At 71.8% G+C, this 55919-nt stretch carries 48 protein-coding genes, 1 tRNA gene and 18 pseudogenes (2 of these 67 cut by a window edge); 44 read left to right on the top strand and 23 right to left on the bottom strand.

Annotated features, from left to right (window positions below; translation table 11 throughout):
- Both RBJ77_RS56520 and RBJ77_RS56515 read right to left on the bottom strand, forming a co-directional pair.
- A protein-coding gene (locus RBJ77_RS56520; protein WP_372352105.1) for an NUDIX hydrolase crosses the window boundary here: on the bottom strand, window positions 1-263 show its 5' portion. The gene continues 253 nt to the left of window position 1, outside the view; 263 of the gene's 516 nt are visible here — the first part of the coding sequence; its start codon is at window positions 261-263; its stop codon lies beyond the left edge, outside the window.
- Between the two features lie 477 nt (window positions 264-740).
- Complete coding sequence (locus RBJ77_RS56515; protein ID WP_372352104.1) at window positions 741-1631, bottom strand: DMT family transporter; 891 nt, start codon at window positions 1629-1631, stop codon at window positions 741-743.
- A gap of 353 nt (window positions 1632-1984) precedes the next feature.
- Between RBJ77_RS56515 and RBJ77_RS56510 the strand changes: the two genes are divergently transcribed.
- The 4 genes from RBJ77_RS56510 (at window position 1985) to RBJ77_RS56495 (ending at window position 6224) form a co-directional block, all read left to right on the top strand.
- The gene (locus RBJ77_RS56510; RefSeq protein WP_372352103.1) at window positions 1985-2962 is read left to right on the top strand and encodes a hypothetical protein; all 978 of its coding nucleotides are present in this window, start codon (window positions 1985-1987) and stop codon (window positions 2960-2962) included.
- Between the two features lie 24 nt (window positions 2963-2986).
- Window positions 2987-4516: an APC family permease gene (locus RBJ77_RS56505; protein ID WP_372352102.1), complete on the top strand. Its 1530-nt coding sequence runs from the start codon at window positions 2987-2989 to the stop codon at window positions 4514-4516.
- A gap of 393 nt (window positions 4517-4909) precedes the next feature.
- Window positions 4910-5635: a molybdopterin-dependent oxidoreductase gene (locus RBJ77_RS56500; RefSeq protein ID WP_372352101.1), complete on the top strand. Its 726-nt coding sequence runs from the start codon at window positions 4910-4912 to the stop codon at window positions 5633-5635.
- Entirely contained in the window at window positions 5619-6224 is a 606-nt protein-coding gene (locus tag RBJ77_RS56495; protein WP_372352100.1) for a cytochrome b/b6 domain-containing protein, read from the top strand. The genes RBJ77_RS56500 and RBJ77_RS56495 overlap by 17 nt, the downstream gene beginning before the upstream one ends.
- Before the next feature lie 39 nt (window positions 6225-6263).
- On the opposite strand, the gene RBJ77_RS56490 is transcribed toward RBJ77_RS56495, so the two are convergent.
- From RBJ77_RS56490 to RBJ77_RS56470, 5 genes and pseudogenes are all read right to left on the bottom strand, one after another.
- Window positions 6264-7268 carry an aldo/keto reductase gene (locus tag RBJ77_RS56490; protein WP_372352099.1) on the bottom strand — a complete coding sequence of 335 codons (1005 nt, stop codon included), beginning with the start codon at window positions 7266-7268 and terminating at the stop codon, window positions 6264-6266.
- A 63-nt stretch (window positions 7269-7331) separates the two neighbouring features.
- Window positions 7332-8366 carry an L-idonate 5-dehydrogenase gene (locus tag RBJ77_RS56485; RefSeq protein ID WP_372352098.1) on the bottom strand — a complete coding sequence of 345 codons (1035 nt, stop codon included), beginning with the start codon at window positions 8364-8366 and terminating at the stop codon, window positions 7332-7334.
- Between the two features lie 97 nt (window positions 8367-8463).
- Window positions 8464-9224: pseudogene (locus tag RBJ77_RS56480) on the bottom strand (SDR family oxidoreductase).
- A 51-nt stretch (window positions 9225-9275) separates the two neighbouring features.
- Window positions 9276-10195: pseudogene (locus tag RBJ77_RS56475) on the bottom strand (hypothetical protein).
- 103 nt (window positions 10196-10298) lie between these two features.
- Window positions 10299-10688 (bottom strand): hypothetical protein, encoded by a 390-nt coding sequence (locus RBJ77_RS56470; protein ID WP_372352097.1) that lies wholly within the window; start codon window positions 10686-10688, stop codon window positions 10299-10301.
- 59 nt (window positions 10689-10747) lie between these two features.
- Here RBJ77_RS56470 and RBJ77_RS56465 point away from each other — a divergent pair, with 59 nt between their 5' ends.
- The gene (locus RBJ77_RS56465) at window positions 10748-10915 is read left to right on the top strand and encodes a hypothetical protein (protein ID WP_372352096.1); all 168 of its coding nucleotides are present in this window, start codon (window positions 10748-10750) and stop codon (window positions 10913-10915) included.
- Here RBJ77_RS56465 and RBJ77_RS56460 read toward each other — a convergent pair.
- Window positions 10849-11250 (bottom strand): annotated as a pseudogene (locus RBJ77_RS56460) (gluconokinase); the annotation flags it as partial. The gene RBJ77_RS56465 and the pseudogene RBJ77_RS56460 overlap by 67 nt on opposite strands.
- A 349-nt stretch (window positions 11251-11599) precedes the next feature.
- On the opposite strand from RBJ77_RS56460, the gene RBJ77_RS56455 reads away from it, so the two are divergent.
- On the top strand, window positions 11600-12190 hold the full coding sequence (locus RBJ77_RS56455; protein WP_372352095.1) for a FadR/GntR family transcriptional regulator: 591 nt from the start codon (window positions 11600-11602) through the stop codon (window positions 12188-12190).
- Here RBJ77_RS56455 and RBJ77_RS56450 read toward each other — a convergent pair.
- Window positions 12180-12578, bottom strand: a complete 399-nt coding sequence (locus tag RBJ77_RS56450) for a YchJ family protein (protein WP_372352094.1) — start codon at window positions 12576-12578, stop codon at window positions 12180-12182. The genes RBJ77_RS56455 and RBJ77_RS56450 overlap by 11 nt on opposite strands.
- 174 nt (window positions 12579-12752) lie before the next feature.
- Window positions 12753-13698: pseudogene (locus RBJ77_RS56445) on the bottom strand (helix-turn-helix domain-containing protein).
- Window positions 13699-13956: 258 nt separating this feature from the next.
- Here RBJ77_RS56445 and RBJ77_RS56440 point away from each other — a divergent pair.
- From RBJ77_RS56440 to RBJ77_RS56320, 25 genes and pseudogenes are all read left to right on the top strand, one after another.
- Window positions 13957-14755: pseudogene (locus RBJ77_RS56440) on the top strand (transketolase); the annotation flags it as partial.
- 327 nt (window positions 14756-15082) lie between these two features.
- On the top strand, window positions 15083-15565 hold the full coding sequence (locus RBJ77_RS56435) for a hypothetical protein (RefSeq protein ID WP_372352164.1): 483 nt from the start codon (window positions 15083-15085) through the stop codon (window positions 15563-15565).
- Window positions 15566-15683: 118 nt separating this feature from the next.
- Window positions 15684-15890: pseudogene (locus tag RBJ77_RS56430) on the top strand (transketolase); the annotation flags it as partial.
- Between the two features lie 163 nt (window positions 15891-16053).
- Window positions 16054-17186, top strand: a pseudogene (gene tal / locus RBJ77_RS56425) (transaldolase).
- A 303-nt stretch (window positions 17187-17489) separates the two neighbouring features.
- A pseudogene (locus tag RBJ77_RS56420) lies at window positions 17490-18110 on the top strand (glucose-6-phosphate dehydrogenase); the annotation flags it as partial.
- A 112-nt stretch (window positions 18111-18222) separates the two neighbouring features.
- Window positions 18223-18288: pseudogene (locus tag RBJ77_RS56415) on the top strand (hypothetical protein); the annotation flags it as partial.
- A 127-nt stretch (window positions 18289-18415) separates the two neighbouring features.
- Window positions 18416-19147, top strand: a pseudogene (locus RBJ77_RS56410) (glucose-6-phosphate dehydrogenase assembly protein OpcA); the annotation flags it as partial.
- Window position 19148: 1 nt separating this feature from the next.
- The gene (locus RBJ77_RS56405; RefSeq protein ID WP_372352163.1) at window positions 19149-19568 is read left to right on the top strand and encodes an OpcA/G6PD domain-containing protein; all 420 of its coding nucleotides are present in this window, start codon (window positions 19149-19151) and stop codon (window positions 19566-19568) included.
- Window positions 19569-19704: 136 nt separating this feature from the next.
- Window positions 19705-21375: pseudogene (gene pgi, locus RBJ77_RS56400) on the top strand (glucose-6-phosphate isomerase).
- A 47-nt stretch (window positions 21376-21422) separates the two neighbouring features.
- Window positions 21423-21551, top strand: a pseudogene (locus RBJ77_RS56395) (NAD(P)-binding domain-containing protein); the annotation flags it as partial.
- Between the two features lie 104 nt (window positions 21552-21655).
- Window positions 21656-21790, top strand: a complete 135-nt coding sequence (locus RBJ77_RS56390) for an NAD(P)-binding domain-containing protein (RefSeq protein ID WP_372352162.1) — start codon at window positions 21656-21658, stop codon at window positions 21788-21790.
- A 121-nt stretch (window positions 21791-21911) separates the two neighbouring features.
- Window positions 21912-22043 (top strand): annotated as a pseudogene (locus tag RBJ77_RS56385) (6-phosphogluconate dehydrogenase); the annotation flags it as partial.
- A gap of 101 nt (window positions 22044-22144) precedes the next feature.
- A complete protein-coding gene (locus RBJ77_RS56380) occupies window positions 22145-22297 on the top strand; it encodes a hypothetical protein (protein WP_372352168.1) in 153 nt (50 codons plus the stop codon).
- A gap of 211 nt (window positions 22298-22508) precedes the next feature.
- A pseudogene (locus RBJ77_RS56375) lies at window positions 22509-24187 on the top strand (fibronectin type III domain-containing protein).
- A gap of 783 nt (window positions 24188-24970) precedes the next feature.
- Window positions 24971-25171: a hypothetical protein gene (locus tag RBJ77_RS56370; RefSeq protein ID WP_372352093.1), complete on the top strand. Its 201-nt coding sequence runs from the start codon at window positions 24971-24973 to the stop codon at window positions 25169-25171.
- A pseudogene (locus RBJ77_RS56365) lies at window positions 25168-25818 on the top strand (ABC transporter substrate-binding protein); the annotation flags it as partial. The gene RBJ77_RS56370 and the pseudogene RBJ77_RS56365, both read left to right, overlap by 4 nt.
- The gene (locus tag RBJ77_RS56360; RefSeq protein ID WP_372352161.1) at window positions 25724-26449 is read left to right on the top strand and encodes an ABC transporter substrate-binding protein; all 726 of its coding nucleotides are present in this window, start codon (window positions 25724-25726) and stop codon (window positions 26447-26449) included. The pseudogene RBJ77_RS56365 and the gene RBJ77_RS56360, both read left to right, overlap by 95 nt.
- Window positions 26446-26865 carry a hypothetical protein gene (locus tag RBJ77_RS56355; RefSeq protein WP_372352167.1) on the top strand — a complete coding sequence of 140 codons (420 nt, stop codon included), beginning with the start codon at window positions 26446-26448 and terminating at the stop codon, window positions 26863-26865. Before RBJ77_RS56360 ends, RBJ77_RS56355 begins: the two co-directional genes overlap by 4 nt.
- Window positions 26866-27032: 167 nt before the next feature.
- A pseudogene (locus tag RBJ77_RS56350) lies at window positions 27033-27793 on the top strand (ABC transporter permease); the annotation flags it as partial.
- The gene (locus tag RBJ77_RS56345; protein WP_372352160.1) at window positions 27776-28798 is read left to right on the top strand and encodes an ABC transporter permease subunit; all 1023 of its coding nucleotides are present in this window, start codon (window positions 27776-27778) and stop codon (window positions 28796-28798) included. The pseudogene RBJ77_RS56350 and the gene RBJ77_RS56345, both read left to right, overlap by 18 nt.
- Window positions 28791-29075, top strand: a pseudogene (locus RBJ77_RS56340) (ATP-binding cassette domain-containing protein); the annotation flags it as partial. The gene RBJ77_RS56345 and the pseudogene RBJ77_RS56340, both read left to right, overlap by 8 nt.
- A gap of 142 nt (window positions 29076-29217) precedes the next feature.
- Window positions 29218-29271: pseudogene (locus tag RBJ77_RS56335) on the top strand (hypothetical protein); the annotation flags it as partial.
- Between the two features lie 489 nt (window positions 29272-29760).
- Window positions 29761-30294, top strand: a complete 534-nt coding sequence (locus RBJ77_RS56330; protein WP_372352092.1) for an ATP-binding cassette domain-containing protein — start codon at window positions 29761-29763, stop codon at window positions 30292-30294.
- Between the two features lie 22 nt (window positions 30295-30316).
- The gene (locus RBJ77_RS56325; protein WP_372352091.1) at window positions 30317-30742 is read left to right on the top strand and encodes a hypothetical protein; all 426 of its coding nucleotides are present in this window, start codon (window positions 30317-30319) and stop codon (window positions 30740-30742) included.
- 818 nt (window positions 30743-31560) lie between these two features.
- On the top strand, window positions 31561-31770 hold the full coding sequence (locus RBJ77_RS56320; protein WP_372352090.1) for a hypothetical protein: 210 nt from the start codon (window positions 31561-31563) through the stop codon (window positions 31768-31770).
- Between the two features lie 230 nt (window positions 31771-32000).
- Here the strand turns inward: RBJ77_RS56320 and RBJ77_RS56315 are convergent.
- A tRNA-Leu gene (locus tag RBJ77_RS56315) sits at window positions 32001-32085 on the bottom strand.
- Window positions 32086-32248: 163 nt separating this feature from the next.
- Here RBJ77_RS56315 and RBJ77_RS56310 point away from each other — a divergent pair.
- From RBJ77_RS56310 to RBJ77_RS56300, 3 genes are all read left to right on the top strand, one after another.
- Window positions 32249-33607 (top strand): M20/M25/M40 family metallo-hydrolase, encoded by a 1359-nt coding sequence (locus tag RBJ77_RS56310; protein WP_305128952.1) that lies wholly within the window; start codon window positions 32249-32251, stop codon window positions 33605-33607.
- A gap of 163 nt (window positions 33608-33770) precedes the next feature.
- Window positions 33771-34004 carry a chaplin ChpH gene (gene chpH, locus RBJ77_RS56305; RefSeq protein ID WP_255982295.1) on the top strand — a complete coding sequence of 78 codons (234 nt, stop codon included), beginning with the start codon at window positions 33771-33773 and terminating at the stop codon, window positions 34002-34004.
- Between the two features lie 155 nt (window positions 34005-34159).
- Window positions 34160-34903 (top strand): chaplin family protein, encoded by a 744-nt coding sequence (locus RBJ77_RS56300; RefSeq protein ID WP_372352089.1) that lies wholly within the window; start codon window positions 34160-34162, stop codon window positions 34901-34903.
- A gap of 90 nt (window positions 34904-34993) precedes the next feature.
- Here the strand turns inward: RBJ77_RS56300 and RBJ77_RS56295 are convergent, their stop codons facing one another.
- Complete coding sequence (locus RBJ77_RS56295; RefSeq protein WP_255982297.1) at window positions 34994-35182, bottom strand: DUF5703 family protein; 189 nt, start codon at window positions 35180-35182, stop codon at window positions 34994-34996.
- A 47-nt stretch (window positions 35183-35229) separates the two neighbouring features.
- Between RBJ77_RS56295 and RBJ77_RS56290 the strand changes: the two genes are divergently transcribed.
- Entirely contained in the window at window positions 35230-35916 is a 687-nt protein-coding gene (locus tag RBJ77_RS56290) for a hypothetical protein (protein ID WP_372352088.1), read from the top strand.
- Window positions 35917-35979: 63 nt separating this feature from the next.
- On the opposite strand, the gene RBJ77_RS56285 is transcribed toward RBJ77_RS56290, so the two are convergent.
- Both RBJ77_RS56285 and RBJ77_RS56280 read right to left on the bottom strand, forming a co-directional pair.
- The gene (locus tag RBJ77_RS56285) at window positions 35980-38448 is read right to left on the bottom strand and encodes a helix-hairpin-helix domain-containing protein (protein WP_372352087.1); all 2469 of its coding nucleotides are present in this window, start codon (window positions 38446-38448) and stop codon (window positions 35980-35982) included.
- Window positions 38445-39428, bottom strand: a complete 984-nt coding sequence (locus tag RBJ77_RS56280) for an aldo/keto reductase (protein ID WP_372352086.1) — start codon at window positions 39426-39428, stop codon at window positions 38445-38447. The genes RBJ77_RS56285 and RBJ77_RS56280 overlap by 4 nt, the downstream gene beginning before the upstream one ends.
- 143 nt (window positions 39429-39571) lie before the next feature.
- On the opposite strand from RBJ77_RS56280, the gene RBJ77_RS56275 reads away from it, so the two are divergent.
- Both RBJ77_RS56275 and RBJ77_RS56270 read left to right on the top strand, forming a co-directional pair.
- Window positions 39572-40627: an LLM class F420-dependent oxidoreductase gene (locus tag RBJ77_RS56275; protein ID WP_372352085.1), complete on the top strand. Its 1056-nt coding sequence runs from the start codon at window positions 39572-39574 to the stop codon at window positions 40625-40627.
- Between the two features lie 250 nt (window positions 40628-40877).
- Window positions 40878-41666 carry a ferritin-like domain-containing protein gene (locus RBJ77_RS56270; protein WP_372352084.1) on the top strand — a complete coding sequence of 263 codons (789 nt, stop codon included), beginning with the start codon at window positions 40878-40880 and terminating at the stop codon, window positions 41664-41666.
- 12 nt (window positions 41667-41678) lie between these two features.
- Here RBJ77_RS56270 and corA read toward each other — a convergent pair whose 3' ends face one another.
- Complete coding sequence (gene corA, locus RBJ77_RS56265; protein WP_372352083.1) at window positions 41679-42680, bottom strand: magnesium/cobalt transporter CorA; 1002 nt, start codon at window positions 42678-42680, stop codon at window positions 41679-41681.
- A 62-nt stretch (window positions 42681-42742) separates the two neighbouring features.
- Here corA and RBJ77_RS56260 point away from each other — a divergent pair, with 62 nt between their 5' ends.
- From RBJ77_RS56260 to mshC, 5 genes are all read left to right on the top strand, one after another.
- Entirely contained in the window at window positions 42743-43429 is a 687-nt protein-coding gene (locus RBJ77_RS56260; RefSeq protein WP_372352082.1) for a histidine phosphatase family protein, read from the top strand.
- A 102-nt stretch (window positions 43430-43531) separates the two neighbouring features.
- Window positions 43532-44122: a DUF3090 domain-containing protein gene (locus tag RBJ77_RS56255; protein WP_372352081.1), complete on the top strand. Its 591-nt coding sequence runs from the start codon at window positions 43532-43534 to the stop codon at window positions 44120-44122.
- On the top strand, window positions 44086-44922 hold the full coding sequence (locus RBJ77_RS56250) for an SCO1664 family protein (RefSeq protein ID WP_372352080.1): 837 nt from the start codon (window positions 44086-44088) through the stop codon (window positions 44920-44922). The genes RBJ77_RS56255 and RBJ77_RS56250 overlap by 37 nt, the downstream gene beginning before the upstream one ends.
- Before the next feature lie 57 nt (window positions 44923-44979).
- Window positions 44980-45429, top strand: coding sequence for an SRPBCC domain-containing protein (locus RBJ77_RS56245; RefSeq protein ID WP_372352079.1), 450 nt, complete (start codon window positions 44980-44982; stop codon window positions 45427-45429).
- Window positions 45430-45541: 112 nt separating this feature from the next.
- Window positions 45542-46771 carry a cysteine--1-D-myo-inosityl 2-amino-2-deoxy-alpha-D-glucopyranoside ligase gene (gene mshC / locus RBJ77_RS56240; protein WP_372352078.1) on the top strand — a complete coding sequence of 410 codons (1230 nt, stop codon included), beginning with the start codon at window positions 45542-45544 and terminating at the stop codon, window positions 46769-46771.
- Window positions 46772-46877: 106 nt separating this feature from the next.
- Here mshC and RBJ77_RS56235 read toward each other — a convergent pair whose 3' ends face one another.
- On the bottom strand, window positions 46878-47531 hold the full coding sequence (locus RBJ77_RS56235; protein WP_372352077.1) for a hypothetical protein: 654 nt from the start codon (window positions 47529-47531) through the stop codon (window positions 46878-46880).
- Between the two features lie 38 nt (window positions 47532-47569).
- Complete coding sequence (locus RBJ77_RS56230; RefSeq protein WP_372352076.1) at window positions 47570-49315, bottom strand: S8 family peptidase; 1746 nt, start codon at window positions 49313-49315, stop codon at window positions 47570-47572.
- A gap of 286 nt (window positions 49316-49601) precedes the next feature.
- Between RBJ77_RS56230 and RBJ77_RS56225 the strand changes: the two genes are divergently transcribed.
- Window positions 49602-50564: an SMP-30/gluconolactonase/LRE family protein gene (locus RBJ77_RS56225; protein WP_372352075.1), complete on the top strand. Its 963-nt coding sequence runs from the start codon at window positions 49602-49604 to the stop codon at window positions 50562-50564.
- Between the two features lie 40 nt (window positions 50565-50604).
- Here the strand turns inward: RBJ77_RS56225 and RBJ77_RS56220 are convergent, their stop codons facing one another.
- Together RBJ77_RS56220 and RBJ77_RS56215 are read right to left on the bottom strand one after the other, a co-directional pair.
- Window positions 50605-51570 (bottom strand): PAC2 family protein, encoded by a 966-nt coding sequence (locus RBJ77_RS56220; protein ID WP_372352074.1) that lies wholly within the window; start codon window positions 51568-51570, stop codon window positions 50605-50607.
- 160 nt (window positions 51571-51730) lie between these two features.
- Window positions 51731-52402, bottom strand: a complete 672-nt coding sequence (locus RBJ77_RS56215; protein WP_372352073.1) for a FadR/GntR family transcriptional regulator — start codon at window positions 52400-52402, stop codon at window positions 51731-51733.
- 155 nt (window positions 52403-52557) lie between these two features.
- Here RBJ77_RS56215 and RBJ77_RS56210 point away from each other — a divergent pair, with 155 nt between their 5' ends.
- Window positions 52558-53094, top strand: a complete 537-nt coding sequence (locus tag RBJ77_RS56210; protein ID WP_372352072.1) for a MarR family winged helix-turn-helix transcriptional regulator — start codon at window positions 52558-52560, stop codon at window positions 53092-53094.
- Here RBJ77_RS56210 and RBJ77_RS56205 read toward each other — a convergent pair.
- The 4 genes in view from RBJ77_RS56205 to RBJ77_RS56190 are tightly spaced (at most 28 nt apart) and all read right to left on the bottom strand, a layout consistent with a single transcriptional unit that may run on beyond the window.
- Window positions 53022-54302, bottom strand: a complete 1281-nt coding sequence (locus RBJ77_RS56205) for an MFS transporter (RefSeq protein WP_372352071.1) — start codon at window positions 54300-54302, stop codon at window positions 53022-53024. The genes RBJ77_RS56210 and RBJ77_RS56205 overlap by 73 nt on opposite strands.
- The gene (locus RBJ77_RS56200) at window positions 54299-55318 is read right to left on the bottom strand and encodes a Rieske 2Fe-2S domain-containing protein (RefSeq protein ID WP_372352070.1); all 1020 of its coding nucleotides are present in this window, start codon (window positions 55316-55318) and stop codon (window positions 54299-54301) included. The genes RBJ77_RS56205 and RBJ77_RS56200 overlap by 4 nt, the downstream gene beginning before the upstream one ends.
- A 1-nt stretch (window position 55319) precedes the next feature.
- Window positions 55320-55550, bottom strand: a complete 231-nt coding sequence (locus RBJ77_RS56195) for a recombinase-like helix-turn-helix domain-containing protein (protein WP_372352069.1) — start codon at window positions 55548-55550, stop codon at window positions 55320-55322.
- 28 nt (window positions 55551-55578) lie between these two features.
- Window positions 55579-55919 carry the final stretch of a 2Fe-2S iron-sulfur cluster-binding protein gene (locus tag RBJ77_RS56190; protein ID WP_372352068.1) on the bottom strand. Its footprint extends 619 nt past the window's final position, so 341 of the gene's 960 nt are visible here — the last part of the coding sequence; its start codon lies beyond the right edge, outside the window — the gene reads right to left on this strand; its stop codon occupies window positions 55579-55581.

Genomic DNA, 55919 nt, shown 5'->3' with positions numbered 1-55919 from the left:
GCCTCGCGCAGTGCGGCCTCGTCGTACGACTCGCCCGCGCCGACGACTCCGCCGACGAACATGTCGTACAGGCCGGGGAAGACGAGCTTGGTGCGGGTGCGCCGGTGCACGAAGACGCTGCCGCTGGGGGTGCGGGCCAGGATGAACGCGCACCGGTGGCGCAGGCCCTTCGCGTAGGCCTCGGCGCGCGGGGCCCGGCCGATCACGTGATCGTGCTCGTCGACGATGTCGAGGATCTCTTCGGCGGGATCGCTGAGGTTCATGGGGGGAGGCTACGCGCCGCGGGTGGGGCGGTTCGGGGGGCGGGTGCGACTCTCGTCGTGGCTGCTCGCGCAGTTCCCCGCGCCCCTGAAGGCCGACTGCGTCTGCCCTCTTCGGGTGCGTCGCGGAGTGCGCGTCGTGGTGGGTTGCTCGCGCCGTTCCCCGCGCCCCTGGAGGTGCGCACTGCGTGCGCGACCCCCACCAGGGGAAAGCGCGGCGGAGCCGCAGCTTTCAGGGGCGCGGGGAACTGCGCGGGAAGCCCCACGGGCCCGCACTCCGCGACGCACCGGAAGAGGGCAGACGCAGTCGCTCTTTCCAGGGGCGCGGGGAACTGCGCGGGAAGCCCCACGGGCCCGCGGTCCGCGACGCACCGGAAGAGGGCAGACGCAGTCGGCCTTCAGGGGCGCGGGGCCGTGTCATCAGCGGCTCCGCCGCGGGGCGCGACAAGCCCCCACCGGACCCGCAGAGGTCGACGAACCTCAGACGGTCGCCCCGGCCCGGTCCCGCCCCCGCGCGGCCGCGCCCGGCATCGCGGGATGCAGGCCCAGCAGGATGACACCGGCCACGATCCCGGCCAGCCCCGCCGCCTCCCACGCCAACGCCCCCACGTCCGTACGCAACCGGTCCCCGAGGAACCCCACACCGCACGCGATCCCGGCGAGGGGCTGCGCGGCGGTGAGCGCGGGCAGCGACATCCGCAGCGGCGCCGTCTCGAACGCGCTCTGCACCAGGACCAGACCGGTCACCCCGAGCACGACCACCGCGTACGGCTGCCACCCGGTGACCAGCGTCGTCCAGCCCCCGGCCGACAGCCGCTGCCCGCTCACCCGGGTCAGCGCGTCCTGCACCCCGTACAGCAGCCCCGCCGCCACCGCGAGCAGCACCGGGCCCGCGATCAGCCGCGAGCGCTTCGCGAAACCGGCGAGCAGCAGGGCGGTGCCGACCATCACGCCGATGATCAGCCAGTGCCGCAGCGGATCGGCGACCGCGCTGCCGCCGCGCGGCTGACCGGCCACGATGAACGCCGTCACGCCGCCCGCGAGCAGCAGCAGCCCGCCCCAGCCCTGACGGCCCAGCGGCTGTCTCGTCTGGTGGCGGGACAGGGCGAGGGCGAAGAGCAGGTTCGTGGCGAGGAGCGGTTCGACGAGGGTCACCTCGCCCCCGCCGAGCGCGATCGCGCCGAGCACCATGCCGCACACCATCAGCCCTATGCCGGCGAGCCAGCGCGGCACCCGCACCAGATCGAGCAGCAGTCGCGGGGAGAGGAAGTCGCCGAGCGGGGCACGGGCCGCCGCGTTCTGCTGGAGGACGAATCCGACGCCCAGGCAGAACGCCGCGCTCACGGCGAGGACGAGAACGAGAACCGACACGCTGCGCACCTCGGACGGCTGCTGGACTTGCAGAGGGTGGGTACCGCCGACGATAGCGCCCCGCGGCGCACCCCGCTCCACGGGCGACCGGACCCGTGCGGCCGGGACGGGATCGCAATGTACTCGTGTCACAGGGTCAACGCCGCTGGTGGCGGCGGTGGGTGAGATGACATCCGGATGAACTCGAAGGATCCGGAGCCGAGTTGGTGAAGTCTGTCACCTGATCACCCTTGACGCGGAGCACCCCGTACCGCTTTGCTGTGCGTGATCATTCGCGCCCCGGCCGCAGTGTCGCGCCGTCGCCGTCCCCACTCGCACCTTCGTATCTGAAAAGTCGTAGAGGAACCGCCGCGGTGTCCCCACCCCCGCCTCCGCTCGGGCGCCCCCGCAAGAAGGCCGCACTCTCCTCGAACTTCGGCGACCCCGCACTCGACGACACCGACCTCGTCGCCGCCAGGTCCGCCCTCGCGCAGGGCCGCTGGACCGAGGCCAGGGAACTGCTCGCCGCCACCGGGGACGACTGGGACCGACGCGGCCACCGCGTCATGGGCCTCGCCCAGGAACCCACCGCGAGTGCCTGGGTCCGTGACTGGCGCCTCGTCGAACCCGAGTCCACCGACGCCGCCGTGCTGCTCGCCTGCGCCTCCGTGCACCGCGCCGTGGCCGGCAAGATGCGCCCCGACAAGGCCCGCGACGCCTGCCTCGACGCCACCGCCCTGGTGCCGGACGACCCGACCCCCTGGCTCGGACTGCTGCTCCTGGAGCGGGAGTTGGGGCGCGAGGAGGACGTCGTCCGGCTCTTCGACGAGGTACGGCACCGGCATCCGGGACACCACCACGCCCACCACCTGATGGTGGCCAGGCTCGCCGAGCGGCGCCCCGACGCGGGGCAGGACCCGCTGCACGAGGTGTACGACTTCGCGGCCTGGGCCGCCGAACAGGCGCCGCCCGGCTCGCCGTTGGCGGTCCTCCCGGTCGTCGCGCACGCCGAGCGCTACCGCGTCCTCGCCAGGGCGGGCAGCGAACCGGACGACCCCAAGGCGTCCGGGCACTGGACCGGGCGGCGCGCCCGCCTCGTCATGAAGGCCGCGTTCGACTGGTGGCTGGAGTGGGGCGACCCGCACGACCGGGCCGGGGTCACCCACCCGCGCGGCCGCATCGACCTCAACTTCCTCGCCCACGCCAAGTACTGCGAGGGCCGCCCCGCCGAGGCGGCCGCCCTGTTCCACCGCATCGGCACCTACGTCACGGCGGCGCCCTGGTCGTACCCCGACCGGGACCCGTACGAAGCCTTCCGCGCCGCGCGCAGTGCCGCGCTCGGCTCTGCCTAGACCACATCGAGGGGATCAAGCTCCATGACCACGAGCGAGAGCAGACCGGCCACGGCGGAGCCGGGCATCAACACCTATGTGGGGGAGGAGAGCGCGCTGCGCGCCGGGCGCCTGGGCACGACGGGGCTGCTCCTGTCCGTGCTCGCCGCGACCGGGCCCCTGATGGTCGTGGCCGGGGTGATGCCGACGACGTTCGCGGTGATGGGCGTGGTCGGCCAGCCGCTGCTCTTCCTCATCCTCGGCGTCGTGCTCACCCTGTTCAGCGTCGGCTACGCGGAGATGAGCCGGCACGTCCACAACGCCGGCGCGTTCTACGCGTACATATCCCGCGGCCTCGGCCCGACCACCGGCGCCGCGGCGGCCCTCGTCGCGCTCGTCGCCTACAGCGCCCTCCAGGTCGGCATCTACGGCATGTTCGGCTTCGAGGTCGCCGGCCTCGCCCAGCAGTACCTGGACATCGAACTCGCCTGGTGGATACCGGCGTTGCTCGCCGTCGTCGCCGTCGGCGTGCTCGCCCTGCTGAAGATCGACGTGAACGCCAAGGTCCTCGGCGTGCTGCTGCTCATCGAGGTCGCCGTCGTGGTCGTCTTCGACATCGCGGCGATCGGCGACCCGGGCAGCCAGGGCCTGTCCCTGCACGCCTTCAACCCCGAGACGCTCTCCGGGGTCGGCCTCGGCACGGCCCTGTGCTTCTGCATCGCCGCCTTCACCGGGTTCGAGCAGGCGCCGGTCTACGCGGAGGAGACCAGCCGCCCGCACATCCTCGTCCCGCGCGTCATGTTCCTCGCGGTCGGCGGCGTCGCCGTCTTCTTCGCGATCAGCTCGTGGGCGCTGACCGTGGCCACCGGGCCCGCCGGGATCGTCGGCGCCGCCCAGAAGCAGTCCGCCGGTCTGCTGTTCGGCCTCACCGAGGACCGGCTCGGCGGCACCTTCACCGACGTCGTCCACGTGCTCTTCGTGACCGGCATGTTCGCGGCGCTGCTCAGCTTCCACAACGTCGTCGCGCGGTACGCGTTCGCCATGGGCCGCGAGGGGCTGCTGCCCGCCACGTTCGGCCGCACCCACAGCGGGAGCGGGGCGCCGGGCACCGGTTCGGTGCTCCAGTCGGTGATCTCGCTGCTCGTCGTCATCGGGTTCGCCGTCGCGGACGACGGCCCGGCCGGGGACCCGACGGCGCCGGTCCTCCACCTGTTCACGTGGGGCGGCAACGTGGGCGCGCTCGGCGTCATCCTGCTGATGGCCACGGCGTCCCTCGCGGTCATCGTCTTCTTCGCCAAGCGCGGGGCGGCGGGCGCGCAGGCGTGGCGGCTCGTCGCCTCCGGCGTGGCCGGACTCGCCCTGCTGGTCATCGCGGGCTACACGGTCAAGGACTTCGACGTCCTCGTCGGCTCCGGCCCCGACTCCGCCCTGAACTGGCTGCTCCCCGGCATCATCGTCCTGGCCGCACTCGTGGGCGTCGCCTACAGCCTGGTCCTCCGCAGCCGCAACCCCCAGGCCCACGCCCGCATCGGCCTGGGCAACGAGGCGTTCCAACTTGAGAAGAAGGCGAACTAGCCTCCGGCGAACGGGTCCCGGGCAATGGGTGGGCGTCCTGGGGGCGCGGGGAACTGCGCGCCCAGCCCCCACCGGCGCTCACCCGGTCAACGGCCTCGGGGCTCTGCCCCGGCCCCCGCTCCTCAATCGCCGGAGGGGCTTGAATTGGGTGACCCAGGGGCGCGGGGAACTGCGCGCCCAGCTCCCACCGGCGCTCACCCGGTCAACGGCCTCGGGGCTCTGCCCCGGCCCCCGCTCCTCAATCGCCGGAGGGGCTTGATTTGGGTGCCCCAGGGGCGCGGGGAACTGCGCGCCCAGCCCCCACCGGCGCTCAGTCGCGGAAAAGGTGACGGAAAGCTGACGGTCGGGGCGTAGGACTGGTTCGTGGCCACCCCGTGGTGCTCGAATCGAGGGGTGACACCGAACCCCGGGCCCCGGCCCGACACAGAGGGCGGCGCCCCCGTGGGGCGCCGCCTGATCCTGGGCATGGTCGGCGCAGGCGCCCTCGGCGTCGCGGCCGCCCCCGCCCTCCAGCACGTCCTGGAGTCGTTCGCCGCGAAGGACCCCACCGGCGTCAGCGACCTCCTGCCCAACGGAGGCGGCTTCCGCTACTACTCCGTCGCCGCTTCCGTGCCCCACAAGAGCGCCACCGACTACCGCCTCACCGTCGACGGCCTCGTCGACCGGCCCGCCGGCTACACGCTCCCCGAACTGCGGGCCCTGCCGCAGACCCGCCTCGTCCGCGACGTCCAGTGCGTCACCGGCTGGCGCGTCCCGGCCACCCCGTTCCAGGGCGTACGGCTTTCCCGGCTCCTGGACGCCGCCGGCGTCCGCCCCTCCGCCCGGGCGGTCCGGCTGACCTGCTTCGACGGCACGTACAGCGAGAGCCTCACCCTCGACCAGGCCCGCCGCCCCGACGTACTGGTGGCGCTGAAGATGCGGGACAAGGACCTCGCGCACGCGCACGGCGGACCGGTGCGCCTCTACGTGGCTCCCATGTACTTCTACAAGTCGGCCAAGTGGCTCTCCGGAATCACCGTCACCGACCGCGTGCAGCCGGGCTACTGGGAGCACCGGGGCTACGACGTCGACGCCTGGGTCGGCCGGTCGAACGGGCGCGGCGATGCACCCACCGACTGAACTCGCCGACCGGGTAAGGCGGTTCACGCCCGCCGAGCGCTGGGTGCACCGGAGCACCGCCGTCCTCATGGGCGTCTGCGTGGCGACCGCGGCCTGCCTGTACCTGCCCCAGCTCGCCGAACTCGTCGGGCGCCGCGCCCTCGTCGTCACGCTGCACGAGTGGTCGGGGCTGCTGCTGCCCGCCCCGTTCCTGGCCGGTCTCGTCTCCCGGGCCTTCCGGGCCGACCTGGGCCGTCTCAACCGGTTCGGCCCGCACGACCGGGCGTGGCTGCGCGCCGTGGTCCGGCGCCGCCCTGCCCGGCCCGCGGGCAAGTTCAACGCCGGGCAGAAGCTCTGGGCGGCCTGGCTCGCGGGCGCCGTCCTCGTCATGCTCGGCACGGGCCTGCTGATGTGGTTCACGCACCTCGCCCCGCTGGCCTGGCGCACGGGCAGCACCTTCGTGCACGACTGGCTGGCGCTCGCCCTCGGCGTCGTGATCGCCGGGCACGTCGGCATGGCGGCCGGTGACCCGGAGGCCCGCCGGGGCATGCGCACCGGCCTCGTACGACGGGACTGGGCGCGGCGGGAGCACGGCGAGTGGCTGCCGTGACGACGGCCGTACGCCATGCTCCCGCGGGTGACCCGGAGGTCACCAGGCGAAGGCCTCCGGTGCCGGCCCCGGGCCGGGGAAGATCTCGTCGAGCGCCGTCAACAGGCTCTCCGGCAGGTCGAGTTCGACCGCCCGCAGCGCCGAGTCCAGCTGCTCCCCGGTACGCGGGCCCACGATCGGCCCGGTCACCCCGGGGCGGCCGAGCAGCCAGGCCAGAGCCACCTCGCCGGGTTCGAGGCCGTGCTCGTCGACGACGTTCTCGTACGCCTCGATCTGCGCCCGCACCTTCGCGTCGGCGATGCCGTCGGCGGACCGGCCCATCAGGGTGCGGGAGCCGACGCCCTCGCGCTGCTTGCGCAGGGCGCCGCCGAGCAGGCCCTGGTGGAGCGGCGACCAGGGGATGACCCCGAGGCCGTACTCCTGGGCCGCCGGAATGACCTCCATCTCGGCCCGCCGCTCGAAGAGGTTGTAGAGGCACTGCTCGCTGACGAGCCCGACCCGGCCGTTCCGGGCAGCCGTCTCGTTGGCCTGGGCGATCTTGTAGCCGGGGAAGTTCGACGAGCCCGCGTAGAGGATCTTGCCCTGCTGGACCAGGACGTCCATCGCCTGCCAGATCTCGTCGAACGGGGTGTCCCGGTCGACGTGGTGGAACTGGTAGACGTCGATGTGGTCCGTGCCCAGGCGCTTGAGCGAGGCGTCCACGGCGCGGCGGATGCTGACCGCGCTGAGCTTGTAGTGGTTCGGCCACGGCTCCTCGTTGATGGGGCCGCCCGCCATGTTGCCGTACACCTTGGTGGCGAGGACCACCTTGTCGCGCCGGTCCCCGCCCTGCGCGAACCAGGAGCCGAGGATGCGCTCGGTGGCTCCCCGGTCGTCGTCCGTGCCGTAGATGTTCGCGGTGTCGAAGAAGTTGAGACCCGCGTCGAGCGCGGCGTCCATGAGGGCGTGGCTGCCCTTCTCGTCGGTCTGGCCGCCGAAGTTCATCGTGCCGAGCACGAGTCTGCTGACCTTGAGTCCGGTGCGTCCGAGCTGGGTGTATCGCATGGCCGGTAGTAAACGTGCTGGAGCGCTCTCGAAGTCAAGGCACTTTCGGCGGGGGCGGAGCGCTCAACTCCCGAAGTCCAGCAGCACTTTGCACGCCGCGGACCGGTCCGCGGCGAGCGCGAACGCCCGCGCCGCGCCGGCCACCGGCACCACCGCGCTGACGAGTCCGGCGAGCGCCGGCTCCCGCGCGAGCAGCGCGATCGCGTCGTCGAACTCGGTGTCGAAGCGGAACGCGCCACGCAGTTCGAGCTCCCGGCTCACCACCAGGTTCCCGGCGAACGGGCTCTGCCCCGGCGGCAGCATCCCCAGCTGCACCACCACGGCGCCCCGCCGCACCCGGTGCAGACAGGTGTCGAGCCCGGCCGCGACCCCGGACGCCTCGATCGCGACGTCCGGCGCGTCCGCCTCGTCCGGCCACCCGGGGTCGGCCGGGTCGTCGGCCCGTACCAGCGTGTCGGCGCCCGCGACCGCGGCGTACGAGAGGGCCTTGGGCAGCAGGTCCGTCACGGTCACCCGGGCCGCCCCGGCCGCCTTCGCCGCGGCGACGACCAGACAGCCGATCGGTCCCGCCCCGGTCACCAGGACGTGCCGCCCAGCGACGTCCCCGGCCCGGCGCACCGCGTGCAGCGCCACCGACAGGGGTTCGGCGAGGGCGGCGCGGTCCAGCGGGAGGCCCTCCGGCAGCGCCCTCAACTGGGCTGCGGGGACGACGAGTTCGGCCGCGAAGCCGCCCTGGACGTGCGGGGTGCGGGCGGCGCTGCCCAGATAGCGGGTGTCGCGGCAGACCGAGCGTCGTCCGGCCCGGCACTCCGGGCAGGTGTCGCAGGGGGTCGCCGGGTGCACGGCGACCGGGGTGCCGGGGGCCGGTCCTTCGGTGCCCGGTCCGTAGCCGGTGACCGTGCCGACGACCTCGTGGCCCAGCACCATCGGTTCCGTCAGCCGGAAGTCGCCGACACCGCCGTGCCGCCAGTAGTGCAGATCGGAGCCGCACACCCCGCCGTACCGGACCGCGACCAGGGCCTCGCCGGGGCCGGGCTCGGGAGAGGGCAGGTCGTCGACGCGCAGGTCACCGGCGCCGTGGATCACACAACCGAGCACGGGAACTCCTCCACCGAGTGCAGACGGACGCCTACGGACAGACGCCTACGGACAGACGACTGTGGACTGACCACCGCGGACTGACGAGTGCGGACGATCACAGAACGCTGGTCATGCCGCCGTCGACGTACAGCACCTGCCCGCTCACGAAGTCCGCCGCGGGCGACGCCAGGAACAGCACCCCGCCCACCAGGTCCTCGGTACGGCCCCAGCGCCCGGCCGGGGTGCGGCGGCGCACCCAGGCGCTGAACTCCTCGTCCTCGACGAGGGGCCGGGTGAGCTCGGTCTCGATGTAGCCGGGGCCGAGCCCGTTGACCTGGACGCCCGACGGGCCCCAGTCGGCGCACATGCCCTTGGTGAGCATCTTCAGGGCGCCCTTGGTGGCCGCGTACGGGGCGATGCCCGGGCGGACCACCTCGCTCTGCAACGAGCAGATGTTGACGATCTTGCCGTGGCCGCGCGCGACCATGCCGCGCGCGGCCTCCCGGGCCACCAGGAACGCGCTCGTCAGATTGGTGTTCAGGATCCGGTGCCAGTCGGCGTCGGTGAACTCCAGGAGCGGGGCGCGCAGTTGCACGCCCGCGTTGTTGACGAGGATGTCGAGCGGGCCGACCCGTTCCTCGACGTCCGCGATCCCGGCCGCCACGGAGGCCCGTCGGTGACGTCGAACGCGCCGCGGTAGTGCACGGTGCCGGGGCGCCGCCCGGCTCCCGGCGGCACTCCTCCAGGCGGCCGGTGTCCCGGCCGTTGTTGAGCGCGACCGTGCAGCCGGCCTCCAGGAGGCCGCGGGCCAGGAGCGAACCCGATCCCGCGGCTCGATCCGGTCACGAGGGCGGTGCGGCCGCCGATGTCGAACAGTGGCTCATCGGCGTGCTCCTCCTCGTGGTCCGCCGGATGGGGACAGCGGTTCTAGATGATCACGGACAACAGCAGGACGACGGCTCCGCGACCCGCGGAGATGAGCGTCTCCATGACCGACCAGGTCTTCACCGTCTGCCCGACGCTGAGTCCGAAGTACTCCTTGACCAGCCAGAAGCCGGCGTCGTTCACATGGCTGAAGAACAGCGAGCCCGCACCGATCGCGAGGACCAGGAGCGCCGTGTGCGTGTCGGTCATGCCGGCCGCGAGGGCGCTGACCAGACCGGCGGCCGAGACGGTGGCGACCGTCGCCGAACCGTGGCCAGCCGGATCACGACCGCGATCAGCCAGGCGAGCAGCAGCGTCGGGATCGACCAGTCCTTGGAGATGTCCAGGACCATCTGGCCGACGCCGGAGTCGATGAGGGTCTGCTTGAAGCCGCCGCCCGCGCCGACGATGAGGAGCACGCCCGCGATCGGGGCGAGCGACCGCTCGGTGGTGGCCTGCAGCTTGCCCTTGGTGAAGCCGGCCGCGCGCCGCCGAGGGTGAACATGCCCACGATGACGGCGGCGAGCAGCGCGATCAGCGGCGAGCCGATCACGTCGAAGACGCGCTGGACGGTGTGCTCGGGTTGTCACGATGATGTCGACGAGGGCCTTGGACAGCATCATCACGACCGGGAGCATGATGGTCGCGACGGAGGCGCCGAAGCTCGGGCGCTTCTCAGCTCGTCGGAGGCGCGCGCCGGGATCATCTTCTCGGGGGCCGGGACGTCCACCCACTTGGCGGCGTACTTCGAGAACACCGGACCGGCGATGATCACCGTCGGGATGGCGACCAGGACGCGCCGAGCGCGAGCGTGATGCCGAGGTTGGCCGCGGCCGCGTCGATCGCGACGAGCGGGCCGGGTGCGGCGGGATCGGCCGTGCGCTGACGGACGAGCCGGCGAGCGCCGGGATGCCGATGCGCATCGGCGAGTGGTTGCCGCGCTTGGCGACCATCAGGACGACCGGGATCAGCGGCACGATGCCACGGCCACCTCGAAGAACAGCGGCAGTCCGATGATCGAGGCGATCAGGACCATCGCCCAGGGCGTCGTCCCTGCCGCCGGACTTCCCGCCCTGGCGAGGTCGTGTCGACGATCTGGTCGGCGCCGCCGGAGTCGGCGAGCAGCTTGCCGAGGATCGCGCCCAGCGCGATCAGGACGCCCACACCGGCGACCGTGGAGCCGAGGCCCGCGGAGAAGCTGGTGATCACCTTGTCGAGCGGCGCCCCGGCGGCACGCGCGGAGCGCGAGACGAGCCGATGGTGGCGCCAGGAAGGCGATGGAGCTTGAACTTCGTGATGAGCTAGGACGATGACGGCGATGCCCGCGAGTACGGCGATCCCGAGCTGGGCGTGGCCCGCGGAGGTGATCGGCTCGACGGTGTCCGCTGCCAGCATCTCGACGCTGAGACTGGTCACGGTCTTTCCCTTGTACGTGGAGGGGGAGGGGAGGGGGACGAGGGGTGGTGCGACTACGGGTGGGCGGAACCGGCGGAGTCGAGAGCGCGGTCAGGGCCGTGACGGCCCGGTCCGTGATCTCCTCCGGCGAACCCGCCACGTCGACGTCGACGCCCGCACTCGTCCGCACCGCGAGCGGCTGGAGCGTGGCGAACTGGGAGTCGAGCAGCGCGGTGGGCATGAAGTAATGGCCCTGCCGATGGGACATGCGGTCCTCGATGAGCGCGCGGTCACCCGTCAGGTGCACGAAGACGACACCGGGGGCGGCGGCGCGAGCCGGTCGCGGTAGCTGCGCTTGAGGGCGGAGCTGCTGACCACACCGCCGAGTCCGGCACGTGCCGTGGGCCCAGCGGCCGATGGCGTCCAGCCAGGGCCAGCGGTCCTCGTCCGTGAGCGGGGTGCCGGCCGACATCTTCTCGATGTTGGCCTCGGGGTGGAAGTCGTCGCCCTCGGCGTAGGGAACGCCCAGCCGGTCGGCGAGCAGGGGACCGATCGTCGTCTTGCCGGTGCCTGCAACGCCCATGACCACGACGACGTGGGGGGTGCTCATCGCGTACTGCCTCGCTGTCTTCATCGACATCGCTGTGTCACGTCACTGAAACCCAAAAGGTCTGACTAATTCAAGACCCTGTGACATACAAGTCAGACTTTTTATTCCTGCTGGTCCTCGCCCGGTGCGCTCCCCGCCTCCCCGTAGGGTGAGCTCATGACCACACAGGACCGGGGACTGCACGCCCGCGTATTGGACAGCCTCGGTCCCGCCATCACCGCGGGTGAGTACCCGCGGGCAGTGTCCTGCGCACGGACGAGCTCGCTCAGCACTACGAGGTGTCGCGCTCGGTGATGCGCGAGGCGGTGCGCGTCCAGAGTCCATGAACCTGGTGGTGTCGCGGCGCCGCGTCGGCGTGACCGTACGGCCCGCCGAGGAGTGGAACGTCTACGACCCGCGGGTCATCCGGTGGCGTCTCGCCGGGTCCGACCGGCCGCGCCAGCTGCGCTCGCTCACGGTCCTGCGGTCGGCGGTCGAGCCGGTCGCCGCGGGCCTCGCCGCGCGCGACGCGACGCGGCCGGGCAGTGCGCGGAACTCACCGAGTGCGCGCTCGGCATGGTCGCCACGTCGCGCGGCCACTCAGCTAGAGGCGTACCTCGTCCACGACATCGAGTTCCACCGCGTCGTGCTGAACGCGTCGGGCAACGAGATGTTCGCCCACCTCTCGGCGACCTGGTGGCCGAGGTGCTGTCGGCCGCACCCACCACCAGGTGATGTTCGAGGACCCGGACCCGGCGGCGGTCACCCTGCACGTCCAGGTCGCGGAGGCGGTGCGGGAGGGGAACGCGGAGCGCGCGGAGGCGCTCACGCGCGAGATCGCGGTGGGCGCGCTCAGAGCTGGACATCCTCGCGCCCTGGCCGAACCCCCTTGCGGCGCCCGGGTGTCGGCCGTGGAGTGGGGCCTACTCGATGAAGTCGCCGTCGACGTACACCCAGGCACCCGCCACCCGCACGAACCGGCTCCGCTCGTGCAGCGCGCCCGCCCGGCCGCCGTCCCGGTAGCGGGCGCGGAACGTGACCGTGCCCTTCTGGTGGAAGGCCGAGCCCTCGGTCGTCTCCTGGATCTCCAGACCGGTCCAGCTCAGCGCCGGATCGAAGTCGATGCCGGGCGGCCGGGTGTCCGGGTGCCAGGTGCGCAGCAGGTACCCGGCGTCGCGCCGGGTGAAGGCGCAGTACCGGGAGCGCATCAGGGCCTCGGCGGTGGGGGCGGCGGCGCCACCGGAGTGGTAGCGGCCGCAGCAGCCCTCGTAGGCCCGCGGCAGACCGCAGGCGCAGGTGGCGGGGGTGGTCGGGTGGGGCATGGCGCCGACCCTACCCAGTGGCCGCGCCCGCGGTGGCGCCCGGGCCGACGGCCGCGAACCGGGAGCACGGCGGGAGACGGGGGCAGGGTCGACCGTCGTGCTCCTGCAGCGTGACCGATCGCCGGGCCGGGCGCCCGCGCAACTCCCTTACGTTTACCGTCCTTTCGGAACTCTTTACGTAAGGCGCAGGGGTGCGCTCAGACCTGCTCGGCGGAACGCCGCCGGTGTCACGCCCGTGTGCTGGAGGAAGTACTTGGAGAAGTTCGCCGAGTCGCCGAAGCCGACCGCGACCCCGATCCGGCCCACCGGCAGCTCCGTGTGCGCGAGCAGCCGCTTGGCCTCAGGACCACCCGCCGGTCGATGAACGCCTTCGGGGTCTGGCCGGTCGCCGCGCGCACGGCGCGGACCAGCGTGCGGCGGAGTAGCCGAGCTCGTCGGCGTACGCGCTCACGCTGTGGTTCGTCGTGAAGCCCTGCTCGACCGCCGTGCGGAACCGGCTGAACGTCGTGTCGGGCTGCGGCCTGCACTCGTCGGCCGCCGCCTGCGCCGACACGTGCGCCACCCGCAGCATGAACGCCGTCAGGGAGTGCCGCAGGACGGACGTGTGCAGGCTCAGCGGCAGCGTCGAGGTGTCAGGTACTCGCGCTGCAGCTGCTCCAACGAGCTCTCCAGCGCGGCGAGTTGGTCCCGGGCCGGGTGGAGCAGTGGCGGCCGGTCGTAGCGGTACAGGCCGGTCGCGCCTCGACGATGGCGCGCGGCAGGAAGCCGGGCTTCGCATGGTCAGCGCCGTGCCCACGTACTGCTCCGCCGTCGAGAAGCCGTGCACCTGGCGGGCCGGATCCACAGCACGTCCCCGGCCCCGACCTCGTACTCCGCGAAGTCGATCATGTGGTGGACCGGGCCCTCGCGGAAGAAGAGCAGGACGTGGAAGTCGATGCGGTGCACCCGGCGCGAGAGGCCCACGCCGCCCGCCCACGGACCGTCGGTCCCCATCGGTCCGACCTGCATCCCACCCGGAGACGCTCGCGCTCGGGTCGAAGGGATCACGTGCGGATGTGCGCTCGATCCGCGGGGTCGCTCCCAGATGTGCGCTCGTCTGCGCGGGGTCCTGCTCCGTCATCGACTTTCCTTGGCTTCAACTCCTGTAGGTGTCTCATTTTCACCGAACGCTGGCACGGGCGCACCTACCTCTCCAAAGAAGTATGACCTTTAAGTTCGTAGAGTAGTTCGACCAGGGCTTTGGTCCCTGCGGGAGGCGATGCCTTTGGGCACATCGGCAGGACAACGGATGCGAAGGAAGTCAGACAGATGAGCACGCAGACACCGAACGGCCTCGACCCCTTCGAGGGTCCCTTCGAGTGGACCGACCTCGACCAGCGTGCCGTCGACACCGCCCGCGCTGCTGGCCGCCGACGCCGTGCAGAAGGTCGGCAGCGGCCACCCGGCACCGCGAGTGAGCCTGGCCCCGGCCGCGTACACCCTCTTCCAGAAGGTCATGCGCACGACCCGGCCGACGCCGAGTGGACCGGCCGCGACCGCTTCGTCCTGTCGCCCGGCCACACCAGTCCCTCACCCTCTACACGCAGCTCTTCCTGGCTCGGCTACGAGCTGGAGCTGGACGACCTGAAGGCGTTCCGCACGCAGGGCTCGAAGACCCCGGCCACGGAGTACGGCCACACCGCCGGCGTCGGACCACCACGGCCCGCTCGGCAGGGCGTCGCCAACGCCGTGGGCATGGCGATGGCCGCCCGCTACGAGCGCGGCCTGTTCGACCCGGAGGCCCCGAGAGACGCCTCCCCGTTCGACCACACCATCGTGACGCGATCGTCTCCGACGGCGACCTGGAGGAGGGCGTCTCCGCGGAGGCCAGCTCCTCGATCGCCGGGCACCAGAAGCTCGGCAACCTCGTCCTCGCTCTGCGACGACAGCCACATCTCCATCGAGGGCGACACCGCGACCGCGCTTCTCCGAGGACGTCCTCGGAGCGCTACGAGGCGTACGGCTGGCACGTGCAGCGCGCATCGAGCCGCAGGCCGACGGCAACGTCGACGCACGAGGCCCTGTACGAGCGCCATCGCCGCCGCCAAGAAGCCGAGACCGGGCGCCCGTCCATCATCGCGATGCGCACGATCATCGCCTGGCCCGCGCCGACCGCCCAGAACACCGAGGCGTCGCACGGCTCGGCGCTCGGCGCCGACGAGATCGCCGCCACCAAGCGCGTCGCTCGGCTTCGACCCCGAGCAGTCCTTCGATCGTCGGGACGACGTCATCAGCGCACACCCGCAAGGCCCTCGACCGCGGCGCCGAGGCGCACGCGGCCGGGTGGGACAAGCACGCTCGGCGCCTGGCGCACCGACAACGAGCGCGCTGCCGAGCTGCTCGACCGGATCGTACGCCGGCCGCCTCCCGAGCCGGCTGGGAGCGAGCGCTGCCCGCCTTCGAGACCGGCGCCAAGCGTCGCCACCCGCGCCGCGTCCGGCAAGGTCCTCCAGGCCCTCGGCGCCGTGATCCTGCCGAGCTGTGGGGCGGCTCCGCCGACCTCGCCGGCTCGAACAGCACCACCATCGACAAGAACTCCTCGTTCCTGCCGAAGGGCAGCCCGCTGCCCGAGGCCGACCTACGGCCGCGCCGTCCACTTCGGCATCCGCGAGTTCTCGATGGCCGCCGAGATGAACGGCATCGCGCTGCACGGCAACACCCGCATCTACGGCGGCACGTTCCTCGTGTTCTCCGACTACATGCGCAACGCCGTCCGCATGTCGGCCCTCATGCAGCTCCCGGTGACGTACGTCTGGACCCACGACTCCGTCGGTCTGGGCGAGGACGGCCCGACCCACCAGCCCGTCGAGCACCTCGCCTCGCTGCGCGCCATCCCCGGCCTGAACGTCGTCCGTCCCGGCCGACGCCAACGAGACGGCCGTCGCCTGGCGCGAGATCCTGCGCCGCAGGACTACGGTCAAGCCGCGCCCCGCACGGCCTGGCGCTGACCCGCCAGGGCGTGCCGACGTACGAGGCCAACGAGCTCGCCGCCAAGGGCGGTTACGTCCTCGTCGAGGCGTCGAAGCAGACGCCCGGACGCTCGTCCTGATCGCCACCGGCTCCGAGGTGCAGCTCGCCGTCGCCGCCCGCGCGACCCTGGAGGCCGAGGGCATCGCGACCCGCGTCGTGTCGATGCCGTCCGTCGAGTGGTTCGAGGAGCAGGACCAGGGCTACAGGCCTCCGTCCTGCCGCCGGCCGTCAAGGCCCGCGTCGCCGTCGAGGCCGGCATCGGCCTCACCTGGTACACGCTACGTCGGCGACGCCGGCCGCATCGTCTCCCTGGAGCACTTCGGCGCCTCCGCCGACGCGAACGTCCTCTTCGAGCGAGTTCGGCTTCACCGCCGAGAACGTCGCCGCCAAGGCCCGGGAGTCCGTGGCCGCCGCCCGCTGCAGATCCCTCCGCAGTCAGCACGCGTCACGTACGACACGAAAGAAGATGAAGAGCACCATGAGCAACGCCAGCACCTCGTCGCCCCTCAAGGCCCTCTCCGACGAAGGCGTCTCCATCTGGCTGGACGACCTGTCCCGCACGCGCATCGGTCCGGCAACCTCGCCGAGATCGTCGAGAAGAGCCACGTCGTGGGTGTCACCACGAACCCTCGATCTTCCAGGCCGCCATCGGCTCCGGCGAGGGCTACGAGGAGCAGCTCGCCGACCTGGCCGTCCGCAAGGTCACCGTCGACGAGGCCGTCCGCATGATGACGACGCAGGACGTGCGCGCCGCCGCCGACGTCCTGCGCCCCGTGTACGACGCGACGCAGGGCCGCGACGGCCGCGTCTCCATCGAGGTCGACCCGCGCCTCGCCCACGAGACCGCAGGCCACGATCGCCGAGGCCAAGCAGCTGGCCTGGCTCGTCGACCGGCCCAACGCTCATGATCAAGATCCCGGCGACCCTCGCGGGCCTCCCGGCCATCACCGAGGTCATCGGCCTCGGCATCTCGCGTCAACGTCACGCTGATCTTCTCGCTCGACGCGCTACAAGCGCCGTCATGGACGCCTACCTGCGCGGGCCTGGAGAAGGCGCACGAGCGCGGCATCGACCTCGCCACGATCCACTCCGTCGCGTCCTTCTTCGTGTCGCGCGTCGACGCCGAGATCGACAAGCGCCTCGGCGAGATCGGCACGGACGAGGCGCTCGCCCGCGAGCGGCAAGGCCGCGCTCGCCAACGCCCGGCTCGCCTACGAGGCCTACGAGAGCAGGTCTTCGCCACCGAGCGGGCCGCGACCCTGGAGGCCGCCGCGCCAACAAGCAGCGCCCGCTGTGGGCCTCCACCGGCGTCAGGACCCCGCGTACAAGGACACCCTGTACGTCGACGAGCTCGTCGCCCCGGCACCGTGAACACCATGCCGGAAGGCACCCTGCGGCCACCGCCGACCACGGCGACATCCACGGCGACTCGGTCAGCGGCACCTACGACGCCTCGCGCGCCGAGATCGCCGCCGTCGAGAGCTCGGCATCTCCTACGACGAGGTCGTCCAGCAGCTCGAGGACGAGGCCGTCGCCAAGTTCGAGATCGCCTGGACCGACCTGCTCGGCACCGTCGCGAACCGCCTCCAGGGAGGCTGAGTCCAAGTGAGCGTCACCGCTTGGCAGAACCCGCTGAGGGACCCCGCGCGACCGCCGCCTGCCGCGCGTCGCGGGCCCCTCCGGGCTCGTCATCTTCGGCGTCACGGGCGACTCTGTCCCGCAGAAGCTGATGCCGGCCGTCTGACGACCTCGCCAACCGGCTGCTGCCGCCGGGCTTCTCGCTCTCGGGTTCGCCCGCCGCGAGTGGGCGGACCAGGACTTCGCCCAGGTCGTCCACGACTCGGTCAAGGAGCACGCCCGCACGCCCTTCCGCGAGGAGGTCTGGGCGCAGCTCGCCGAGGCATGCGCTTCATCCCCAGGGCGACTTCGACGACGACACCGCGTTCCGAGCAGCTGCGCGCGGCCGTCGACGAGCTGGACGAGAAGCGCGCGCACGCAGCGGCACACTACGCCTTCTACCTCTCGGTCCCGCCGAAGTTCTTCCCGAAGGTCGTGCGGCAGCTCAAGAAGCACGGCCTCGCGGACGCGCCGCAGGGCTCGTGGCGCGCGCCGTCATCGAGGAGCCGTTCGGCACGACATCGAGTCGGCCGCAGTGAGCTCAACGCGATCGTGCACGACGTCTTCGCGCCCTGGGAGCAGGTCTTCCGCATCGACCACTACCTCGGCAAGGAGACCGTCCAGAACATCCTGGCGCTCCGCTTCGCCAACCAGATGTACGAGCCGATCTGGAACCGGTCGTACGTCGACCACGTGCAGATCACGATGGCCGAGGACATCGGCATCGGCGGCCGCGCCGGCTACTACGACGGCATCGGCGCCGCCCGCGACGTCATCCAGAACCACCTCCTCCAGCTGATGGCGCTGACCGCCATGGAGGAACCGGCCTCGTTCGACGCCGAGTCGCTGGTGACGGAGAAGCTCAAGGTCGCTCAAGTCCGTCCGGATCCCCGCCGACCTGGAGAAGTCCACGGTCCGCGCGCGCAGTACGCGGCGGGCTGGCAGGGCGGCGAGAAGGTCAGGGCTACCTCCAGGAAGACGGCATCGACCCGAGTCGAAGACCGACACCTACGCCGCCGTGAAGCTGGAGGTGGACAACCGCCGCTGGGCGGGCGTCCCGTTCTACCTGCGCACCGGCAAGCGCCTGGGCCGTCGCGTCACCGAGATCGCGGTCGTCTTCCAGCGCGCGCGCCGCACTCCCGTTCGACTCCACCGCCACCGAGGAACTCGGCCAGAACGCGATCGTCATCCGCGTCCAGCCGGACGAGGGCATGACCGTACGCTTCGGTCCGAAGGTCCCGGGCACGTCGATGGAGATCCGGACGTGTCCGATGGACTTCGCGTACGGCGAGTCGTTCACGGAGTCCAGCCCCGAGGCGTACGAACGGCTCATCCTGGACGTCGCTTCTCGGCGACGCGAACCTCTTCCCGCGCACGGAGGAGGTCGAGGAGTCCTGGCGGATCCTCGACCCCATCGAGGCGCACTGGGACGCGCACGGCAAGCCCGCGGTACGCGTCAGGCGCAGCTGGGGCCGCCGAGGAAGCGGACGAGATGCTCGCACGAGACGGACGGAGCTGGCGCAGGCCATGAAGATCGACCTCACCGACACCACGGCAAGCAGATCAACAAGGCGCTCGTGCAAGGGCGCCGGCCATCGGGCACGCCGCGGTCGGGCATGGTGCTGACGATGGTCATCGTCACCGACGAGGAGAACGCGTACGACGCGACTCAAGGCCGCCGAGCGAGGCGTCCCGCGAGCACGTCGCGCACGCCTCGTCGTGATCAAGCGCGCGCCCGCACGCCGCGCGACCGGCAGGGCAGCGGCTCGACGCCGAGGTGCGGGTCGGCGTCCGACGCGGGCACCGGCGAGACCGTGATCCTGCGTCTGTACGGCGAGGTGCGCCGGCACGCCGACTCGGTCGTGCTGCCGCTGCTGCTGCCGGACGCCCCGGTCGTGGTGTGGTGGCCGGTCGACGCCCCGGACGAGCCCTGCCAAGGACCCGCTGGGCGCGCTCGCCGCCAGCGCCGGATCACCGACACTGTACGCGCCGACGAGGACGCCCTGGACGCCGCTCGACCGGCGCGCGCCGCGTCCTACGCGCCCGGGCGACACCGACCTGGCCTGGACCCGGCTCACCCCGTGGCGCTACCATGCTGGCCGCCTGCCCTCGACCAGGCCCGCACCAGACATCGTCTCCGCGGCCGTCGAGTCCGAGGCCGAGACGGCGCCGAACTGCTCGCGCGAACTGCTCGCGCGCTGGCTCGGCGCCGCCTCGGCGTCGGTCGAGCGCGTCACCACCGACGGGCGTCGTGCACGCGGATCCGCCTGGGCACGCCGAACGGCGAGATCCGCATCGGCCGCCCCGACGGCCCGCTCGCCGCCCTGTCGCTGCCCACGGCCGGCCCGAGCGCACCCTCGCTGAAGGTCGCTCGACCGCCGAGCTGATCGCCGAAGAGCTCCGCCGCCTCGACGCCGACGAGATCGTGCGCCGTCGCGCTGCAGGCCGGGCCCGTCGACTCCAAGGAGTCTGTTCAACACTGCGCTGAGACGCACCTCTGATGACGCGCCGCCCGCAGTGGACCGCCCTGGAGGACCACCGCGCGAAGTTCAGCGGCGCGCACCTGCGCGAGCTGTTCGCGAGCGACCCGGCGCGCGCGCTCCGAGCGCTACGCGCGTGCAGGTCGGCGACCTGCACCTCGACTACGCGAAGCACCTGGTCACCGACGAGACGCTCGCGCTGCTGCAGCGAGCTGGCCGCCGCGACCGACGTGTTCGGCAGCGCGACGCCATGTTCCGCGGCGAGAAGATCAACACGACCGAGGGCCGCGCCGTGCTGCACACGGCGCTGCGCGCCCCGCGCGACGCGGTCGATCGAGGTCGACGGCGAGAACGTGGTGCCGAGTGTGCACGCCGTGCTCGACCGGATGGCGGCTTCAGCGGACAGGGTGCGCTCGGGCGAGTGGACCGGCCACACCGGCAAGCGCATCAGAACGTCGTGAACGTCGGCATCGGCGGCTCCGACCTCGGTCCCCGGCGATGGCGTACGAGTGCTGCGCTCGTACACCGCACGCGAGTCTGACGGTCCGCTTCGTGTCGAACGTGGACGGGCCGACCTGCACGAGGCCGTCCGGACCTGGACCCGGCCGAGACGCTGTTCGTCATCGCCTCGAAGACGTTCACCACCATCGAGACGATCACGAACGCGACGGCGCGCGCGTACTGGCTGCTCGCCGGGCTCGAGCGGCGACGAGTCAAAGCGGTCGCCAAGCACTTCGTGGCCCTGTCGACGAACGCCGAGAAGGTGTCGGACTTCGGCATCGACACGGCCAACATGTTCGAGTTCTGGGACTGGGTCGGCGGCCGCTACTCGTATCGACTCGGCCATCGGCCTGTCCCTGATGATCGCCATCGGTCCCGCGGCGCTTCCGCGCGCTGCTCGACGGCTTCCGCGCGCGTCGACGAGCACTTCCGACGGCGCCCGCCGAGAGTCCAACGCGCCGCTCCTGCTCGGCCTGCTGGCATCTGGTACGGCAACTTCCACGGCGCCCAGTCGCACGCGGTGCTGCCGTACAGCGCACTACCTGTCGAAGTTCACCGCGTACCTCGCAGCAGCTCGACATGAGTCCAACGGCAAGTCCGTGGACCGCGAGGCGAGGAGCGTCGGCGTGGCAGACCGGCCCGGTGGTGTGGGGCACGCCCGGCACGCAACGGCCAGCACGCCTACTACCAGCTCATCCACCAGGGCACAGAAGCTGATCCCGGCGGACCTGATCGGCTTCGCGAAGCCCGGTCGACGAGCTGCGGCTGACGCTCAAGCGCCAGCACGACCTGCTGATGGCCAACCTGTTCGCGCAGGGCCAGGCGCTCGCCTTCGGCAAGACGCCGGACGAGGTGCGCGCCGAGGGCGTCGCCGAGGAGCTGGTGCCGCACAAGACGTTCAAGGGCAACCACCCCGACGACGACGATCCTGGCGAAGGACGACCCCGTCGGTCCTCGGCCAGCTCATCGCCCTCTACGAGCAGAAGGTGTTCGTCCAGGGCGCGGTCTGGAACATCGACTCGCTTCGACCAGTGGGGCGTCGAGCTCGGCAAGGTCCTCGCCAAGCGCGTCGAACCCGCCCTCACCGAAGGCGCCGACGTCCCGGGCCTGGACGAGTCGACCAAGGCCTCGTCGCCACGTACCGCGCGCTGCGCGGCCGTGCGCCTGACGTTCCCAGATCCACGAAGTGATCCACGAAGTGATCCACGCAGAGATCCACGAGGTAGAGTGAACTGACATGCAGCTTGGACTCATCGGCCTCGGCAAGATGGGCGGCAACATGCGCGAGCGCATCCGCCGCGCCGGCCACGACGTCATCGGTTACGACCGCAGCGAGGTCTCGGACGTCGCGTCCCTGAGCGAGCTCGTCGAGAAGCTCGAAGGCCCGCGCGTGGTCTGGGTGATGGTGCCGGCCGGCGCCGCGACAGTCGACGGTCGACGAGCTGAAGGACCTGCTCGCCGAGGGCGAGCATCGTCGTCGACGGCGGCAGCTCCCGCTGGACGGACGACGAGAAGCACGCCGAGGAGCTCGCCGCCAAGGGCATCGGCTTCGTCGACGCCGGCGTCTCCGGCGGTGTGTGGGGCCTGCAGAGCGGCTACGCCTGATGGTCGGCGAGCTCCGACGAGAACGTCGCAGAAGGTGAAGCCGGTCTTCGACGCCTCAAGCCCGAGGGCGACCACGGCTACGTCCACGCGGAGCAAGGTCGGCGCCGGCCACTTCTCCAAGATGGTCCACAACGGCATCGAGTACGCCATGATGCGAGGCCTACGCCGAGCTGGGAGCTGCTGGAGGCCGCCGACTCCGTCACGGACGTGCGCGAGAGTCTTCCGCTCCTGGCAGGAGGGCACCGTCATCCGCTCCTGGCTGCTCGACCTCGCGGTCAACGCCCTGGACGACGACGAGCACCTGGAGCAGCTGCGCGGCTTCGCGCAGGACTCGGGCGCGAGGGCCGCTGGACGGTGGAGGCCGCCATCGACCACTCCGTCCCGCTCCCCGCGATCACCGCGTCGCTCTTCGCCCGCTTCTCGTCCCGCCAGGACGACTCGCCGCAGATGAAGATGATCGCGGCGCTGCGCAGCCAGTTCGGCGGCCACGCGGTCGAGAAGAAGTAGCTCCGCCCGGCCCCGGTTCCCCGGGCCGACGCACCCGGCGCCCCGCCACCCCTCGTACCGGGGCGTGGCGGGGCGCCAGTTCGTCGTACGGTCCCGCGCACCACCTTGACAGCCGCATTGGTCGCATACCAGCTGCTGAGAGTCACAGGAACTGACACGGTTCGCGCACGTCCGGAATTCCCAAACCCCGCCTAGAGCAAAGGGAGTTCGCGTGTCCACACCGAACGCAACGTCGCACCGGACGTCACGAAGACGTCTGCTCGCTCTCATCGGCGCCGCCGCGCTCGCCCTCGCCGGCGCCGTCGCCCTGCCCGGCACCGCCCAGGCGGCCAACGTCCTGTCCGACCGGCTTCGAGTCCGGCTCGCTGGGCGCCTGGAAGTGCTCGGGCAGCCTCGGCTCCGTGGTCTCCAGTCCCGTCCACGGCGGGTCCAGGCCCTCGCGGGAGCGCCACCTCGAGCGACAACGCCAGCGCAGCCGTAGACCCTCGCCGTCCAGCCGAACACCGCGTACACCCTCTCCGGCTGGGTGCGCGGCAGCTACGTCTACCTCGGCGTCGACGGCGGCGCTCGACCTGGACCCAGTCCCCGTCCGCGTACAGCCAGTTGACGGTGAAGTTCACCACCGGCGCGGCCAGACCAGCGCCACGGTCTACGCAGGGCTGGTACGCCCAGGGCACCTACTACGCCGACGACCTCAGCCTCGACGGCCCGGGCGCAACCCCGGCGACACCCAGGCCCCGACCGCCCCGACCGGCCTCACCTCCACCGGCAGGACGTCGAGCGGCGTCTCGCTGTCCTGGGGCGCCGCGAGCGACAACGTCGGCGTCACCGGCTACGACGTGTACAGCGGCGGCAGCAACAAGCTCCTCGCGGTGAGCGGGACCTCCGCCACCGTCTCCGGCCTCACCCGTCCACCGCCTATTCCTTCACGGTCAAGGCGCACGACGCGGCCGGGAACAGCTCGCCCGCCTCCAACGCCGTCTCCGTCACCACGGAAGCCGGCTCCGGCGGCACCGGCTTCAAGCAGGCCGCGCGCCTACCTCTACACCGGCTGCGACCCGCCGAGCCCGACCACGTCATGAACGCCACCGGCGTCAAGTGGTTCACGATGGCGTTCATCCTCTCCTCCGGCGGCTGCAACCCTGGCCTGGGACGGCCAGCGCCCGCTCACCGGCGGCCAGGACCAGACCGCCATCAACGCCGTCCGTTCCGCGGGCGGTGACATCGTCCCCTCGATCGGCGGCTGGAGCGGCAGCAAGCTCGGCCCCAACTGCTCCACGCCCGAAGCCCTCGCGGCGCCTACCAGAAGGTCATCGACGCGTACGGCCTGAAGGCGATCGACGTCGACATCGAGAACAGCGACGAGTTCGAGAACACGGCCGTCAGGACCGGATCCTGAACGCCCTGAAGATCGTCAAGGCCAACAACCCCGGCCTGCGCACCATCCTCACCTTCGACGTCCACCACAGGACCGACCTACTACGGCAACCGCCTCATCGAGCAGTCGAAGGCGCTCAACGCCAACATCGACGTCTTCACCATCATGCCGTTCGACTTCGGCGGCGGCTCCGACATGTACGGCAACACCGTGAACGCATCGGAGGGCCTGAAGACCAAGCTCAAGTCGGTCTACGGCTGGGACGACGCCACCGCCTACGCCCACATGGGCATCTCCGGCATGAACGGCCTCAGCGACCAGCAGGAGACCACCACGCCCGCCATCTGGACCCAGATCAAGGACTGGGCCAACAGCAAGCACCTCGCCCGGCTCGCCTTCTGGTCGGTCAACGCGACCGGCCCTGCGCGGGCGGCGGCGTCGCCGAGAACTGCTCCGGCATCAGCCAGGACACCTGGCAGTTCACGAAGATCACCGCCGGCTTCACCGGCTGACCGGCGTCCGGTCAGCTTCCTTATGGACACAGGGACTTACTGCGCGGCGTCCGCCGCGCGTACAGCCATCGTCATGCGCCTCGTTGAGTGACGATAACTTGACCGAGGAGCCGCCCGTGTCCCCCGCTCCAGACGCACAGCCGCCGGTCGTCGGTCGTCCTGGCCCTCGACTTCGGCGGCACCAAGACCGCCCTGACCGTCGCCGACGCACGCCACGGCACCCGCCTGCACGACCTGACCGTCGACACCGACCCCGACCTCGGGCGGACCCTCAAGACCGCCCGCACCCTCCTCGCCGGCTGCGAACCGCACGCCGTGGGGTGATCGACCATCGCATCCCGGCCCCGACGGCGTGGCCCTCGCCCCGAACATCCCCGGCTGGGACGCGCTCCCGCTGGAGCGCGAACTCGCCCGCGAGTTCCCCGGTCGACGATCCGCATCGCCACCGACGTGAAGGCCGCGGCCGCGTCACGAGAACGCGTCCGGCGCCCTCGCGGGCTGCGACCCTGGGCCTCTACGTGAACCTCGGCACCGGACTCGCCGTCGCCGTCGTCGCCCACGGCACCGTCCTCACCGGCCGGCACGGCGCTCCGGCGAGATCGGCTACAACCTGCGCGCGCGCCCGACGACGTGGGCCGCACCGACCGCGTCCGCTGGAGGCGGCCGTCAGTGGCATAGGCCCTGCGCCGGGCGCCCCCACCGGAGTTCACGCGGGAACTCGCCTTCCACCTGGTCAACCTCACCATCGCCGTCGATCCCGAGCGGATCGTCGTCGGCGGCGGCATGGTCCGCGTCTGGCCCGCGCTGCACGACCCGCTGCGCGCCGCCCTCGACGCCGCCGTGCCCTATCCGCCCCAGCTCGTACCCGCCGCGCAACCGTACGACGCGCCCCTGCTCGGGCACTGGCGCTGGCCGTCGAGGCCGCGCGCCCAGGACCGAAGAAGACTCGGTAGATCCGGCCCACGAAGGGACTGGCAGGAATGAGGCCCACGCGCATCCTCGCCGTCGCGCTCATGCTGACCCTCGCAGCGACGGCCTGCTCGGAGACCAAGCACAAGGGAAGCTCCGACGACGGCACCAACGCCACGGAGAACAGCGGCCCGAAGAAGAAGGGCGGCACGGTCACCATCGCCAACACGGCGGGGCAGACCTGGACCTGCAACTTCAACCCGTTCAACCCGGCCGTCTACAACACCTCCATCGGCTTCGTCTACGAGCCCCTGATCTTCGTCAACGCCCTCAAGGACCAGGCCGAGACCCCGATGCTCGCCAAGAGCTACAAGTGGAACGCGGCCAGGACGCAGATCGACTTCACCATCCGCTCCGGCGTGAAGTGGAACGACGGCGAGGCGTTCACCGCGAAGGACGTCGCCTTCACCTTCAACCTCATGAAGCGCGTCAGGTCCACCGACCTGTACGCCCTGTGGACCACGGCGGGACTCCAGTCGGTCACCGCCTCCGGCGACCAGGGTCACCCTGAAGTTCGAGAAGGCGGCCCAGCCGTGCTTCTACGCCTTCGCCCACCAGGTCGCCATCGTGCCCGAGCACGTCTTCGGCAAGGGCGAGGCCGCGAGCAAGCCCGACACCTGGGTCGACAAGAGCCCGTCGGCACCGGCCCGTTCGAGGTCGACCCGTGCACCCCGAACAACATCCAGTACAAGGCGAACCCCGACTACTGGCAGCAGGGCCAAGCCGTACATCCAGAAGGTCGAGTACCCGGCCTACCTCGACAACGGCCCCTGCCAACCTCGACCTCGCCAGCGGCAAGGCCCAGTGGGGGAGCCAGTTCATCCCCGGCATCAAGCAGTTCTACCTCGGGACAAGTCGCCCGACAACCACACCTGGTCGCCACCCGTCCTGAACGTCGGCATCTACCCGAACCTCGATCCGTCCCACAAGAACACCAGCAACCTCAAGGTCCGCCAGGCGATCTCGTACGCCATCGACCGCGAGAAGGTCTCCCAGATCGGCGTCGGCGGACAGGAACCGGCCGCGAACCAGTCGGGCATCGTGACGCCCACCTTCGACAAGTACTACGACAAGGCCGCCGTCGAGAAGGCCGGCTACGACAAGCCCGACCCGGCCCGCGCCAAGAAGCTCCTGGCCGGCCTCGGCTACACCCCCGACAAGCCGCTCGAGCTCAGCATCATCACGATCACCGGCTACACGGACTGGGACGCCTCCCTCAAGGTCATCAAGCAGAACCTGAAGGCCGTCGGCATCGACCTCTCACCGTCCAGGACCTCGCCCAGCAGACCATGATCGGCAAGCTCTACACCGGCGACTACGACCTCGCCTACTACAACCAGCAGACCAGCGGCCCCACCCCGTACTACGAGCTGCGCCAGATGCTGCACTCCGCGAACACCGCGCCCCTCGGCAAGAACGCCACCAGCAACTTCGCGCGCTACAAGAACCCGAAGGTCGACCAGCTCCTGAACGACTACGCGTCGGCGAACGAGACCGACCAGGTCGACATCGTCAAGCAGGTCGCCCAGTACATGATCGACGACGTGCCGGTGATCCCCGTCGTGGAGGCGGTGGACTGGTTCCAGTACAACACCAAGGACATCGCCGGCTGGCCGACCGAGGACAACCCGTACGCCCAGCCCGCCGCCTACAACTTCCCCGACACCGGACAGGTGCTGACCCACCTGTACTCCAAGTCGGCCCAGTAGGGGGCGAACCGTGCGCTTCATCCTCCGCCGCCTGGGGTTCTTCCTGCTCACGCTCTGGGCGGCGCTCACCCTGAACTTCTTCATCCGCGCGTCATGCCGGGCGACCCGGTCGACGCGCACTCACCGTGCGCACCCGCGGCCGGGTCTCCCGGGACGCGCTCGAACAGATGCTGCACGTCCTTCGGCTTCAGCCGGACCAGAACGTCGTGGTCCAGTACGTCGACTACCTGGGCCACATGTTCACCGGCAACTGGGGCCGCTCCATCGGCCAGACGCTGGGCGAGCCGGTCACCAAACTAGATCGGCGGCGCCCTGCCTGGACCCTCGGCCTCGTCGGCATCACCACGGTGCTGGCCTTCGTCCTCGGCACGCTGATCGGCACGATCGCGGGCTGGCGCCGCGGCGGCGCCCTCGACGCGATCCTCCCGCCGATCTTCGTCGTCACCTCGGCGCTGCCCTACTTCTGGGTCGGCCTGCTGCTGATCCTCGTCTTCTCGCAGGGCACCGGCGGCCTGCTCCCCGCCAACTTCAACTACGACACCTCGATCGTGCCCGGCTTCTCCCCGGGCTTCGTCGGCAGCGTCCTCGCGCACGCCGTCCTGCCCGCCGCGACGCTCCTCATCACCACCATCGGCGGCTGGATCCTGACCATGCGCAACAACATGATCACCACGCTCGCCGGGACTACGTCCGCATGGCCCGCGCCAAGGGCCTCGGCGGCCGCCGCATCATGTACGCCTACGCCGCCCGCAACGCGATCCTGCCCAACCTCGCCGGCTTCGCGATGTCCCTCGGCTTCGTCATCTCCGGCGCCATCCTCATCGAGTACGTCTTCAACTACCCGGGCGTCGGCTACCTCCTCTACAACGCCGTCCAGAACGTCGACTACCCGCTGATGCAGGCCCTGTTCATGCTCTTCACGGTCGCCGTGCTGGTGGCACTGCTGGCCGTCGACATCGCCACGGTGTGGCTCGACCCGCGCGCCAGGGCCAGGGGTGAACCACCGATGACCACGACCACCGCCGCTCACCGCACCGCCCCCCGACAAGGCCGCGCCGCGCGTCGGGCCGGAGCCGGGCTCTGTGGCGCGCCATCCGGGGCAACCGCAAGGCCCTCACCGGCACCGCGATCCTGTTCGTCTTCACGGTCGTCGCCGCGTTCCCCGGCCTGTTCACCACGGTCTGACCACCCGGACGAGGCCGCCTTCACCCCACGCCTCGACCCTCCACGGCCCATCTGCTGGGCACCACTGCCCTCGGCCAGGACATCTACTCCCAACTCTGTCCACGGCACCCGCGAATCCCTGGTCGTCGCGGTCGTGGCCGGCGCCCTCGCCACCGTCCTCTCCGTGATCATCGGCGTCTCCGCCGCCTACCTGGGCGGCATCGCCGACGACCTGCTCTCGCTCCTCACCAACGTCGTCCTCGTCATCCCGGCGTTCCCCCTGGTGATCATCCTCGCCAAGTACTCCGGCAAGGGCTCCCTCACCGTCATCCTCACCGTCCTCGTCCTCACCGGCTGGTCCTACGGCGCCAACCAGCTGCGCGCCCGAGCCCTGTCCCTGCGCAACCGGGACTTCCTCGAATCGGCCCGGGTGCGCGGCGAGCGACTGCTCGTGCATCATCGTCCGCGAGGTCCTGCCCACCATGATCCTCGCTCATCGTCGCCAACTTCCTCGGCGCCGCCCTGTACGCGGTCCTCAGCGCCGCCGGACTCAGTTCCTCGGCCTCGGCGACCCCAACTCGCAGAGCTGGGGCGCGATGCTCTACTGGGCGCAGAACCAGCAGGCGCTGCAGACCGGCACCGCGCTCTGGTCCCTCGCCCCCGGCCTCTGCGTCGCCCTCCTCGGCGTCGCCTTCGCCCTCGTCAACTACGCCTTCGACGAGATCGGCAACCCGCCCTGCGCCCCGTGAAGAGGAGGCGCCGTGACTGACCGGCCGCTCCTGGACGTCCAGGACCTCACCGTCGCCTACGACACGCCGCGCGCGCCTCGTCACTGCGCCGTCGACCACGTCGGACTCACCGTGCACCAGGGCGAGTTCACCGCCGTCGTCGGCGAGTCCGGCTGCGGCAAGTCCACCCTGATGTTCGCCGTCGCCGGCCTGCTCAGCCCGCCCGCCCGGATCACCACCGGCACCGTCCGCTTCCGCGGCGACGACCTCGTCACCCTCACCGAACGCGAACTCGACGCCCTGCGCTGGCGCGACTTCTCCGTCGTCCTGCAGTCCGCCATGAACGCCCTCAACCCGGTGGCCACCCTCGCCGCCCAGTACAAGGACGCCATGGCCGCGCACGCGCGTACACCGCGGACGAGATCGGGCCCGCTCCACCGAGGTCCTCGAACTCGTCGGCATCGACGCCGTCCACCTGCGCAGCTACCCGCACCAGTTGTCCGGCGGCATGCGCCAACGCGCCATGATCGCGATGGCGTTGCTGCTCACCCCCGACCTCGTCGTCATGGACGAACGCGATCCGCGCTCGACGTCGTGGCCCAGCGCTCCCTCATGGTCCAGATCAAGGAACTCCAGCAACCCCTCGGCTTCGCCGTCGTGTTCGTCACCCACGACATGTCCCTCGTCTCGCACTTCTCCGACCAGCTCCTCGTCATGTACGCGGGCCAGGTCGTCGAGGCGGCCCCACCCGCACCGCCTTCGACCACCCTCCCACCCCTACAGCCGGGGCCTCCTCGAAGCCTTCCCGTCGATCCGCGGCCCCCGCGTCCCCACAAGGCATCGGCAGCCCGCCCGACCTGGCCGCGCCGCCGCCCGGCTGCCGCTTCACGCGCTGCCGCCCTCGTACAGGAGCAGTGCCACACCACCGAACCCGCCCTGTACGGGTCGGCGAGGCACGCTCCCGCTGCCTGCTGCACGCGCCCGCCGCGACGGAGGTCACCCCATGAGCGAACCGCTGCTCCAGACGCGCGACCTCACCCGCCACTTCAAGGTCGGCACCGGTCTGTCCGCCGCGTCCTGCACGCCGTCGACGACGTCGACCTCACCATCGGCGAACGCGAGATCGTCGCCCTCGTCGGCGAGAGCGGCAGCGGCAGAGTCCACCCTCGCCCGTCTCGTCGCCCAGGTCCACAAACCGACCCGCGGCGAGATCCGCTACCGGGGAAAGCCGCTGACCGCGCTGCGCGGCCGCAAGGAACGCCTCGCCTACCGCGGCGACGTCCCCATGGTCTCCAGGACCCTTCGCCGCTCTCAACCCGCCTATCGCGTCTCCCACGGAATCCTGCGCGGCCATCACCCTGCACCGCTCCCGAACTCTCCCGCGCCGAGCGGCAGGCGGAGGCCGAGCGGGTCGTCGAGGAGCCGCCGGCCTCGCGCCGCCGACGTCCTCGGCCGCTTCCCGTACGAACTCTCCGGCGGCCAGCGCCAGCGCATCGGCTTCGCCCAGGCCCATCGCGCGCCCACCGCCCCCGCCTGATCCTCGCCGACGAACCGTGTCCATGCTCGACGTGTCGATCCGCATCGGCCTGCTCAACGTCATGGCCGACCTGCGCGGACCGAGGGCGGCCCTGATCCTCTACATCACCCGCGACATCGCGAGCGCTCCGCTACCTCTCCGACCGGATCGCCGTCATGTACGGCGGCCACATCGTCGAGACCGGGCCCACCTTGAAGAGGTCCTCGCCCACCGGCACTCCCGTACACCGACCGCCTCCTGTCCGCCGTCCCCGACCCCGCGCCCTCGACGTCGACGCGGCCGCCGCCAGGCCGACCCGCCCGTCGTCATCGACCACCCCCAGCCGCCGCTTCCGCACCCGCTGCCCGCTCGCCGTCGACTCCCTGCCACCGCGTCACTCCCACGCCTGCAGCAGGTCGGCACGGGCCACACCAGCCGCCAAGCCACGGCACCGCGGACCGCCGCATGACCACGCCGCCGTGGAACCGGCAGCGGCTGCGCAGCAACAACGAATGGCTCCTCCTGGAGCGATTACGGCTCGAAGGCCCCGCCTCCCGGGCCCAGCTCGCGCGTGCCAGCGGACTGTCCAGCCCACCGTCTCCTCGGCCCTCGCCACCGCCCTGGAGCAGGGCCGGCCTGGTCTCGCGAGGCCGGCACTCCACGCCCAGAGCCGCGGCCGCATCGCCGTCCTCTACGAGCCCGACCCGCGCGCAGGACACACGTCCTCGGCCTCGACATCGGGCGCGCCCGGCTGCGCGCGCGCCGTCGCCGACCTGTCCGGCACCATCGTGTCCGCACCGAGGTGCGCACAACCGCGGCCGGGCCGCCACCACGGTCGCCAGACGCCGCCGTGGCCTGCGCCGAACAGGCCCTCGCCGAGCCGGGCTGACGCCCGCCGACGTCGTCCACACCGCCGTGGGCACCCGGGCGTCTTCGACCGCCACACCGGCCGGGTCCGCTACGCCGTCAACCTGCCGGGCTGGGCCGCGCCGGACTCGTCGAGCGGATGCGCGAGAGCCTCGGCACGCGCTCTCCGTCCACAACGAGCGCTTTCAGCCTGGCCGCACTCGGCGAGTACACCTTCGGCGCGGGCGCGGGCAGCCGCTCTTCGTCTACGTCCTCATCGGCACCGGCCTCGGCATGGGCGTCGTCGCCGACGGCGAACTCTCTTCCTCGGCGCGCACGGCGCGGCCGGCGAGGTCGGCTTCCTGCCCCTCGGCGGCGTCCCCGCCTCCGGCAGCGCACCCCGCCGCGGCATGCTGGAGGACGCCGTCTCCGCCGACGCCAGTGGTCCGCACCGCCCGCGCCCTCGGCATGACCGGGCTCACCGCCAAGCGCGTCTTCGACGCCTTACGCCCGCACCGGCGACCCGGCCGCCGGCACCGCCGTGCGCCAGGAGGGCGAACGCCTGCTCGCCCTCGCCGTCGCCTCTCCGTCACCGCCGTCTCGACCGACCTGGTGGTGCTCGGCGAGTGGGCCGAGCCGACCTGCTGCTGAGCCACGGTGGCCGGAACCCTGCACCGCCTCACCCCGCTGCGGCTCCCGTGTCGAGGCCAGCACGGCACGGCGACGACGCGGTCCTCCTCGGCGCGCTCTACGACGGCCCTGCGCGCCGCCCGGCTCCCTGGTCTTCGACCGCCGCGCGGCGTCCTCGTGACGGGCGGCGCACCGGGACGCACGACGCCTGGAGGCCGGTCGGGACCTCTCCCGACCGGCCTCCGTCTCTGTGTCCGAGGGGGGACTTGAACCCCCACGCCCGATAAAGGGCACTAGCACCTCAAGCTAGCGCGTCTGCCATTCCGCCACCCGGACAAGGTGTCTGCCGCCTCTTTGCGGGGCGTTTCCCGCGGCGACACGGAGAACATTACCAGGGTTTCCGAGTGGTCCGATCACGCGGTCTTTCCCCAGGTCGGACCTGTGAACGGCGCGTGACGAGGGGCGCCCGCCCTTGGGTGCGGGCGCGCGGAGGGGGAGGATGAGAGGGATCCACAGGGAGAGAGGAACAAGCGTGAGTGAGTCGAGCGCGGGCAGGGCCGTCTCCGGACAGGACGAGGTCGTCGACCTCTGCCGCGAACTGATCCAGATCGACACCAGCAACTACGGTGACCACTCGGGCCCGGGCGAGCGCAAGGCCGCCGAGTACGTGGCGGAGAAGCTCGCCGAGGTCGGCCTCGAACCGAAGATCTTCGAGTCCCACCCCGGCCGCGCCTCCACGGTCGCCCGCATCGAGGGCGAGGACCCGTCGCGGCCCGCGCTCCTCATCCACGGCCACACGGACGTCGTCCCCGCCAACGCGGCGGACTGGACCCACCATCCGTTCTCCGGCGAGGTCGCCGACGGCTGCGTGTGGGGCCGCGGCGCCGTCGACATGAAGGACATGGACGCGATGACCCTCGCGGTCGTCCGCGACCGGCTGCGCACCGGGCGCAAGCCCCCGCGCGACATCGTGCTCGCCTTCCTCGCCGACGAGGAGGCCGGCGGCACCTGGGGCGCACGCCACCTCGTCGACAACCACCCGGACCTCTTCGAAGGGGTCACCGAGGCGATCAGCGAGGTCGGCGGCTTCTCGTTCACCGTGAACGAGCAGCGGCGGCTCTACCTCGTGCAGACCGCCGAGAAGGGCATGCACTGGATGAAGCTGACCGTGGCCGGCACCGCCGGGCACGGTTCGATGATCCACCGGGACAACGCGATCACCGAGCTGTCCGAGGCCGTCGCCCGGCTCGGCCGGCACCAGTTCCCGATCCGGGTCACCAAGACGCTGCGCCACTTCCTCGACGAACTCGGCGACGCGTACGGGGTGGAGCTCGACCCCGAGGACATGGAGAAGACCGTCGCCAAGCTCGGCGGCATCGCCAAGCTGATCGGCGCCACCTTCAGCAACACCGCCAACCCCACGCAGCTGGGCGCCGGTTACAAGGTGAACGTGATCCCCGGCGAGGCCACCGCGCACGTCGACGGGCGCTTCCTGCCCGGGTTCGAGGACGAGTTCCTCGCCGACCTCGACCGGATCCTCGGTCCCAAGGTCAGGCGCGAGGACGTGCACGCGGACAAGGCCGTGGAGACCACCTTCGACGGGGCGCTGGTCGACGCCATGAAGTCCTCGATCGAGGCCGAGGACCCGATCGGCAAGGCCATCCCGTACATGCTCTCCGGCGGCACCGACGCCAAGTCCTTCGTCGAACTGGGCATCCGCAACTTCGGCTTCGCGCCGCTGCAGCTGCCCCCGGAGCTCGACTTCGCCGGCATGTTCCACGGCGTGGACGAGCGGGTGCCGGTGGACGGCCTCAAGTTCGGCGTGCGGGTGCTCGACCGGTTCATCGACGCGTCCTGACGTCCGCCCGGCGTCAACCCGGCGTGTTCGCCAACAATCGGCCGCACGTGCGCACTTGACTGAGAAGAGTGAAAGGAACCATGCGCTCGTAGCCCCATTGCGTCCCCCTCGTTACAGGGAGTGCAGTCCGCGGCTGGGACTGCATTGCCAACAAGGAGGAATAATGATCAAGAAGGTCGTCGCTGCTGCGGCTGCCACTGGTGGTCTCGTGCTCGCGGGTGCGGGCATCGCCGCTGCCGACGCCGGTGCCCAGGGTGCCGCCGTGAAGTCCCCCGGTGTGCTGTCGGGCAACGTCATCCAGGCGCCCATCCACGTGCCGGTGAACGTCTGCGGCAACACGGTCTCCGTGATCGGGCTGCTGAACCCCGCCTTCGGCAACACCTGCACCAACAGCTGACGTTGTTGTGCCTCGCCCCTTGAGGGGGCTGAGCCCGTCGGCCTCGGAGTGCGCGCCATGCGCTCCGGGGCCGATTGGGCATTCGGCGCGGAGACACTCGCGTCCCCGCGCCTTTCCAGCAGGCGCTCAGACAGAGTTCTAAGGCAGGGAAAGCTATGCGACAGGTCATGCGCAAGGGCCTGATCACCGTGGCGGCCGCGTCCGGTGTGCTGGCCGTCACCGGTGGTTACGCACACGCCGACTCGGGTGCGGAAGGAAGCGCGTCGGGTTCCCCCGGCGTCGCCTCCGGCAACTCGGTCCAGGTTCCCGTGAACGTCCCGGTCAATGTGTGCGGCAACACGGTCAACGTCATCGGGCTGCTCAACCCGGCGGCGGGCAACGACTGCGCCAACACCTCGGACGGCAGCGGTGGCTACGGCGACGAGCAGCCGTCCGGCGGCGGCTCGCACGCCGGGGGGCACACCAGCGATTCGCCCGGTGTCGGCTCCGGCAACCACGTACAGGTACCGGTGGACGTCCCGGTGAACGTGTGCGGCAATTCGGTCGACGTCGTCGGCATCGGCAACCCCGCGTCCGGCAACGACTGCGGCAACGGCGGCTCGCACACCACGACGCCGCCCGGCGGCCCCGAGCAGCCGCCGACGCCGCCCGGTGGTCCCGAGCACCCGGGCACGCCCCACACCCCGCCGGGTACGGACCGGAACATTCCGCCCACGCCCCAGCAGCCGGGCACGGACACCCCGAACAAGCCGGCGACGCAGACCGTCGCCCAGCCCAAGGGCGAGTCCCAGCTCGCGCAGACCGGCAGCTCGCTGCCGCTCGGCGCGGTCGTCCCGGTGGGCGCGGGTGCGCTGCTCGCCGGCGCGGTGCTCTACCGGCGTGCCAAGGCGGCCGCGTGACGGCCTGAGCCGAGCAGTCGGTACCAACGGAGCGGGCCCCGCATCGGCGGGGCCCGCTCCGTTTTGCTCGTCCCGCCCGTCAGGTTCAGGTCACCACGTGGCCCGCAGCTGGCGGATGATCCGTCGCCGCAGACGCACCCGGCGACTCCCGTCGCGGTGCAGGCTCAGTCGGTACAACTCCCAGTGTCCGTACTCGGCATGGTCCGTCAGCAGACGTGTCGCCTCCTTGCGGGAGACCCCGCGCGGTACGTACACGTCGACAAATTCGTATTCCGGCATCGCATCTATTGTGCGGGCAGTGGCCCGGTACGGATAGCGTCTGCACTATGTCTGATGCTGCGCAGCCCACCGCTGCCGAGGTACGCGCCGCCGCTGAGGCGGTCAAGGCTGCGCTCGACCGCCACCTGGCGGCTGTCGAGCGCAGGTCGGGAGAGGACGACCCGGCCGTCTACGAAGCGTTCAACGAACTCGCCGCGGCGGCCGAGGAGTACGACGAACTCCTCTACGACCGCTACGACGAGGTCACCCCCTTCGAGATCCCCGGCGGCGAGGACTCGCTGCCGCCGTACACCGGGCCGGAGGAGCCGAACGCGCTGAGCGTGCTGATCCGACGCGACTACGCCGTGGTGGAGCCGCAGCGCCTTCTCGCCCAGGCCGGGCGGGTCGCCGACATCGAGGCGGGCCCGGAGCCGGACCCCGAGGGCGCGAACGGCGCGGGCAACAGCGTCCATGCCGCCCTCGGCGTCCTCTTCGGGGAGTACGAGCCCGACGAGATCGCCTCCCGGCACAAGGAGTTCGGTCTGGAGGAGGGCGACTCCACGCTCTGGGTCACGGCGTCGGACGAGCTCGCCGAGCCGGGGGAGTGGCTGGAGGCCCCGTTCGACCAGGCCGATCCCCAGCGCGTGGTGTGCCGCTTCGACATGAGCGCGGTCTTCGACGACGACCTCGACGAGGACGACCTCGAAGGCGACGGTGCGGAACTCGACGAGGCACTGGAGGACGCGGACCGCTAGCGCGGCCCCGCTCCTCGAAGGTGCAGAACCGTCCCGCCGGGTCCGACCCGGCGGGACGGCTGCCTACGCCCCCGGAACCTGGGCCGCGACCAGCGACTGCAACCGCGTCGTCCGCGGCTTCGCCGCGACCTCGGCGACCGCCCGCGGCAAGGCCGAGTCGACCCCGTGCACCACGGACAGGTGCCGCTCGCCGCGCCCGAACGCCGTGTACACCCAGGGGCGGCTCAGCGCCTGCGTCGCGTCCCCGGGCAGCACCACCACGGCCGCCGGCCAGCGCAGCCCCACGGCCTGGTGCCCGGTCACCGCCCAGCCGTGCCGCACGGCCCGCTCCACCTGCTCCTTCGGTACGACGACGGGCTCGCCGTCGCACTCCAGGCGCAGGCCCTCCGCGTCGGCGCCGACGACCCGGCCCGGCCGGATCCGCCCGGGCCCGGCCACGTGGACCACCCGGTCCCCGGGGTCGAAGCCGCCGAACCGGCCGGGGCCGGGGTTCAGCCGCCCCTTCAGAGCCGCGTTCAACGCGCGCGTCCCCGCCGCTCCGCCGTGCCCCGGCGTGATGACCTGGGTCTCCTCCGTGGGCACCCCGATGGCGCGCGGCACCGAGTCGGCGACCAGCTGCACGGTGCGGTGGATCGCCTCGGCGCCGTCCCGCACCGGCACGATCACGACTTCCTTGCCGGGCGCCTCCACCTGGTTCAGCTCACCGATGCCGATGCCGGAGACCAGCTCGCCGATCGGGCCGAAGTCCGGGGTGCGGGAGGCGATCCGCGGGCAGATCCCGGCGGCCAGCAGATCGGCGAAGACCCGGCCGGGGCCCGCCGACCACAGCGTGCCCGGGTCGCCGCTCAGCACCAGGCCGGTGCCGTCGGCCAGCAGCTCCACGAGCATCGCGGCGCCGTCCACGTCCAGCTGCGGGGCGTCCAGGACGACCAGCAGGTCGAGGGCCAGGGCCCCGTCCGCGTCCCGGCCAGGGCCCTGCGCCTGGGTGAGCAGCCCCTCGACGGTGGCCGTCGCGGTCTCCGGGGCGTCGGGGCCCAGGAGCGCGGCGGCCCGGCGCCGCCCGTCCGCGCTGTGCGCGGCGACGCAGACGCGCCGGCCCAGCCGGGCCGCGGCGGCCGCGGTGGCCACCGGCTCCGCGCGGGAGGCCTCGCCGCCGGTGTGCAGCACGAGCCGGTGGGTGTCGAGGGCCCTGATCAGCTCGGCCGTCGTACCGCCCGCGGCGACGGCGGCCTCCTCTCCGGCCTCACCGAACGAACCGCCGTCCTTGGGCGCCGAGTTGATCAGCCGGGCGAGGCCGTCGGCGAGGCTCTCCTCAGCGAGCGCGTACCGCTCCAGGCCGACGAGGACCCGGACCGGACGCTCGGCCTCCGCGCCGTCCTCGTCCTCGTCCCCGTCCGGGACCGGCTCGCGGGCGGGCGCGGGTGCGTCGTCGAGCGCGTCCTGGAAGAGGATCGCGTCGCCCTCCGCGGCGGCGCTCTGCACGGCCGCCTCGGGGTCGGGCACGCCCCGCTTGCCGAGGGCGTCGGCCAGCACGGGCAGGTCGAGGGCGGTGTGACCCGCGACGGCGGCCTGCTCCAGGAGCCAGACGGTGACGGCGCGGCCCCTGCGCTCGTCCTCGGGACCGCACTCGGCGCCGAGGAGCGCCCGGGCGAACCCGTCCGCCTGCTCCGGCCGCACACCGCTCACCCGCAGCAACTGCCAGGGATCCGCGCGCAGTTGCTCGTCCGCGTCCTCGCCCAGGGCCGAGGCGGCCCCCGCGGCGAGGGAGTCGGGCGCCCCGCCGGCCACGAGGACGGCCCGCACCGCCGCCACGACCCCGGCGTCCGGGCCCGCGTCGACGACGGGCGCCGGCCTGCGCACCGGCTCGGGCGCGACGGCCCTGCGCGGCTCGGGCACCGGCTCCGCGACCACGGCGGCGACGGGCTTCTCGCCGCTCTCCACGGCGCGCACGGCGGCCAGCAGATCCGCCGCCTTCCCGCTCAGCTTCGCCCCGGCGTCGATCGGTCCTTCCTTGGCGGCCTTCCGCTGCGCGATCCGCTCCCGCAACTCCCGCTGAGCGGCAATCTCGGCCTCGGCCTCGGACACCTGGGCGCCACCTTCGCCTTCGGTATCGCCCCCGACCGCCTGGGTCGCGCCTTCGCCTTCGGGATCGTCGCTGGCCGCCTGGGTCGTGCCTTCGCCTTCGGGATCGTCGCTGGCCGCCTGGGTCGTGCCTTCGCCTTCGGGATCGTCGCTGGCCGCCTGGGTCGTGCCTTCGCCTTCGGTCTCGGCCGCCTGCGTCGCGCCTTCGCCTTCGGTCTCGGCCGCCTCGTCGGCGCTGTCGGCTCCTGCCTCGGCCGAGTCGGCCCCGACGACCGACTCCTCCCCGTCACCGGTCTCCGAAGACCCGCCCGCCCCGTCCCCCGAGTCCCCGGCCTCGGCCGCACCGGCGGCCTCGGGCGACGGGCCCTCGCCGGCCGGCGTCTCCGTGTCCGGCCCGGCGTCGGGGCGGGCCCCCGACTCGTTCTCCGCGGCAGCGGACTCCGTACTCACAACGTGCTCCAGTCCTGATCGGGATAGCGGTGCACGGGCGCCGACACGTCGTCGAGCGCCTGGCAGATCTCGTCAGGAAGACTAAGGGCCTCCACTGACAATGCCGCCGTGAGCTGCTGCGCGTTGCGCGCGCCGACGATCGGCGCGGCCACCCCTGGCCGGTCCCGCACCCACGCGAGAGCGACCTGCAGCGGTGTCACGGCGAGCCCGTCCGCGGCTATCGCGACCGCGTCCACGATGTGCCCCGCCGCCTCGTCCAGGTACGGCGCGACGAACGGCGCCATGTGGTCCGAGCCGCCCCGCGAGTCCGCCGGCGTGCCCGAGCGGTACTTGCCGGTGAGCACGCCCCGGCCCAGCGGCGAGGACGGCAGCAGACCGATGCCCAGGTCCAGCGCGGCGGGCAGCACCTCCCGCTCCACCCCCCGCTGCAGCAGCGAGTACTCCATCTGCGTACTGGCGAGCCGGGTGCGCACCCCCGGCACCGCGAGCTGCCAGGTCCCGGCCTTGGCCAGCTGCCAGCCGCAGAAGTTCGAGACGCCCGCGTAGCGCGCCCGGCCGCTGCTCACCGCGATGTCGAGGGCCTGCAGCGTCTCCTCGAGCGGCGTCTCCGTGTCGTACGCGTGGACCTGCCACAGGTCCACGTAGTCCGTGCCGAGCCGGGCCAGCGAGGCGTCGAGCGCGGCGAGCAGATGGCCGCGCGAGCCGTCGAAGCGACGGTCCGGGTCGGGCACGCTGCCCGCCTTGGTGGAGATGACCAGATCCCGCCGCGGGACCAGGCCCTCGACGAGCCGGCCGAGCAGGTACTCCGACTCCCCGTCCCCGTACACGTCCGCCGTGTCGACGAGCGTGCCGCCCGCCTCCCAGAACGCCTTCAACAGATCGGCGGCGTCGTGCTCGTCGGTGTCCCGGCCCCACGTCAGGGTGCCGAGCCCGATCCGGGACACGCGCAGGCCGGTACGGCCGAGATGCCTCTGCTCCATGGGCGCTGAGATTACTGGCCGAAGGTCAGGATGGGGGCCCCTGTGGATATCTCTCGCCCGGGCCGCCGCGTTAAGGTGCCCGGCAAGAGACATTACCGATGGGTAATCCAGCGGTCCCGCACGCCGTCTAAGGGGATGTGGCAATGAAGCTCGGCATCAATCTCGGGTACTGGGGCCTGGGAATGGACACCGACAACCTGGCCGTCGCGAAGGAGGCAGACCGACTCGGATACGCGGTGTGCTGGGCGGCCGAGGCCTACGGTTCCGACACCGTCACCGTCCTCTCGTTCGTCGCCGCGCAGACCGAGCGGATCGACGTCGGCTCGGCCATCATGCAGATCCCGGCCCGCCAGCCCACGATGACGGCGATGACCGCCTCGACCCTCGACACCCTGTCCGGCGGCCGCTTCCGGCTCGGCCTCGGCGTCTCGGGCCCGCAGGTCTCCGAGGGCTGGTACGGCGTCAAGTTCGACAAGCCGCTGGCCCGCACGCGTGAGTACGTCGACATCGTGCGCAAGGCCATGAGCCGCGAGCGGGTCGCCTACGACGGCGCGCACTGGACGCTGCCGCTGCCCGACGGCCCCGGCAAGTCCCTCAAGCTGACCGTCCACCCGACGCGGGAGCACATCCCGCTGTACATCGCCGCGATCGGCCCGAAGAACCTGGAGCAGACCGGCGAGATCGCCGACGGCGCCCTGCTGATCTTCCCGTCCGCCGAGCACCTGGAGGAGACGGCGATCGCGCCCCTGCGCGCGGGCCGCGAGAAGGCCGGCAAGACGATGGAGGGCTTCGACGTCTGCCCGACCGTGCCGATCGCCGTCGGTGACGACAAGGACGTGACCGCGCTCGCCGACACGTTCCGCCCCTACACCGCCCTGTACGTCGGCGGCATGGGCAGCGCCAAGCAGAACTTCTACAACCAGCTCGCGCAGCGCATGGGGTACGAGAAGGAGGCCGCCGAGGTGCAGGGCAAGTACCTGGCGGGCGACAAGGACGGCGCCGCGGCGGCCATCCCGCACCAGCTCATCGACTCCACCACGCTGCTCGGTTCCGTGGACCGGATCGCGGACGGGATGCGGGCCTACGCCGCCGCCGGCGTCACCACGCTGACGCTGTCGCCGGCCGGCTTCACGCTCGACGAGCGGCTCGCCTCGCTGCGGGCGGGCGTGGAGGCCCTGGAGCGCGCCGGACTGGCGTAACCGCAGAGGCGCCCGGGAGCGCGGGGGAGAGGGAAGTTCTGCGGCCGTGGTGGGGGCTCGGGGGGTCTTCCCCGCCACGGCCGTCACGGGGAACAACGCGTCACCGGGCGCGCGGTTACGCCTCTGTTCCCAGTCCCGGGTCCTCCGTTCGGCCGAGTTGTCCTCCACACCTGTTGCCCGTCCACGCCCACCGCATTTGACTCGTTCTTTGCGGACCCACGGAGTCCTGCGTGGAGGCATGGAGGTAAGGATGCTGTCGGCCAAGAGCTTGTTCCAGGAGATCCTCGACAACGACGAGTCGTTCCGGCTGTTCTGTTCCGTCGCGGCCAGCGGCGAGTCCCAGGGTGGCTGGGAGAACGGCCGCATCGCCGCCCTGGTGCCGGAGAGCCAGCGCGCGCTCGCGCCCAAGGTGGCCCGGCACGGCGCCGACGAGGACAAGCACGGACGCATCTTCAACGCCCTGCTGAAGAAGCGCGGCCTGGACCCGGTCCCCGTCCCCGACGACGCGGACTACACGATGCTCCTGGAGCGGCACGGCATCGGCCTCGCCCACGAGCGGCTGCGGCGCGACGAACCGCTGTCCGTACAGGACGTCGTCACGTACCTGGCGCACAGCAGGGTCACCGAGCAGCGCGCCTCGGAGCAGATGCAGCTGCTGCGCAAGCACTTCGCGCGCCATCCCGACATCGGCCGCGCGGTCAAGATGATCTCCAACGACGAGGACAACCACCTCGCCTACTGCCACGAGGAACTGCTGCGCCTCGCCCGCGCGGGGCACGGCCGCACCATCCAGCGGATCCTGCGCGAGTGCGCCCTCGCCGAGATCGCGGTCTACCGGGACGTCAGCCTCGCGGTCATGGACCACATGGGCCGGGTCCTCGGCTGGTCCAGGGCGAAGGCGTCCCTGCTCGCCGCCGGGATCCACGCCGTGTACGCGTACGAACGGCTCGGCGGCTGGCGGCGCATGGTGTCCCTGAGGATGCCGGAGCGGCGCGACGCGCTCGGCGGGCCCGCGACGACGTCGGTGGAGTTCGCCTGACCCGCGCGGCGGTCAGAGCCACCCGCGCCGCTTGAACAGCCGGTACAGGAACAGCTCCAGGACGGCCATCAGCAGGATCACCGCCGGATACGACCACATCCAGTGCAGCTCGGGCATGTGGTCGAAATTCATGCCGTAGACACCCGCGATCATCGTGGGCACCGCGGCCATCGCGGCCCACGCGGAGATCTTCCGCATGTCGTCGTTCTGCCGCACGCTCATCTGCGCGAGGTGCGCGGAGAGGATGTCCGAGACCAGCCGGTCGAGGCTGTCCACGTACTCGTTGACCCGGGTCAGGTGGTCGTTCACGTCGCGGAAGAACGGCTTGGCGTCCTCGTTCACGAACGGCACCGCCGACAGGCCCCACGGGCCCACGCCGGCGAGCCTGGCCAGCGGCAGGGCCAACGGTCCCGTGGCGCGCCGGAATTCGAGGATCTGCCGCTTGAACGTGTAGATCCGCGACGCCGTGTCCCGTGAACCGCCCTGGTCCGGCGAGAACACCTCGGCCTCCAGCTCCCCCAGGTCGGTCTGGAGCTCGGCGGCGACCTCCAGATAGTGGTCGACCGTGGCGTCGGCGACCGAGTACAGCACCGACGTCGGCCCGTGCGCGAGGAACTCCGGATCGTCCTCCAGACGCTGTCGTACGGCCTTCAGGGGCGCGCCGTCGCCGTGCCGCACGGTCACCACGAACGAGTCGCCGAGGAACAGCATCAGCTCGCCCGTGGACACCTTGTCGCTCTTCGGCTCGTACACGACCGGCTTGAGGACCACGAACAGCGAGTCGTCGTAGACCTCCAGCTTCGGCCGCTGGTGCGCCTTCAGGGCGTCCTCGACGGCCAGCGGGTGCAGCCCGAACTCCTGGGCGACCTTGTCGAACTCGTCCTCGGTGGACTCGTGCAGACCGATCCACACGAACGCGTCGCCCGTCGCCCGCGCCTCGTCGAGGGCGTCGGAGAAGTCGTCGGGGCCCTCGGTACGACGCCCGTCCTTGTAGATGGCGCAGTCGACGATCATGACTGGCATTCTTCCCAGGGGGCGGCCGGGCCGCACTTCCTCGTGCGCCTAGGCTGGCCCGTATGCCCACGCTGATCCTCGTCCGGCACGGACGCTCCACCGCCAACACCGCGGGTCTGCTCGCCGGGTGGACCCCCGGCGTGGCCCTCGACGAGCGCGGCACCGCGCAGGCCGCGGGCCTGCCCGGGCGGCTGCGCGAGCTGCCGATCGCCGAACTCGTCACGAGCCCGCTGCAGCGCTGCCAGGAGACCGTCGCGCCGCTGCTCGCGGCCCGCCCGGGACTGACCGCGCACACCGACGACCGCATCGGCGAGTGCGACTACGGCGACTGGTCGGGCCGCAAGCTCGCCGAGCTCGCCGACGAACCGCTCATGCAGGTCGTCCAGCAGCACCCGACGGCCGCCGCGTTCCCCGGCGGCGAGTCGATGCGGCAGATGCAGCACCGGGCCGCCGAGGCCGTACGTGAGTGGAACGCGCGCGTGGAGCGGGATCACGGCGCGGACGCCGTGTACGTGATGTGCTCGCACGGCGACATCATCAAGTCCCTTGTGGCGGACGCCATCGGGCTGCATCTGGACCTCTTTCAGCGGATCTCCGTAGAGCCGTGTTCCATCACGGCGATCCGTTACACCCGGCTGCGCCCCTTTCTCGTACGCCTCGGCGACACGGGGGACTTCGCGTCCCTGGCGCCGCGCGACGAGCCCGCGGGGCCGGACGCACCCGTCGGAGGTGGCGCGGGCGCACCGTGATCGTCCGCCGCAGTAGGGTGAAGCACCTGTAAGCACAGTGGGGTCCGGTCGTCGATCGGCCGGGCCCGGCCAGTCGATCCCCAGATCCCATGGAGACAGGACGTGTCCCGTCAGGTGTTCCTCTACGACCCACCGGAGCGTTTCGTGGCCGGTACGGTCGGGCTCCCCGGGCGCCGCACCTTCTTCCTGCAGGCCTCGGCAGGAACGCGGGTCACCAGCGTGGCCCTGGAGAAGACCCAGGTGGCCGCGCTCGCGGAGCGCATGGACGAACTGCTCGACGAGGTGGTGCGGCGCAGCGGCGGCAACACTCCGGTGCCCGCCATGGCGCCCACCGAGGTCGCCGACACGGCGCCCCTCGACTCGCCCGTGGACGAGGAGTTCCGGGTCGGCACGATGGCGCTCGCCTGGGACGGCGACGAGCAGCGCATGATCGTCGAGGCGCAGGCCCTCGTGGAGCTGGACGCCGACTCCGAGGAAGATCTGGCGGAAGCCGAGGAAAGGCTTCTTCAGGACGAGGAGAACGGCCCGCCGATGCTCCGCGTCCGGCTCACCGGGTCCCAGGCCCGGGCCTTCGCCAAGCGGGCCCTGGACGTCGTGAACGCGGGCCGCCCGCCGTGCCCGCTCTGCAGCCTGCCGCTCGACCCGGAGGGACACGTATGTCCGCGCCAGAACGGATACCGGCGCGGCGCGTGAGCACCCGCGACCCCGAGCTCCTCGCCCGCGGCGAGCTGCACGTCAGGGGACAGATCCGCGAGGCGTCGAACGCGGTCCTGCTGTGCACCGTCAAGGACGGCGACCGCGAGGCCACCTGCGTCTACAAGCCGGTGCGCGGCGAGCGCCCGCTGTGGGACTTCCCGGACGGCACGCTCGCGCAGCGCGAGGTCGCCGCGTACGAGGTCTCCGAGGCGCTCGGCTGGGGCCTGGTGCCGCCGACCGTGCTGCGCGACGGGCCGTACGGCGAGGGCATGTGCCAGTGGTGGATCGACACGCCCGAGGAGCCCTCGGACGGCGACGGGCTGCTCGCGCTCGTCGACGGCGAGGAGCCCGGCGAGGGCTGGAAGGCCATCGGGTTCGCCGAGGTGGCCGAGGGGCGCACCGCGCTGCTCGTGCACGCCGACGACCCGCGGCTGCGGCGGCTCGCGGTGCTCGACGCCGTGATCAACAACGGCGACCGCAAGGGCGGGCACCTGCTGGTCGACGAGGAGGGGCGGCTGTACGGCATCGACCACGGCGTCACCTTCAACGTCGAGGACAAGCTGCGCACGCTGCTGTGGGGCTGGGCGGGGGAGCCGCTGACCGAGGAGGCCACCGGCGCGCTGGAGGCGCTGCGGGACCGGCTGCGGGAGGGCGAGCCGCTCGCGCTGCGGCTCGGCGAGCTGATCACCGCGGCCGAGCTGGACGCCGTACGGGAGCGGGTCGCGGCCCTGCTGAAGTCCGGGCGGCACCGGGAGCCGAGCGGCGAGTGGCCGGCGATCCCGTGGCCACCCGTCTGAGCTGCGGATTCCCGGGCCCGGGGGCGGTTGTCCGGGAGGCGGGCTACGTTCGGAGGCATGACCAGGCTGATTGTCGAGGACCGGATCGACCGCCCCGTGAAGGACGTGTTCAACACGATCGTCACGCCCGAGGGGCTGTCGAGCTTCTTCACGGCGGAGGCGTCCGCCCCCATGGTGCCGGGCACGACGGTGACCTGGCGGTTCGGGCACGTGGACGCGACGTTCGACGTGCAGATCGGCGAGATCGAGACGGATCGGCTCATCAGCTGGAGCTGGCCGGGCGGTGACGTGACCATCGAGCTGGCCGCTCTTGAGACGTCCGGCGCTGCCACCCGGCTGACGATCACCGAGCAGCCGATGCCGGAGGGGACCGAGGGCGCGGCCCGGGCGGTCGGGCAGACGCAGGGCTGGACGTACTTCGTGTGCGGCCTGCGCGCCCACCTGGTGCACGGCATCCGCCACTTCGGCCTCTCGGACTCCATCCGCGCGACCGTCGTCGATGCCTAGGGCCTGGGAGACAGGCCCTAGCCGCCCCGCCGGGTGGGCGCAAGAGCGCCTCGTCGGCCATCGGACCCGGTCCGGTTCGTATACGGACGCACCGTCCGGTTAGGCTCATGACATGCATGCCTGGCCCGCTTCTGAGGTCCCCGCCCTGCCTGGCAAGGGCCGCGACCTGAGGATCCACGACACCTCGACCGATGGGCTCGTCACCCTTGCCCCCGGTCCCGTCGCCCGTATCTACGTGTGCGGCATCACGCCGTACGACGCGACCCACATGGGTCACGCGGCGACCTACAACGCGTTCGACCTCGTGCAACGCGTGTGGCTCGACACCAAGCGGCAGGTCCACTACGTCCAGAACGTGACGGACGTCGACGACCCCCTGCTGGAGCGGGCCGTGCGCGACGGCATCGACTGGGAGGGCCTCGCCGAGCGCGAGACCGCCCTGTTCCGCGAGGACATGACCGCCCTGCGGATGCTGCCGCCGCAGCACTACATAGGCGCCGTCGAGGCGATACCCGGCATCGTGCCGCTCGTCGAGCGGCTCCGTGACACGGGTGCCGCCTACGAGCTCGACGGCGACATCTACTTCTCCGTCGAGGCCGACCCGCACTTCGGGTCCGTCTCGAACCTCGACGCCGCGGCGATGCGGCTGCTCTCCGCCGAGCGCGGTGGCGACCCGGACCGTCCGGGCAAGAAGAACCCGCTCGACCCGATGCTGTGGATGGCCGCCCGCGAGGGCGAGCCGAGCTGGGACGGCGGCTCGCTGGGCCAGGGCCGCCCCGGCTGGCACATCGAGTGCGTGGCCATCGCCCTCGACCACCTCGGCATGGGCTTCGACGTCCAGGGCGGGGGATCGGATCTGGCCTTCCCGCACCACGAGATGGGCGCCTCCCACGCGCAGACGCTGACCGGCGACTTCCCGATGGCCAAGGCGTACGTGCACGCCGGGATGGTCGCGCTCGACGGCGAGAAGATGTCCAAGTCCAAGGGGAACCTCGTCTTCGTGTCGCAGCTGCGGCGCGACGGCGTCGACCCGGCCGCGATCCGGCTCGCGCTCCTCGCCCACCACTACCGGGCCGACTGGGAGTGGACGGACCAGGTGCTCGCGGACGCGGTGGCCCGGCTCGGCCGCTGGCGGGCCGCCGTCTCCCGGCCCGACGGACCGTCCGCCGAGGCGCTCGTCGAGGAGATCCGCGAGGCTCTCGCCAACGATCTGGACGCCCCGGCCGCTCTTGCCGCGGTCGACCGCTGGGCCGCGCGACAGGACACCGACGGCGGTACGGACATCGGCGCCCCCGGTGTCGTGTCGCGCGCCGTGGACTCCCTGCTGGGCGTGGCGCTGTAGTCACCGGGACGCGAGGCGACACGAGAGAGGGGCGCTTCCTCCGCGCGGAGGAAGCGCCCCTCGTGTCACCTGTTGCGGTCGGATCCGGCTCGCCGGATCCGGTGGATCAGATCTTGCGCACGTGGATGCTGCGCAGGACCTGCTGTGAGTTGGAGTCCCAGATGCCGACGACCTGGTGGCCGAACGCGAAGGCCTCCTGGACCTGGTCGTGCGTCTGGGGGTTGGGGTTGGCGAAGATCCTGAACTGGCCCTGGATGCGCAGCGCGATGAGGCTGGGCTGCCCGGGCAGCGGCTGCACGACGTCGATGTAGGCGTCCGCGATGCCGGCCTGCAGCACCTGCTGCTGGACCTGCTGCTGAGCGTGCTGCACCGCGATCTGGGCGATCTGGTGGAGATGCTGCTGGACCTGCTGCTCGACCTGCTGCTGCTGGCCACCCATCTGCTGCTGGCCGCCCATCTGCTGCTGGCCGAGCTGCTGGAGCAGACCCTGGAAGGGCTGCTGCTGGCCGAGCTGCTGCAGCTGCTCGAGCGAGCCGCCCATTCCCATCGGCTGCTGGCCGTAGCCCTGCTGGCCGAACGGTTGCTGCTGGCCGTAGCCCTGCTGACCGAAGGGCTGCTGCTGTTGCTGCTGGCCGAAGCCCTGCTGGCCGAACGGCTGCTGCTGGCCGTAGCCCTGCTGGCCGAACGGCTGCTGCTGCTGGTAGGGCGACGTGCTGGGGAACTGCTGCCCCTGCTGACTCATCTGGGGGGTGATGCTCATGCGGGTGCCACCTTCCATCGATGGTCGGCTGTGTTGCGTCAGCCGGTGACGACGAGACCGACGACCTCGTCGTCCGAGAACCAGACACGTACGTCGGGCCGTCCCCCCGCGAAGGCGGCATGCACCGCCTGGCGGATCTCGGGGGACGGGTTGCTCAGATTGCGCCAGGTGCCCGCCACGAACAGGCGCAGCCGGGGCGGGAGTTCGGGCGGATACGGGATGAGCTCGTCCCAGTACCGTTCCGCCTGGCCCGAACCGACCGTGGAGGGCAGCAGGTTGGTGACCGCCCCCCTCAGGTCGGGGCGGTTGCCGATCCGCTGGGAGGCGGGCCGGCCGGGGGCGTCCTGCTGCGGTGAGCCGGTCGCCCGGAGCACTTCGCGCGCCCGCTGCGACGTCATCGGGCGCTGGCCGCCCGCCTTGAGCATGCCCTGGAGGGCGGCCAGCGCGCCGACGACCACCGGGGAGGCGGACGAGGTGCCGGAGAAAGTATCGGTGTACCAGGCGATCTCCTCGGTGCCGCCCTGCAGGTCGCCGGGCTGGTTCCAGGAGCCGCCGGTGGTGGTGACCTCGCGGCCCCAGCCCTGGGCGTCCAGACGGGCGCCGTAGTTGGAGAACGCGAGGCGTGAGCGGTCGGGCCCGTGGTCGCGGCCGTGCGTGCCGGGCGGCGGCGCGCCCGCGCCCACCAGGACCGCGCCCGAGGCCCGGTTCGACGGATTGAACGGGTTGCGCCACCACTCGGGGAACTCGTGCGGACGCCGCTCGTACACCGCGTCGTCGAGCGACTCGGCGCCGTTGCCCGCCGCGCCCACCACCACGATGCCCTTGGCCGTCGCGTACTTGACGGCCGCGTAGTCGTCCGGCCACCACTCCAGGGCGATGTAGCCGCGCTGGTCGTCCCTCGGCTGGAAGTCGAACCGCGGTCCCGGCCGGTGCAGTTCGATCAGCACGATGTCACCGGGGCCCAGCCGCTCGGCCGCCGCGTGGATCGCGGCCGCCGTGCCCACGCCCTGGAACGAGGCCGCCGCGGTCACGGCCTCCGGGACGATGCCGGTGACGCCGCGCTCGTTCCGGTCGCCGCCGATCACCCCGAGGACCGCCGTGCCGTGGTTGCGCCACGCCACGTCCGAGATCGGCGTGCCGACCACGATGCCGGCCAGCTTCGCCGACAGGTCCTCGTGCCCCAGCTGCCAGGCGCCCTCCACGTCGATGACGCTGATGCCCTCGCCGTTCCCGCCGAGCCGCTGCCACGCCCACTGGGCGTCGATGCCGGCGGGTGCCGGGCCCAGGTAGCCCTGCCGGCCGGTGAAGTCGGGGGTCGCGGCCGCCTTCTCCTTCATCCGCCGCGCCTCGTCGAACTCCTCCGGGGACCCGTGCGTCGCCGCGGGCACCGCGCCCGGCTTCACGTACGCCGTCACGATCTCCGGCAGTGCCGCGATCCGCGCCCGCAGCTCCTGCGCCCGGTCGGTGCCGCCGCGCACCCGGTAGAACAGTGCCAGATCGGGGAAGTCGGCCCCGGCCGCCGACGCCTCCGAGATGCCCCGCAACCGCTCCTCGCTGCCGAACAGCGGCTCCAGTGCCAGCTGTTCGTCGCCGAGGAACATGTTCAGCGCCGACACGTCGGCGCCCGCCGCCGAGCGGACGCCGTCCGCCTGGACCCGCAGCCGGGCCTCCGGCCGCGCCAGGACGATCAGTTCCTCTTCCGCCCCGCTGTACGTGAAACCGGATCCGTCCGGTCCGGGACCCGCCGCCCCCGGGCCTCCCGGCTCTGCGTGCTGGTCGCTCATCGGTTCACAGCTCCCCTCGCCACATCTGGTCGTCCGGGTCTGTCTGTGCCGCCCTCGTCGGGGCACAACCTGGCACGGCCGGGCCCGCCCGTCCACCCTCCTCCGCCAACTAGGTTTGAAATCAGGCTGACTTGGGAAGCCCCTGCATTCCGACCGGAAACAGTTGTCCCGCCGCAAACCGGCCAAAGCCTGCGGGGTCCGGTGTCATGTGGTGGGGTATGAGCGTCTGTTGACCCTTTGACCGAGTGGCGCGCGAGTGCCCCGGTCCTTCGCGGAAGGACGCTCCATGCACCGTTCCTTCGCACGTAGATCGTTTCTGGTGGCGGGCGCCGCGGTGTCCGCCGGACTTGCCACGGGCACCGCCCGGGCGGCCGATTTCCGTACACAGGGCGGGAGTTGGCCCACCGGGTTCCCGTTGCCCGGCGGATTCCAGCCGGAGGGCATCGCCATCGGCGGCGCCCCGTACGCGTACTTCGGGTCGCTGGCCGGCGGCGACCTCTACCGGGCCTCGCTCGCCACCGGGGCCGGCGCCGTCGTGCCGAGCGGCCTCGGACCGGCGCACCCCACTGCCGGGCTGAAGATCAACGACCACGGCAGGCTGTACCTCGCGGGCGCGGCCAGCCGGGAGATCCGGGTCGCGTCGGTCCGGGGCGGACGGCTGCGGATCGAGCGGACGTACGTCGTCGGGTCCGAGGGCACGATGGTGAACGACGTGGTGCTCACGCCCGGCGCCGCGTGGTTCACGGACTCGTACAAGCCGCAGTTGTACGGGGTCGCGCTCGGGGCGCGGGGAGAGCCCGGGCGGAGCTGGACGCTGCCGCTCGCGGGGGAGTGGGAGCAGGGACCGGACTTCACGGCCAACGGGATCGCGCGCACGCCCGACGGGCGGGGGCTCATCGTCGTCAACACCGTCGCGGGTGGCGGGAGCCTGATGCGGGTGGAGCCGCGGACCGGGGTGGCGCGGGCGGTCGACCTGGGCGGGGCGACCGTGCCCAACGGTGACGGGATCCTGCTGCTCGGCCGGATCCTGTACGTCGCGCAGCAGTGGCAGAACGCGATCGACGTGTTCCGGCTCGACGCGGCGGGCACCCGGGGCGTGGCGGTGGGGCGGATCACGGATCCGCGGTTCCGCATCCCCACCACCATCGCGGCGTACCGGGACCGGCTGTACCTGCCGAACGCCCGCTTCGACGTGGAGGCACCCACGCCGGAGACGGACTACGACGCGGTCGCCGTGGCCCGGCTGTAGCGCCCGGCCCCGGCACGCGGCACCGGGCGGCGCCCCGCGGTCAGTCCTCCGGGTCCTCGCCCTCCGGGCGGGGTGGCTTCGGGGGGCGGGTGCGGCCGCTCGGGTTGTCGCGGAGGTACGTGGAGCTGTCGCCGCCGTCAGTGGCGTGGCCGCCGGGCGACGTGCCCGGGTCCCGGCGGCGCAGATAGCGCTCGAACTCGCGGGCGATCGCCTCGCCCGAGGCCTCGGGGAGCTCCGCGGTGTCGCGGGCCTCCTCGAGGCTCTGCACGTACTCGGCGACCTCGCTGTCCTCGGCCGCCAGCTGGTCCACGCCCAGCTGCCAGGCGCGCGCGTCCTCCGGCAGCTCGCCCAGCGGGATCCGCAGGTCGATCAGGTCCTCCAGGCGGTTCAGGAGGGCCAGCGTCGCCTTCGGGTTCGGCGGCTGCGACACGTAGTGGGGGACGGCCGCCCACAGGGAGACCGCCGGGACGCCCGCGTGCGTGCACGCCTCCTGGAGGATGCCGACGATGCCCGTCGGACCCTCGTACTTCGTCTCCTCCAGGTCCATGCGCGTAGCGAGATCGGGATCGGACGTCACTCCCGACACCGGGACGGGGCGCGTGTGCGGGGTGTCGCCGAGCAGTGCGCCCAGGACGACGACCAGCTCGACACCCAGCTCGTGGGCGAAGCCCAGCAGCTCGTTGCAGAACGAGCGCCAGCGCATGGACGGCTCGATGCCCCTGACCAGGACCAGGTCGCGCGGCTTGTCGCCGCCGATGCGGATCACCGAGAGCCGCGTCGTCGGCCAGGTGATCTTGCGCACGCCACCGTCCAGGAAGACCGTGGGACGGTTGACCTGGAAGTCGTAGTAGTCCTCGGCGTCGAGCGCCGCGAACACCTCGCCCTTGAACTCCTTGTCGAGATGCGCGACCGCGGTGGAGGCGGCGTCGCCGGCATCGTTCCAGCCCTCGAACGCGGCCACCATGACCGGGTCGACCAGCTCGGGTACCCCCTCGAGCTCGATCACCCAGGGCCTCCTTCCGACGTGCCCTCGCGTACCTGCCCACCTTACGGCGTCCGCGGGGACCCTCCGCAGTCCCCTTGCGGCTCTGCGCTGCCCCCAACCCTGCCCCGGCGCGGAGCCGTCCACTCCACCCGTTGGGCTCGATCGACCGGGGCACGAGGGTTCAGAGCGTGGAGCGCAGCCACTGTTCGACGCTCGCGATGTGCACCGTCGCCCACGACCGCGCGGCCTCCGCGTCGCCGTCGCGCAGCGCGGCGAGGATCGCCCGGTGCTCGTGCAGGGTGCGGCTGACCGCGTCCTCCTGGGTCAGCCCGCGCCAGATGCGGGCCCGTGTGGTGGGCCCGGAGAGGCCGTCGAGGAGGGAGCAGAGCACCGAGTTCCCGGACGCCTTCACGATGCCGCGGTGGAAGTCGAGGTCGGCGGCGACCAGCTCCTCCACCGACGGCTCGGGGCCGAGCGCGTCCAGCTGCGCGTCGAGCTTGTCGAGCTGGTCAGGGGCGATGAGCGTGGCGGCCATCGCGGTCGCGGCCGGCTCCAGGATGCGGCGGACGGCGAGGAACTCCAGGACCGTGTCGTCGCGGTGGAAGTCGACGACGAAGCTGAGCGCCTCCAGCAGCAGCTGCGGGTCGAGACTCGTCACGTACGTGCCGTCGCCCTGGCGGACGTCGAGGATGCGGATCAGGGAGAGCGCGCGCACCGCCTCGCGCAGCGAGTTGCGGGACAGTCCGAGGTCCGCCGCGAGTTCGCTCTCCTTGGGGAGCCGGTCGCCGGGGCGCAGCGCGCCGGAGACGATCATGCCCTTGATCTTCTCGATGGCCTCGTCGGTGACAGCCATGCGGACCCCCGCCTCATCCAACCGGGGCGCCGTCGCCGTACGCCCAAGACATCCGATCTATCGGCTCATTATGGCCCCGGCCGCGCCCCGTGCGGAAAACTTTCAGGGCTAAGATTTCGTGGAGTCACTGCAGGCGCGAGAGGGCGGTACGGGACATGACGGGGAAGCGGGCGGCCATGGGGAAGGACGCCGTCGCGGCGATCATCGAGGACTGGGCGCGGGAGCGGCCGGATCTGGACACGGCGCCCCTGGAGGTGCTGGCCCGCCTGCACCGCACGTTCCTGCGCTACAACTCGACCCTGACCGCCGCGATCGACCGGCACGGACTCGCCGTCGCCGGGTTCGACGTGCTGACGGCGCTGCGCCGGGCCGGCGCCCCGTACCGGCTCACCGCGGGCCAGCTCGCCGACTCGGGCCTGGTGTCGTCGGCCGGGGTGACGCTGCGCATCGACCGGCTGGAGAAGGACGGCCTGATCGTGCGCGAGCGGGACGCGGACGACCGGCGCGTCGTCTACTCGCGGCTCACGGACCTGGGCCTGGCCAAGGTGGACGAGGTGTTCGCCGAGCACCTCGACAACGAACGCCGGATGCTCGGCTCCCTCACCCTCACCGAGCGACGTCAACTCGCCCGGCTGCTCTCCAAGTTGGAGCGTTCCATCGTCGAGTCCGACGGGGCCGGACCGGCGAGCTGACCGGGCCGGGCGAGCAGCCACGCCCCGCAGACCAGCGTGATCAGCTGGGTGCCGGCGAGCAGCGCGAAGCCCGCGCCGAAACTGCTGCCGCCCGCCAGCGCGATGGCCCAGCCCATGGCCGTGGGCATCAGCGCCGACACCAGGTTGCCGACGCCGTTCACCACTCCGTACGCGCTGCCCACCGAGCGGGCCGGCGCGCACCGCTGCACGAGCGTCGGGATGGCCGGGCCCTGCAGCCCCCAGAAGCCGTTGGCCAGGATCAGACCCGTGGCCGCCGCCCACGACGTGTCCGCGCCGATCACGAACAGCACGCAGCCCGCGGTGCCCGCCGAGCCGACCACGAAGAGCAGTGGCAGCCGCCGCGCCGGGAGCCGGTCGAGGAGCCAGCCGCCGAGGAAGCCCGAGCAGAGCGACATCAGGAACGGCAGCGAGGACACCGCTCCCATCGCCTTGATGGAGAAGTGCCGGTCCTGGAGGAGGTACGACGGCAGCCACGCCGTCGACCCCCACAGATAGGCGAGCGTCGCGATCTCGACGAGCAGGATCAGGCCGAGCCGCGGGGTGCGCAGCGCCAGCCGCAGGGTCGCGGCGAACGACGGTCGCCGGCCCCCGCCCCCGCTGCCGCCGGGCGTCCCGCGACCACGGACGAAGAACCACACCAGCGGGATGCCGATCGCCGCGTTGAGCGCGCCCAGCAGCAGGAACGACGCGTGCCAGTCGAAGGAGTACACGAGGTACGTGACCAGCGGGAGGCCGACCGCCGTCCCGAGGGACACCCCCATCGACGACACCGCGTTCGGCTTGCCCGCCTCGGCCGGCGTGAAGTGGTCGCGCACGTACATCGTCTTCAGCGAGAACAGCGGTCCCTCGCTCGCGCCGAGCAGCGCCCGGCACGCGACGAGGGCCAGCGCGCCGAACGCGTACGGGGAGACCAGGGTCAGCACCGCCCACAGGCCCACGCTGACGAACAGTCCGCGTCTGACCCCGAGCACGGTCTCGTACAGGGGAGTCAGGAAGAACGCCGCCAGGCCGTAGCCCGCGAGGAAGACCGTGGTCAGGGCGCCCTGCGCCACCGTGTCGCCCGTGATGCCGAAGTGGTCGGTGAACGCCCGGTCCGTCACCAGGACGGAGACGTTCACCCGGTCCACATAGCTGATCAGGACGATGACGAGGAGGCTCAGGACGCCCAGCCATCGACGGGGGATCACGCAGGGGCCGCCTTCGACTGCTGCCTGGCCTCCGCCTGGTAGAGGCGGCGCAGCCGGACCACGCCGAGGTCGTGCTGGTAGAGGTTCTCCTGCTGGTCCGCGTCGGCGGGCAGCGCCTCCAGCATCACGCGGTCCTGCTCCAGGACCTCCCAGTGGCGCTCCTCGATGAGCGTCCGGTACAGGAAGCGCCAGGTGTCGCGCTGCCAGCCCTGGACCTTGCGGTAGCGCCAGAAGAAGACGCCGGTGCGCCGGTCGTCGACCGGGCACGCCATGCCGACGATGCCGAACGCGCCGCCCGGGCCCGCCGACGGCGGGTACGGGATGGACAGGTCCACCCAGTCGATGCCGGTGCGGCACAGCTCGACCCAGTCGAAGTTGACGCCGCGCTGGTCGGTCTTCTCGAAGAAGTAGCCGCGGTCCGTCTCGCGGATGCGGAACTTGGCCTGGCTGGCGCCGTCGAACATGGTGTGCGACTCGTTGTGCAGGAACTGGCCGTGCATCGGGTCGAGGAGGTTCTCCATGGCGAAGCGCCACGGCACGTCCCACTCGGCGTACGCGAGGAAGGCGGAGATCTCGTCGTCGACCAGCGGGTCGGGCAGGGTGAGGTCCACCGGCTCCGGGTGCTCCTCGTCGCCGAAGTAGGCGAGGATCGCGCCCGCCACCTCGCGTACCGGGAGGGAGGTGACGAGGCGCTTGCCCTCCAGGTTGCAGCCGGGCAGGCCGGGCACCGAGGTGACCGTGCCGGTGCCGTCGACCTCGACGCCGTGGTACCAGCAGGACACCCGGTCGCCCAGGTGTTTGCCCAGCGAGAGCGGGGCGCCGCGGTGCGGACAGCGGTCGGCGAGCATGGACAGGCCGCCGTCGGACCTGCGGAACAGCAGCCAGTTCTCGCCCAGCGCCGTCACCTTGCGCATCGCGCCGGGCGCGACGAAGGAGGACGGGACGACGGGGTGCCACTGGTTGCGCAGGCCGTGGGCGTAGATGTGCTCGGCGGTGTCGGTGGTGTTCAGGCTCATGTCAGGCTCCCAGGCGGTGCATCTCGGCGCGGAAGGACTCCTCGGTCCAGGGCGCACCCGAAGGGGTGTGCAGCTGGCGGGAGTTGAGGCCGTCGATCACGTCGGTCAGCTCGTGGCCGTCCTTGGTGAAGATGTCCTCGAGGGTGCGGGCGAGCTTGATCTCGTACGGGGTGGGCTCGTGGTCGCGGGTCTGGTGGATCTCCAGGTACGGCCAGGTGTCGGTCGTGGGCATGGGTTCTCCGTACGTCGTCGTGACGGGGCTAAAGGTCCAGGACGAGGCGGTCGGAGACGCAGCGGGAGACGCAGATCATCATCGTCTCGGACGCGGCGTGCTCGGACTCGCTGAGCAGGAAGTCGCGGTGGTCGGGGGTGCCGGCCAGCACCCGGGTCTCGCAGGAGCCGCAGATGCCGTCGCGGCAGGAGGAGTTGACAGTCAGGCCCGCGGACTCGGCGGCCTCCAGGATGGAGGTGTCGGGGCCGACGTTCAGGGTCAGGCCCGAGGTGCGGCACTCGACCTCGAATCCGGTGTCGTCGCCGGCCCGCTCGACGGCCGGCGCGGCGAACCGCTCCAGCCTCAACCGCCCCTCGGGGCAAGCCGCTT

Origin of the sequence: Streptomyces sp. KL116D, assembly GCF_030766975.1 — a bacterium.
GTDB lineage: Bacteria > Actinomycetota > Actinomycetes > Streptomycetales > Streptomycetaceae > Streptomyces > Streptomyces longispororuber_A.
The sequence above is the reverse complement of the archived record's forward strand: the minus strand, read 5'-3'. Positions and strand labels throughout refer to the sequence as shown.

Coding starts and splice junctions, on each gene's coding strand:
- RBJ77_RS56275 (WP_372352085.1), top strand. CDS start 39,572: ATGAAGCTCGGCATCAATCTCGGGTACTGGGGCCTGGGAATGGACACC.
- RBJ77_RS56505 (WP_372352102.1), top strand. CDS start 2,987: ATGACCACGAGCGAGAGCAGACCGGCCACGGCGGAGCCGGGCATCAAC.
- RBJ77_RS56330 (WP_372352092.1), top strand. CDS start 29,761: ATGAGCGAACCGCTGCTCCAGACGCGCGACCTCACCCGCCACTTCAAG.
- RBJ77_RS56300 (WP_372352089.1), top strand. CDS start 34,160: ATGCGACAGGTCATGCGCAAGGGCCTGATCACCGTGGCGGCCGCGTCC.
- RBJ77_RS56215 (WP_372352073.1), bottom strand. CDS start 52,402: ATGGCTGTCACCGACGAGGCCATCGAGAAGATCAAGGGCATGATCGTC.
- RBJ77_RS56455 (WP_372352095.1), top strand. CDS start 11,600: ATGAACCTGGTGGTGTCGCGGCGCCGCGTCGGCGTGACCGTACGGCCC.
- RBJ77_RS56290 (WP_372352088.1), top strand. CDS start 35,230: ATGTCTGATGCTGCGCAGCCCACCGCTGCCGAGGTACGCGCCGCCGCT.
- RBJ77_RS56200 (WP_372352070.1), bottom strand. CDS start 55,318: ATGAGCCTGAACACCACCGACACCGCCGAGCACATCTACGCCCACGGC.
- RBJ77_RS56245 (WP_372352079.1), top strand. CDS start 44,980: ATGACCAGGCTGATTGTCGAGGACCGGATCGACCGCCCCGTGAAGGAC.
- RBJ77_RS56230 (WP_372352076.1), bottom strand. CDS start 49,315: ATGAGCGACCAGCACGCAGAGCCGGGAGGCCCGGGGGCGGCGGGTCCC.
- RBJ77_RS56250 (WP_372352080.1), top strand. CDS start 44,086: ATGTCCGCGCCAGAACGGATACCGGCGCGGCGCGTGAGCACCCGCGAC.
- RBJ77_RS56270 (WP_372352084.1), top strand. CDS start 40,878: ATGCTGTCGGCCAAGAGCTTGTTCCAGGAGATCCTCGACAACGACGAG.
- RBJ77_RS56370 (WP_372352093.1), top strand. CDS start 24,971: ATGGTCCGCGTCTGGCCCGCGCTGCACGACCCGCTGCGCGCCGCCCTC.
- RBJ77_RS56210 (WP_372352072.1), top strand. CDS start 52,558: ATGACGGGGAAGCGGGCGGCCATGGGGAAGGACGCCGTCGCGGCGATC.
- RBJ77_RS56310 (WP_305128952.1), top strand. CDS start 32,249: ATGAGAGGGATCCACAGGGAGAGAGGAACAAGCGTGAGTGAGTCGAGC.
- RBJ77_RS56235 (WP_372352077.1), bottom strand. CDS start 47,531: ATGAGCATCACCCCCCAGATGAGTCAGCAGGGGCAGCAGTTCCCCAGC.
- RBJ77_RS56450 (WP_372352094.1), bottom strand. CDS start 12,578: ATGCCCCACCCGACCACCCCCGCCACCTGCGCCTGCGGTCTGCCGCGG.
- RBJ77_RS56345 (WP_372352160.1), top strand. CDS start 27,776: ATGCTCTTCACGGTCGCCGTGCTGGTGGCACTGCTGGCCGTCGACATC.
- RBJ77_RS56260 (WP_372352082.1), top strand. CDS start 42,743: ATGCCCACGCTGATCCTCGTCCGGCACGGACGCTCCACCGCCAACACC.
- RBJ77_RS56495 (WP_372352100.1), top strand. CDS start 5,619: ATGCACCCACCGACTGAACTCGCCGACCGGGTAAGGCGGTTCACGCCC.
- RBJ77_RS56280 (WP_372352086.1), bottom strand. CDS start 39,428: ATGGAGCAGAGGCATCTCGGCCGTACCGGCCTGCGCGTGTCCCGGATC.
- RBJ77_RS56225 (WP_372352075.1), top strand. CDS start 49,602: ATGCACCGTTCCTTCGCACGTAGATCGTTTCTGGTGGCGGGCGCCGCG.
- mshC (WP_372352078.1), top strand. CDS start 45,542: ATGCATGCCTGGCCCGCTTCTGAGGTCCCCGCCCTGCCTGGCAAGGGC.
- RBJ77_RS56490 (WP_372352099.1), bottom strand. CDS start 7,268: ATGCGATACACCCAGCTCGGACGCACCGGACTCAAGGTCAGCAGACTC.
- RBJ77_RS56355 (WP_372352167.1), top strand. CDS start 26,446: ATGATCGGCAAGCTCTACACCGGCGACTACGACCTCGCCTACTACAAC.
- corA (WP_372352083.1), bottom strand. CDS start 42,680: ATGATCGTCGACTGCGCCATCTACAAGGACGGGCGTCGTACCGAGGGC.
- RBJ77_RS56325 (WP_372352091.1), top strand. CDS start 30,317: ATGCTCGACGTGTCGATCCGCATCGGCCTGCTCAACGTCATGGCCGAC.
- RBJ77_RS56195 (WP_372352069.1), bottom strand. CDS start 55,550: ATGCCCACGACCGACACCTGGCCGTACCTGGAGATCCACCAGACCCGC.
- chpH (WP_255982295.1), top strand. CDS start 33,771: ATGATCAAGAAGGTCGTCGCTGCTGCGGCTGCCACTGGTGGTCTCGTG.
- RBJ77_RS56295 (WP_255982297.1), bottom strand. CDS start 35,182: ATGCCGGAATACGAATTTGTCGACGTGTACGTACCGCGCGGGGTCTCC.